49 protein-coding genes and 1 tRNA gene (1 of these 50 running past the window's edge) are annotated in these 53,668 nt (G+C 63.5%); 19 read left to right on the top strand and 31 right to left on the bottom strand.

The genetic code is table 11. The features are described from left to right. Window positions 1–266: 266 nt before the first annotated feature. From ABVV53_RS03190 to ABVV53_RS03180, 3 genes are all read left to right on the top strand, one after another. Complete coding sequence (locus ABVV53_RS03190; protein ID WP_353982875.1) at window positions 267–1,268, top strand: glycosyltransferase; 1,002 nt, start codon at window positions 267–269, stop codon at window positions 1,266–1,268. 3 nt (window positions 1,269–1,271) lie between these two features. Continuing rightward, window positions 1,272–2,771, top strand: coding sequence for an oligosaccharide flippase family protein (locus ABVV53_RS03185; protein WP_353982874.1), 1,500 nt, complete (start codon window positions 1,272–1,274; stop codon window positions 2,769–2,771). Between the two features lie 126 nt (window positions 2,772–2,897). Further along, window positions 2,898–4,718 (top strand): ABCB family ABC transporter ATP-binding protein/permease, encoded by a 1,821-nt coding sequence (locus ABVV53_RS03180; protein ID WP_353982873.1) that lies wholly within the window; start codon window positions 2,898–2,900, stop codon window positions 4,716–4,718. Between the two features lie 36 nt (window positions 4,719–4,754). Here ABVV53_RS03180 and ABVV53_RS03175 read toward each other — a convergent pair whose 3' ends face one another. The 5 genes from ABVV53_RS03175 to ABVV53_RS03155 form a co-directional block, all read right to left on the bottom strand. Further along, the gene (locus ABVV53_RS03175) at window positions 4,755–4,946 is read right to left on the bottom strand and encodes a DUF1737 domain-containing protein (RefSeq protein WP_353982872.1); all 192 of its coding nucleotides are present in this window, start codon (window positions 4,944–4,946) and stop codon (window positions 4,755–4,757) included. A gap of 3 nt (window positions 4,947–4,949) precedes the next feature. After that, window positions 4,950–5,351, bottom strand: a complete 402-nt coding sequence (locus tag ABVV53_RS03170; protein WP_353982871.1) for a GFA family protein — start codon at window positions 5,349–5,351, stop codon at window positions 4,950–4,952. 59 nt (window positions 5,352–5,410) lie between these two features. Then, window positions 5,411–6,712, bottom strand: coding sequence for an ATP-dependent protease ATPase subunit HslU (gene hslU / locus ABVV53_RS03165; RefSeq protein ID WP_353982870.1), 1,302 nt, complete (start codon window positions 6,710–6,712; stop codon window positions 5,411–5,413). A 112-nt stretch (window positions 6,713–6,824) separates the two neighbouring features. Further along, complete coding sequence (hslV, locus tag ABVV53_RS03160; protein ID WP_353982869.1) at window positions 6,825–7,397, bottom strand: ATP-dependent protease subunit HslV; 573 nt, start codon at window positions 7,395–7,397, stop codon at window positions 6,825–6,827. 62 nt (window positions 7,398–7,459) lie between these two features. Then, a complete protein-coding gene (locus ABVV53_RS03155) occupies window positions 7,460–7,939 on the bottom strand; it encodes an outer membrane protein assembly factor BamE (protein WP_353982868.1) in 480 nt (159 codons plus the stop codon). A 198-nt stretch (window positions 7,940–8,137) separates the two neighbouring features. On the opposite strand from ABVV53_RS03155, the gene ABVV53_RS03150 reads away from it, so the two are divergent. Continuing rightward, a complete protein-coding gene (locus tag ABVV53_RS03150) occupies window positions 8,138–8,659 on the top strand; it encodes a ubiquinol-cytochrome C chaperone family protein (protein ID WP_353982867.1) in 522 nt (173 codons plus the stop codon). Next, window positions 8,656–9,168: a YceD family protein gene (locus tag ABVV53_RS03145; RefSeq protein WP_353982866.1), complete on the top strand. Its 513-nt coding sequence runs from the start codon at window positions 8,656–8,658 to the stop codon at window positions 9,166–9,168. Before ABVV53_RS03150 ends, ABVV53_RS03145 begins: the two co-directional genes overlap by 4 nt. Window positions 9,169–9,223: 55 nt before the next feature. On the opposite strand, the gene ssb is transcribed toward ABVV53_RS03145, so the two are convergent. From ssb to ABVV53_RS03120, 5 genes are all read right to left on the bottom strand, one after another. After that, window positions 9,224–9,793, bottom strand: coding sequence for a single-stranded DNA-binding protein (ssb, locus tag ABVV53_RS03140; RefSeq protein WP_353982865.1), 570 nt, complete (start codon window positions 9,791–9,793; stop codon window positions 9,224–9,226). Window positions 9,794–9,872: 79 nt separating this feature from the next. Next, window positions 9,873–11,720, bottom strand: coding sequence for a ferrous iron transporter B (feoB, locus tag ABVV53_RS03135; protein WP_353982864.1), 1,848 nt, complete (start codon window positions 11,718–11,720; stop codon window positions 9,873–9,875). A 10-nt stretch (window positions 11,721–11,730) separates the two neighbouring features. Continuing rightward, a complete protein-coding gene (locus ABVV53_RS03130; RefSeq protein ID WP_353982863.1) occupies window positions 11,731–11,970 on the bottom strand; it encodes a FeoA family protein in 240 nt (79 codons plus the stop codon). A 90-nt stretch (window positions 11,971–12,060) separates the two neighbouring features. Continuing rightward, window positions 12,061–12,717, bottom strand: coding sequence for a COQ9 family protein (locus tag ABVV53_RS03125; protein WP_353982862.1), 657 nt, complete (start codon window positions 12,715–12,717; stop codon window positions 12,061–12,063). 4 nt (window positions 12,718–12,721) lie between these two features. Next, window positions 12,722–13,363: an ankyrin repeat domain-containing protein gene (locus ABVV53_RS03120; protein ID WP_353982861.1), complete on the bottom strand. Its 642-nt coding sequence runs from the start codon at window positions 13,361–13,363 to the stop codon at window positions 12,722–12,724. Between the two features lie 81 nt (window positions 13,364–13,444). Between ABVV53_RS03120 and ABVV53_RS03115 the strand changes: the two genes are divergently transcribed. From ABVV53_RS03115 to ABVV53_RS03090, 6 genes are read left to right on the top strand one after another with little or no spacing between them, the layout of a single operon-like run. Beyond that, the gene (locus tag ABVV53_RS03115; RefSeq protein ID WP_353982860.1) at window positions 13,445–14,062 is read left to right on the top strand and encodes an SCO family protein; all 618 of its coding nucleotides are present in this window, start codon (window positions 13,445–13,447) and stop codon (window positions 14,060–14,062) included. Beyond that, window positions 14,050–14,544, top strand: a complete 495-nt coding sequence (locus ABVV53_RS03110) for a YcgN family cysteine cluster protein (RefSeq protein WP_353982859.1) — start codon at window positions 14,050–14,052, stop codon at window positions 14,542–14,544. Before ABVV53_RS03115 ends, ABVV53_RS03110 begins: the two co-directional genes overlap by 13 nt. After that, window positions 14,545–15,270, top strand: coding sequence for a M48 family metallopeptidase (locus ABVV53_RS03105; protein WP_353982858.1), 726 nt, complete (start codon window positions 14,545–14,547; stop codon window positions 15,268–15,270). It abuts the gene before it with no gap. A 51-nt stretch (window positions 15,271–15,321) separates the two neighbouring features. Further along, on the top strand, window positions 15,322–15,837 hold the full coding sequence (locus tag ABVV53_RS03100; protein ID WP_353982857.1) for a hypothetical protein: 516 nt from the start codon (window positions 15,322–15,324) through the stop codon (window positions 15,835–15,837). Continuing rightward, window positions 15,830–16,798 carry a bifunctional diaminohydroxyphosphoribosylaminopyrimidine deaminase/5-amino-6-(5-phosphoribosylamino)uracil reductase RibD gene (gene ribD, locus ABVV53_RS03095; RefSeq protein WP_419956737.1) on the top strand — a complete coding sequence of 323 codons (969 nt, stop codon included), beginning with the start codon at window positions 15,830–15,832 and terminating at the stop codon, window positions 16,796–16,798. Before ABVV53_RS03100 ends, ribD begins: the two co-directional genes overlap by 8 nt. A 9-nt stretch (window positions 16,799–16,807) precedes the next feature. Then, window positions 16,808–17,425 carry a riboflavin synthase gene (locus tag ABVV53_RS03090; RefSeq protein WP_353982856.1) on the top strand — a complete coding sequence of 206 codons (618 nt, stop codon included), beginning with the start codon at window positions 16,808–16,810 and terminating at the stop codon, window positions 17,423–17,425. Window positions 17,426–17,494: 69 nt separating this feature from the next. Here the strand turns inward: ABVV53_RS03090 and ABVV53_RS03085 are convergent, their stop codons facing one another. Together ABVV53_RS03085 and ABVV53_RS03080 are read right to left on the bottom strand one after the other, a co-directional pair. Then, window positions 17,495–18,673, bottom strand: a complete 1,179-nt coding sequence (locus ABVV53_RS03085; RefSeq protein WP_353982855.1) for an amino acid aminotransferase — start codon at window positions 18,671–18,673, stop codon at window positions 17,495–17,497. Window positions 18,674–18,734: 61 nt separating this feature from the next. Continuing rightward, window positions 18,735–19,559, bottom strand: coding sequence for a DUF1134 domain-containing protein (locus ABVV53_RS03080; protein ID WP_353982854.1), 825 nt, complete (start codon window positions 19,557–19,559; stop codon window positions 18,735–18,737). A 240-nt stretch (window positions 19,560–19,799) separates the two neighbouring features. Here ABVV53_RS03080 and ABVV53_RS03075 point away from each other — a divergent pair. After that, window positions 19,800–19,891, top strand: a tRNA-Ser gene (locus ABVV53_RS03075). Between the two features lie 208 nt (window positions 19,892–20,099). On the opposite strand, the gene ABVV53_RS03070 is transcribed toward ABVV53_RS03075, so the two are convergent. Next, window positions 20,100–21,389 carry a TetR/AcrR family transcriptional regulator gene (locus ABVV53_RS03070; RefSeq protein WP_353982853.1) on the bottom strand — a complete coding sequence of 430 codons (1,290 nt, stop codon included), beginning with the start codon at window positions 21,387–21,389 and terminating at the stop codon, window positions 20,100–20,102. 59 nt (window positions 21,390–21,448) lie between these two features. On the opposite strand from ABVV53_RS03070, the gene ABVV53_RS03065 reads away from it, so the two are divergent. Together ABVV53_RS03065 and ABVV53_RS03060 are read left to right on the top strand one after the other, a co-directional pair. Next, complete coding sequence (locus ABVV53_RS03065; RefSeq protein ID WP_353982852.1) at window positions 21,449–24,028, top strand: TonB-dependent receptor; 2,580 nt, start codon at window positions 21,449–21,451, stop codon at window positions 24,026–24,028. 15 nt (window positions 24,029–24,043) lie between these two features. Further along, a complete protein-coding gene (locus ABVV53_RS03060) occupies window positions 24,044–25,096 on the top strand; it encodes a tyrosine-protein phosphatase (RefSeq protein WP_353982851.1) in 1,053 nt (350 codons plus the stop codon). A gap of 171 nt (window positions 25,097–25,267) precedes the next feature. On the opposite strand, the gene ABVV53_RS03055 is transcribed toward ABVV53_RS03060, so the two are convergent. The 6 genes from ABVV53_RS03055 to tsaD all read right to left on the bottom strand — a co-directional run bounded on the left by ABVV53_RS03055 (window position 25,268) and on the right by tsaD (window position 31,488). Continuing rightward, window positions 25,268–26,074, bottom strand: a complete 807-nt coding sequence (locus ABVV53_RS03055; protein WP_353982850.1) for a ferredoxin--NADP reductase — start codon at window positions 26,072–26,074, stop codon at window positions 25,268–25,270. Between the two features lie 80 nt (window positions 26,075–26,154). Next, complete coding sequence (locus ABVV53_RS03050) at window positions 26,155–26,820, bottom strand: HAD family hydrolase (RefSeq protein ID WP_353982849.1); 666 nt, start codon at window positions 26,818–26,820, stop codon at window positions 26,155–26,157. Between the two features lie 300 nt (window positions 26,821–27,120). Next, window positions 27,121–27,759, bottom strand: coding sequence for a hypothetical protein (locus ABVV53_RS03045; RefSeq protein ID WP_353982883.1), 639 nt, complete (start codon window positions 27,757–27,759; stop codon window positions 27,121–27,123). A 155-nt stretch (window positions 27,760–27,914) separates the two neighbouring features. Next, a complete protein-coding gene (locus ABVV53_RS03040; protein WP_353982848.1) occupies window positions 27,915–29,417 on the bottom strand; it encodes a lipopolysaccharide biosynthesis protein in 1,503 nt (500 codons plus the stop codon). After that, a complete protein-coding gene (locus ABVV53_RS03035; protein WP_353982847.1) occupies window positions 29,414–30,442 on the bottom strand; it encodes an NAD(P)H-dependent glycerol-3-phosphate dehydrogenase in 1,029 nt (342 codons plus the stop codon). The genes ABVV53_RS03040 and ABVV53_RS03035 overlap by 4 nt, the downstream gene beginning before the upstream one ends. Then, window positions 30,439–31,488, bottom strand: a complete 1,050-nt coding sequence (tsaD, locus tag ABVV53_RS03030; RefSeq protein WP_353982846.1) for a tRNA (adenosine(37)-N6)-threonylcarbamoyltransferase complex transferase subunit TsaD — start codon at window positions 31,486–31,488, stop codon at window positions 30,439–30,441. Before tsaD ends, ABVV53_RS03035 begins: the two co-directional genes overlap by 4 nt. Before the next feature lie 66 nt (window positions 31,489–31,554). Between tsaD and hemC the strand changes: the two genes are divergently transcribed. Genes hemC through ABVV53_RS03015 form a run of 3 tightly spaced genes read left to right on the top strand, consistent with a single transcriptional unit; the run spans window position 31,555 to window position 34,143 of the window. Continuing rightward, entirely contained in the window at window positions 31,555–32,487 is a 933-nt protein-coding gene (hemC, locus tag ABVV53_RS03025) for a hydroxymethylbilane synthase (protein ID WP_353982845.1), read from the top strand. An 11-nt stretch (window positions 32,488–32,498) separates the two neighbouring features. Then, window positions 32,499–33,191 (top strand): uroporphyrinogen-III synthase, encoded by a 693-nt coding sequence (locus ABVV53_RS03020; RefSeq protein ID WP_353982844.1) that lies wholly within the window; start codon window positions 32,499–32,501, stop codon window positions 33,189–33,191. 10 nt (window positions 33,192–33,201) lie between these two features. Beyond that, a complete protein-coding gene (locus ABVV53_RS03015) occupies window positions 33,202–34,143 on the top strand; it encodes a hypothetical protein (protein ID WP_353982843.1) in 942 nt (313 codons plus the stop codon). Between the two features lie 3 nt (window positions 34,144–34,146). On the opposite strand, the gene ABVV53_RS03010 is transcribed toward ABVV53_RS03015, so the two are convergent. Beyond that, complete coding sequence (locus ABVV53_RS03010; protein ID WP_353982842.1) at window positions 34,147–35,394, bottom strand: UbiH/UbiF/VisC/COQ6 family ubiquinone biosynthesis hydroxylase; 1,248 nt, start codon at window positions 35,392–35,394, stop codon at window positions 34,147–34,149. After that, on the bottom strand, window positions 35,391–37,088 hold the full coding sequence (locus ABVV53_RS03005; RefSeq protein ID WP_353982841.1) for an alkaline phosphatase family protein: 1,698 nt from the start codon (window positions 37,086–37,088) through the stop codon (window positions 35,391–35,393). The genes ABVV53_RS03010 and ABVV53_RS03005 overlap by 4 nt, the downstream gene beginning before the upstream one ends. Window positions 37,089–37,194: 106 nt before the next feature. On the opposite strand from ABVV53_RS03005, the gene ABVV53_RS03000 reads away from it, so the two are divergent. Then, window positions 37,195–39,252: a protein-disulfide reductase DsbD family protein gene (locus tag ABVV53_RS03000; RefSeq protein ID WP_353982840.1), complete on the top strand. Its 2,058-nt coding sequence runs from the start codon at window positions 37,195–37,197 to the stop codon at window positions 39,250–39,252. A gap of 9 nt (window positions 39,253–39,261) precedes the next feature. Here ABVV53_RS03000 and ABVV53_RS02995 read toward each other — a convergent pair whose 3' ends face one another. From ABVV53_RS02995 to ABVV53_RS02955, 9 genes are all read right to left on the bottom strand, one after another. Further along, complete coding sequence (locus tag ABVV53_RS02995; protein ID WP_353982839.1) at window positions 39,262–39,489, bottom strand: DUF3072 domain-containing protein; 228 nt, start codon at window positions 39,487–39,489, stop codon at window positions 39,262–39,264. A gap of 106 nt (window positions 39,490–39,595) precedes the next feature. Then, window positions 39,596–41,584 carry a TonB-dependent receptor family protein gene (locus tag ABVV53_RS02990; RefSeq protein ID WP_353982838.1) on the bottom strand — a complete coding sequence of 663 codons (1,989 nt, stop codon included), beginning with the start codon at window positions 41,582–41,584 and terminating at the stop codon, window positions 39,596–39,598. 79 nt (window positions 41,585–41,663) lie between these two features. Further along, window positions 41,664–42,071 carry a DUF2946 family protein gene (locus ABVV53_RS02985; RefSeq protein WP_353982837.1) on the bottom strand — a complete coding sequence of 136 codons (408 nt, stop codon included), beginning with the start codon at window positions 42,069–42,071 and terminating at the stop codon, window positions 41,664–41,666. Between the two features lie 56 nt (window positions 42,072–42,127). Continuing rightward, a complete protein-coding gene (gene glgX, locus ABVV53_RS02980; RefSeq protein ID WP_353982836.1) occupies window positions 42,128–43,924 on the bottom strand; it encodes a glycogen debranching protein GlgX in 1,797 nt (598 codons plus the stop codon). Continuing rightward, window positions 43,921–45,396 carry a glycogen synthase GlgA gene (glgA, locus tag ABVV53_RS02975; protein WP_353982835.1) on the bottom strand — a complete coding sequence of 492 codons (1,476 nt, stop codon included), beginning with the start codon at window positions 45,394–45,396 and terminating at the stop codon, window positions 43,921–43,923. The genes glgX and glgA overlap by 4 nt, the downstream gene beginning before the upstream one ends. Before the next feature lie 2 nt (window positions 45,397–45,398). After that, entirely contained in the window at window positions 45,399–46,661 is a 1,263-nt protein-coding gene (gene glgC, locus ABVV53_RS02970) for a glucose-1-phosphate adenylyltransferase (protein ID WP_353982834.1), read from the bottom strand. 20 nt (window positions 46,662–46,681) lie between these two features. Further along, complete coding sequence (gene glgB / locus ABVV53_RS02965; RefSeq protein ID WP_353982833.1) at window positions 46,682–48,847, bottom strand: 1,4-alpha-glucan branching protein GlgB; 2,166 nt, start codon at window positions 48,845–48,847, stop codon at window positions 46,682–46,684. Further along, entirely contained in the window at window positions 48,844–51,255 is a 2,412-nt protein-coding gene (locus ABVV53_RS02960) for a glycogen/starch/alpha-glucan phosphorylase (protein ID WP_353982832.1), read from the bottom strand. The genes glgB and ABVV53_RS02960 overlap by 4 nt, the downstream gene beginning before the upstream one ends. A 294-nt stretch (window positions 51,256–51,549) precedes the next feature. Beyond that, window positions 51,550–52,509 carry a hydroxyacid dehydrogenase gene (locus ABVV53_RS02955; RefSeq protein WP_353982831.1) on the bottom strand — a complete coding sequence of 320 codons (960 nt, stop codon included), beginning with the start codon at window positions 52,507–52,509 and terminating at the stop codon, window positions 51,550–51,552. Window positions 52,510–52,629: 120 nt separating this feature from the next. Between ABVV53_RS02955 and ABVV53_RS02950 the strand changes: the two genes are divergently transcribed. Continuing rightward, on the top strand, window positions 52,630–53,550 hold the full coding sequence (locus tag ABVV53_RS02950) for an SMP-30/gluconolactonase/LRE family protein (protein ID WP_353982830.1): 921 nt from the start codon (window positions 52,630–52,632) through the stop codon (window positions 53,548–53,550). 25 nt (window positions 53,551–53,575) lie between these two features. On the opposite strand, the gene ABVV53_RS02945 is transcribed toward ABVV53_RS02950, so the two are convergent. Beyond that, on the bottom strand, window positions 53,576–53,668 hold the end of the coding sequence (locus tag ABVV53_RS02945; protein ID WP_353982829.1) for a GlcG/HbpS family heme-binding protein. It continues 327 nt past the right edge of the window; 93 of the gene's 420 nt are visible here — the last part of the coding sequence; its start codon lies off the right edge, out of view; the stop codon is at window positions 53,576–53,578.

The following is a 53,668-nucleotide window of genomic DNA, read 5'->3' as shown; positions in this document are numbered from 1 at the left end:
CGCCCGGTGAAACGGCATATATGGACCACCAACGAGTCGGTCAAACCCTTTTTCAAAAAAAGTTCACACCACACCAAAAATACCCGCCAACAACCCAGACGCCGCAGGTGCTCAACAGCTCAGTCGCCGGCGGCACCTATGCCCATCCGCAGTGGCCGCCATTCCCCGAACGGAGCCGGCATCATTCTTTGTTTACCGCCGGCGGCTAGTTGCATCTCACGAGATTTGCAGTCGCATGGGCGGCGGGGCACTGGAAAACGAAGCGAATGGCCAATCCGGCGATCTGCGTTGCGATGAGCGTCTACAATGGCGAACGCTTTCTCGCGACGGCGATCGAGAGCGTGCTCGCTCAGACGTTCGGCGACTTCAGATTTCTTATCGTGGACGACGGCTCATACGACGCCACTCGCTCCATTCTTTGCGACTATCAGAAGGCTGACCCGCGGGTATGCCCGATCATCCGCGAGAACCGCGGACTGGTCGCCAGCCTCAACGAGATGCTTGCCGCGTCGGATGCCCCCATCATTGCACGCATGGACGCAGACGACATCTGCCAGCCGGAGCGCTTTGAGCGCCAGCTCGCCTTCCTGGCAGCTCATCCAGATCATGGCGTGGTGGGTTCTTGGAGCGAGGACATCGGTGAAAACGGCGAACCGATCTTCCGCACGGGGGCCGACCACCCCCTCACTCATGAGGATGTGCTCTGCGCAATCGAGGCCGGTCGCCACGTGATCTGCCACCCTGCCGCGATGTACCGGCGTGACGTTGTCATGTCGGTTGGCGGCTATCACGCGGCGTTCCGCCATTGCGAGGATTACGATCTCTGGCTGCGGCTCGCCAGCGTAACAAAGCTGGCGAACATCCCGGAGCGCCTGTTGCGTTATCGCCGCTATGACGGACAGGTGTCGGCCCGCCATGCGACCGAGCAGCAACTCGGCACAGCCGTTGCGCAACTCGCCTGGCGCGAGCGGCAAGCCGGCAAGCCGGACCCTACTGCCGACCTCCATCGCCTGCCTTCCATTGACCAGCTCGATGCTCTGTTCAACCAGGAGGGCATCTCCCGGCGCGTGCGTGAGCAGGTGGCGTTAGGCCTCATCTATTCAGATGCGGCAATGCGAGGCGATGGGTTCGACCTGCTCGTGCAGCATCTGCGGGAAGGCGGCCGACGCAATGGAATGTGGCGTACCGTCGTGCGGCTGTTACGCTTTGGCGAGCCTACCCGCGCCCTGCGCTTGGCTGCAACGCTCGCCAGCGCGCCGGCACACTGAGCGATGAGCGAAGGGGATAACGGCCGGGGGCAAGGGAGCGTCCGCTCCGCCGCGCTCTGGGCAGCGGGCAGCCAGTATTGCCTCTTCGCGCTGCAATTCGCGACGTCGGTCATCATTTCGCGCTTCTTCCTGCGCCCTGAAGAAATCGGCTTGTTCTCTGTCGCTTTGGCGGCGGCGATGATCGTCGCAATCATTCGGGACCTCGGGCTTACCCGCTACATCGGTCGCCACCCCACCGCCGACGAGGATACGGTGCGCCACTGCACTGTCATCGCGGTACTGTTCTCGTTCGTGATCGGCGCTGTGATCCTCGCACTCGCCCAGCCGGCGGCCCACTTCTACGGCGAGCCGCGACTATTCGGCATACTTGCGCTGATTGCCGGCTCTTACGTGCTGGCCCCCTGGAGCATCGTGCCGCTCGCGTTGCTTTCGCGGCGCCTCGACTTTCGCGCGACATTCACGATCGAGGGGGCAGCTGCACTAGCGAACAGTGCCTGCTCGCTTATCCTTGCAATGCTCGGCTTCTCCGCCGAATCGCTGGCCTGGGCCATGATCGCGCAGGCAGCGATGCGTGCGGTGGTTGCACAAGCGTGGCGGCCGACTCCGTTCTCCTTCAACGTACGTCTATCGCGGCTGCGCGAGATTGCAGCATTTGGCTCGGGTAGTGCACTGCTGTACTTGTCCGGAGGGGTCAGCCTACGCATGCCAGACCTGATCGTCGGGCGTATGCGGGGCATGGAGGCTGCCGGTCTCTTCAGCCGCGGCGTGGCGCTTGCCGGGCAGCTTCACAACCTGGTCGCCGGGGCGGTGAGTTCCATTTACTATCCGGCCTTCGCGCGTCTGCGCGATGAAGGTCGGGATCTTGGTCCGTACTACGAGCGCGTCGTCGCGGCACATGGCGCGATCGTCTGGCCCGCGATGGTTCTGCTCGCAGTGCTTTCACAGCCCGTGATCCTGCTGCTTTATGGCGAGGGCTGGAGCGAAGCCGCTCCACTGCTCGCGTGGGTGGCCCTGGCGGAGTGCTGCTTCGTCGCCCTGCCCCTGCACATGGATTTGCCGATACTGACGGGGCGCCTTCGCCAGCTCCTATGGTTCAACCTGGCCGACACCGTCTTGGCGGTCGCGACGCTGGCTGCGGGCGCGGCGCTTGGCCTCGAAGCTGCGGCGGCGTCACGGATCGCTTGGGGCTTGGGCTGGTTCGCGATCTACGCGGGGTGGATGAAGCGGATCGTCGGCTTTCACTGGCCTACGATGATCCGAATCTATCTACGCAGCGCTGGACTGGCAGGAATCACTGCGTTGCCGGCCCTGTTCGCAATATCGGTTTGGAAGACGCCCGCCACGCTGGGCTTTGGTGGACTGGTGGTAGCTTCGGCGAGTTCGGGCATCGCGTGGCTTCTGGCTGTTTTCGCTCTGCGCCATCCTGCGCGTGATGACCTGGTCTCGATGGCTAGCCATGCCCTGGAGCCTCTGCTGCACCGCTTTCGCCCCCGCACCGCCTGATGGGGGCCGGCTGCGCATAGCAACCCCTCTTGGCGCAGAGACTGCGCGACCGTTGCCCCCCCGAAGTCACGCATCTTCCTGCTGGGGCAGCTTTCAGATTGTCTTTGCCCCTCCTACATTACCGCGATGCCTCCTGACACTTCAGTGAAAAATCCCAACGCCCGCCACGATGGCTGGCACACGCTCTCCAGATTTCTTCCGTATCTGTGGCCGCGCGACAATCGAGCCCTTCGCGTGCGGATCGTCATAGCTGTCCTGCTAATTCTGGCCTCGACCGCCACGCAACTGGTCCTGCCCTATCTGCTGAAGTGGGCAGTCGATGCCATGGGCGTCACCGGGCCGCGCGTGATCGGCTTCGTCATGCTGACAGTGCTTGCCTATGCGGGAGCTCGGCTGGCAGGCGTGCTGTTCGACAACATGCGCAACATCGTTTTCGAGCGAGTCGGGCAGGACGCCACGCGTGCCCTGGCCGAGAACGTGTTCGGGCAGTTGCACCGGCTCAGTCTTCGTTTCCACCTCGCGCGGCGTACAGGCGAGGTCACCAAGGTGATCGAGCGCGGAACCAAGAGCATCGACACGATGCTCTACTTCATGCTGTTTAACATCGCGCCCACCGTGCTGCAGCTGGTGGTGGTAGCGGTGATCTTCTACTTCAATTTTGGTTGGCCGCTGGTATTGGCCACCGCGGTCGCCGTGATCGCCTACATCTGGGTGACTCGCACCATCACCGAATGGCGCACCGCCTTGCGCGAGAAGATGAACCGGCTGGATGGGCGAGCGCTCTCCCACGCGGTCGACTCTCTCCTTAATTACGAGACTGTAAAGTACTTCGGGGCGGAGAAGCGCGAGGAAGCTCGCTACGCGGAAGCGACGCGCGAATATGCGGCCGCCGCGGTGAAGAGCGAGAACTCTCTCGGCCTGCTGAACATAGCCCAAGCGGTGGTCGTCAATCTGCTGATGGCGGGCGCTCTGGCGTGGACGGTTTATGGCTGGTGGCAGGGGCGGTACAGTGCTGGTCAGCTCGTGTTCGTGCAGACATATCTTGCGCAATTGTTTCGGCCGCTGGACATGCTGGGCATGGTCTATCGTACCATCCGGCAAGGTCTGATCGACATGGCCGAGATGTTCCGCCTGCTGGACGAGCCGCAGGAGGTGTCGGACAAGCCGGGGGCCCCGGCGCTGGTGATCCGCCGCCCGTCGGTCGTCTTCGAAGACGTGGTTTTCGGTTACGAGAAAGATCGCACGATCCTGAAGGGCCTCTCGTTCGAGGTGCCAGCCGGGCAGAACTTCGCCGTTGTCGGTCCATCGGGAGCCGGCAAGTCCACTCTCGCTCGTTTACTCTTCCGCTTCTACGATCCTTGGTCCGGGCGCATTCTCATCGATGGCCAGGATATCGCGCAGATCACACAGGCGAGCCTGCGCGCGGCGATTGGCATCGTTCCCCAGGATTCGGTGCTGTTCAATGAGACGATTGGCTACAACATTGCCTATGGCCGCAGCGACGCGACTGAAGAGGATGTGCAGGCAGCCGCGCGCGGCGCGGCGCTGATGCCATTGATCGAGCGCCTCCCACAGGGCTTCGGCACGGAAGTGGGTGAGCGCGGACTGAAGCTCTCGGGAGGTGAGAAGCAAAGGGTCGCCATAGCTCGCACGCTGGTCAAGAACCCACCGATCCTGCTGCTGGACGAGGCGACGAGCGCGCTAGATACCCGTACTGAGCAGGATATCCTGGCGACACTCCACCGCGTGTCCGAGGACCGTACCAGCATCTCGATCGCCCACCGGCTGTCGACCATTGCGGACTCGGACAGCATCCTTGTGCTGCAAGACGGATGCTTGGCGGAAAGCGGCAGCCATCTTGAGTTGCTGCGGCATGACGGCCTCTATGCCGAGATGTGGGCGCGCCAGGCAGCCGAGGCGGAAGAACTCAGCGAAGCCGCTGAGTAGGAAAGAGATGCACCCGAGGCGAGTGCTATCTGTTGCCTACTCGGCATCTCTCCAGACCACTGCCTGCGCCGCCTTCATGCAGTTTTCGGCAGTATCCCACGCCAGTGTAGGCGAGCCGTAAAGACGCCAGCCCTGCCCCAGCGCCTCGGACACACGCTCGCAAAAGGCACGGTCATCCTTGCCGGTAAGCAGGCGGTAAACGGGGCGATCGTCAGGTGGGGTGGACATCGTTCAGGCCCCCGGAAAGCGGTCGAAGTGCATGAGGTTCTCAGCGCCCTTCATCCACGACAGTTGCTCGGCTGCCTGGATGTGAGCGGTCGGCGGCAGCGCTTCGGGATCGTCAAGCGTAGCGATCTGAATGTCGACGAGGCCTGGAAGAGCCTCTTCGTTCACATACCACAGCCCCGTGCCGCAGCTCGGGCAAAAGTGCCGGAAAGCGGCACGAGAAGAATTGTACGCCCGCGCCTCGCCGGCAAGGACACTGAAGTGCTCGGACGCGAAGGCAGCCCAAGCCATCACCGGTGCGCCAGCCGATGCACGGCAGTCGGAGCAGTGGCATAGAGCGGCATGCACGGGTTCACCCTCAACCGCATACCGAACCTGTCCGCATTGGCATCCACCTTCCCGACGCATCGCAATCTCCCTTCGCAGCTGTGGTATCAGACCCTCCCCTACAAGGGGAGGGTCAAGCGTCAAAGGATGTACTTGGACAAATCGCTGTCTCCAGCAAGATCGGTCAGCCGCTCACGGACGTAGGATGCATCCACCGTGACAGTCTGTCCGACACGGTCCTCGGCCTCAAAGCTCAGCTCTTCCAGCAGCTTCTCCATCACCGTCTGAAGACGACGAGCGCCGATGTTCTCGACGCTCTCGTTCACTTGCGCTGCGATCTTGGCTACTTCGGCGATCGCATCGGGAGTGATCTCCACCGTCACTTGTTCGGTCCCGAGCAGCGCCTTGTACTGCGCCACCAGATTTGCCCGCGTCTCGGAGAGGATGCGCACGAAGTCTTCCTCAGTCAGCGCCTTCAGCTCCACACGGATCGGCAGTCGCCCCTGAAGCTCAGGCAGCATGTCGCTGGGTTTGGCGACATGGAAGGCGCCACTGGCAATGAAGAGCACATGGTCTGTCTTCATCGGACCATATTTGGTGGCAACCGTCGTGCCCTCGATAAGCGGCAACAAATCGCGCTGCACGCCCTCGCGGCTCACCGAACCACCGCGCACATCGGAAACCGCAATTTTGTCGATCTCGTCGAGAAAGACGATGCCGTTCGTCTCGGCATTGGTCAGCGCGGTGCGGGCGACGTCATCCTGGTCCATGCGCTTCTCCGACTCCTCGTCGACAAGCTTGTCCCAAGCGTCGGGCACTTTCATCTTCCGGCGCTTGAGCTGCTGCTGGCCAAACGCCTTGCCCATGATGTCCGACAAGTTGATCATGCCGACCGAACCACCCATGCCCGGTATCTCCATCGGAGCGGCAGGGCTGTCCTCCACCTCGATCTCGACTTCGGTGTCGTTCATCGCGTTTTCGACGATGCGTTGCTGAAAGGCCGCTCGCGTCGCTTCGGACGCACCCTCGCCTACCAGCGCATTGAGCAGGCGATCCATCGCCGCCTTGCTCGCGGCCTCGCGCACGGATCCGCGCCGGCGCTCCTTCTCCAGCCGGATCGCCTCTTCCACCAGATCGCGCGCGATCTGCTCGACGTCGCGGCCGACGTAGCCCACTTCGGTGAACTTCGTCGCTTCCACTTTCACGAACGGGGCATCAGCCAGCTTCGCGAGGCGACGGCTGATTTCCGTCTTGCCGCACCCCGTGGGGCCGATCATCAGGATGTTCTTGGGCGTCACCTCGTCGCGCAAGTCGGCGGGAAGGTGCTGACGGCGCCACCGGTTCCGCAGAGCGACGGCGACAGCTTTCTTCGCTTCTGACTGCCCCACAATATGCGCGTCGAGAGCAGCAACGATGGCTTTTGGAGTAAGACTAGCGTTCATTTTCATCTCGCTCCCCTCGCTTGCGGGAGGGGCTTGGGGTGGGCCGATCCAAGAGCTGCGCGTGGTCACGCGCAGCCCTGCCCCTCCCATCGAAGCGGGAGGGAGGAAACTGTCAGACGGTCTCGACCGTCACCTTGTCGTTGGTGAAGACGCAGATATCGGCGGCAACGGCCATGGCCCGGCGGGCGATGGTTTCCGCGTCCTGTTCATACTGGTCGACGGCCCGTGCTGCGGCAAGCGCGTAGTTACCGCCCGAGCCGATTGCCGCGATCTTGCTGTCCGGCCCGCCCTCGGGCTCGAGCACGTCACCATTGCCCGTCAGCACCAGCAACGCTTCCTCATCAGCGACGATCATCAGCGCTTCGAGGTTGCGGAGATACTTATCGGTCCGCCAATCCTTTGCGAGTTCCACTGCGGCGCGCGTCAGCTGCCCGGAGTACTGCTCCAGCTTCTTTTCCAGCCGCTCGAACAGAGTGAAGGCATCGGCGGTGGCGCCGGCGAACCCGGCGACCACCTTCTCCCCCTTGCCGATCCGGCGCACCTTGCGCGCGTTCGGCTTCATGACGGTGTTTCCCATCGAAACCTGACCATCGCCGGCAATGACGGTCTTACCGCCCTTCCTTACGCCGATGATGGTAGTTCCGTGCCACTGGAGAAGGCCGTGGCTCGCCCCGCTGTTATCCATGGGGCAGGATATATGTGCCGCGCCCCGGTCTTCAATGCAGGTAAAGACCGGCCAGGCGATGCTCAGCTTCCGTTTGGCCCTCCGACCGGTGCAGCGCCCGTGCCGCCCACGGTCCCGACGTTGCCGAACAGATCCTCAAGCAGTCCGCGCTCGCTTCCCAAAGTCGGCGTCTTGTCCCCTTCAGGATCGATGCGGGCGATCTGCTCCTCGCCCTTGCGGTCGAGAGCGGCGACATTGCCGGCATCATCAAAGCGAACTCGCAGGATCGTTTGATCGGATGTGCGAGGACGACGGAAAGGCGGCGATTTTACGTCCTGTGAGACGTAAAACCAGTCCTTGGCGCCAAACTGGCTCACGAACGTGGGGCGGCCCAATGTCCTTTCGACCGACGTGCGGTTGTCGATGCCGGGCTGAATAGCATCGACCAGCATCGGGTCCATGATGTAGCCGCGATGGTCGGTGATCGACGTGCAGCCGCTGGCCAGCGCCACAAGGCCCAGCGATGCCACTGCCAGCCAGGCCTTGTGCCCGAACGTGCGCATTTTTCCACTCCAGTCCGCTACGGCGGCGCGCCGCCCATTGCCAGCGCGCTCACCGCCCATATATCGGCCGAAAGATCGGCGCGAGGTCGGCTCCGAGCCTTACGGTCACGGGTCCGACTGCGCAATGGCCGTTGCGCCTGTCTGATTGAATTGCCGATGAATGCATTGTCTCAGCACCCACGAAAGGCTTCTTCCGCCGTGTCCTTCATCGCTCGCCTTTTTGGCCGCAACACCGACGACCGCGCTCCTGTCCGCCCCCTGTGGCACCGCGTCGTCGAAATCGGGCGGGAGAAGCGCTGGTACGCGGAGCTCGGCCTGGCCGACACCGTAGCAGGCCGGTTCGACGCCATCACACTGGTACTGTCGCTCGTCATCCTGCGTATGGAGCGCGACGAAAACCTGAAGGTACTGGCGGCACGTCTCACCGAGCTGTTCGTGGAAGACATGGACGGGCAGCTTCGCCAGTCCGGCGTGGGAGATGTGGTCGTCGGCAAGCGCATGGGCCGCTTGATGAGCGTTCTGGGCGGCCGCATCGGCGCCCTGCGGGGGGCTTTAGCAGCCCCCGATCCCGAAACTGCGCTCATTCCCGTTCTGGAGCGCAATACAACGCTTCTGGACAACGCCGACAAGCCGGCTCTGGCGGCGGCTGTTGTAACCCTTGCCGGTAAAATCAATGCCGCCTCGGCCGAAGAACTCCTCGCCGGAAGGATCGGACAATGACGAGCGACAGCGAATTCCCACGCCTGTTCGATGTGCGTCAATGCGAAGGCAAGCAAGTCCGCCTTGAAGCGAACGAGGCCGAACGGGCTGCGCTATCCGAACGCTTTGGAATCGTTCGGATAGACAGGCTTGTGGCCGATCTGCTCCTCACGCGTCAGGATCGCGACGTCGATGCAAGCGGCAAACTCGTTGCCGACATCGTGCAAGCCTGCGCCGTATCAGCAGAAGACCTCCCGGTCGTGATACGCGAGGAGATCGGCTTCCGCTTCGTGCCTGAAGCGGAGCACCACACCAGCGAAGAAATTGAGTTGGAGCCAGAGGACTGCGACGAGATCGAGTACGCTGGAACACATTTCGATCTGGGTGAGGCCGTTGCCCAGAGCCTGGCCCTCGCGATCGATCCCTTTGCCACAGGTCCGGAGGCAGACACCGCCCGCCGCCGGCCTGAGTTGTCAGGCGAGAACAACGAGAACGCATTCGCAGCGTTGAAGGGGCTCAACCTTCAGTAATCAGATCGAGGGGGCGGCCGAACAGCATCGTCCGGGCGGCCGCTTTTCCCTCGCCTCAGAACGGGATGTCGTCGTCCAGGTCGTCGCCGAACCCGCCGGACGAGCCGCCGGTGCGGCCCCAGTCACTGCCGCCTGACGCCCCGCCACCCGCGGACGAGGAGCCGCCGCGAGAGCCGCCGCCCCAGTCATCGCCACCAGAAGATCGGCTACCGCCACCGCCGCCCCAATCACCGCCGCCGCTGCCGCTGCCGCCACGGGAGCCGCCGCCGCCGGGCGCGCCGTCCAGCATCGTGAGAACGCCGCCCATGCCGCCTACCGCGATTTCGGTGGTGTAGCGGTCATTGCCTGACTGGTCCTGCCACTTGCGGGTGCGCAACTGGCCTTCGATGTAGACTTTGCTCCCCTTGCGCAGGAAGCGTTCCACGACGCCGACCAGCCCTTCCGAGTTGATGACGACGCTGTGCCATTCGGTGCGCTCCTTGCGCTCACCTGTCTGGCGGTCCTTCCAGTTCTCCGAAGTGGCGATACGCAAATTGGCGATGCGGCCGCCGTTCTGGAACGACTTCACCTCAGGATCGGCGCCGAGGTTGCCGATCAGAATGACCTTGTTGACGCTGCCTGCCATGGGAATCGCTTTCGTATTGAGATCGGCGCATCGGTTAGACCATGCGAGCCCGAGGATGCGAGTCCGACGCGCGGGTTTTCTACAACCCTGCCGCCGTCGCAATCCAGAACGTGGCGCCTGCAGCGATGTAGGCCAGGCCGAACAGATAGGCCAACATGAAGGCCGGCCACTTCCAGCCGTTCGTTTCCCGGCGTGTGACGGCGATGGTCGACATGCACTGCGGCGCGAATACAAACCATGCCAGAAACGCCAAAGCCATCGGAAGTGTCCAACGAGCCTTCAGCTGATCGCCGAGCGCCATCGCCTGTGCCTCCTCGTCGTCATCGGATGCCGCCACCGCGTATGTCGTCGCGAGCGAACTCACGGCCACTTCCCGCGCGGCCATGGCGGGGATCAAGGCCAGTGCCATGTCGCGGTTGAAGCCGATCGGCTCCACCACGACGGCAAGTCCGCTCGCCAGCCTGCCGGCGATGGAGACGTCTACCTGGCTCTCGCCCTCGCCTGCCCGCGGGAAGCTCAAGAACAGCCACAGGACAACCGTCACCATGAAGATGATCGTGCCCGCGCGCCGCAGAAAGATCCACGCGCGCTGCCACAACCCGATCAGCAGGTCCTTGAGGTTGGGCATCTGGTACTTGGGCATTTCCATGATGAAGCCGCTGGCGGCGCCTTTGGTCAGGGAGCGGCGCAGCACCAGCGCGACGATCATCGCACCGAGGATTCCGGCCACGTAGAGCGCGAACAGCACCAGTCCTTGCAGACCGACACCCCAGCCGACCGTTCGCTGAGGGATGAAGGCGGCGATAATCACGGCATAGACCGGCAGGCGAGCCGAACAGGTCATCAAGGGCGCAATCAGGATCGTCGTCAGGCGATCGCGTGAGTCGGCTATGCTGCGCGTCGCCATGATGCCGGGAATCGCACAGGCGAAGCTGGAGAGCAGCGGAATAAAGCTGCGGCCGGAGAGGCCGACGCCGGCCATCATACGGTCCATCAGGAACGCCGCGCGCGCCATGTAGCCGGATGCTTCCATCGCCAGGATAAAGAAGAACAGAATCACGATCTGCGGGAGGAACACCACCACGGAACCCACGCCCGCCAGCACGCCCTCCGTCAACAGATCGCGGCCGAGGCTTGGCGGGACTGCTTCAATCACCCCCTCGCCAAGCACACCCACGGCGCCTTCCAGAATGTCGACGAAAGGTGTGGCCCACGCGAAAACCGCTTGAAAAACCACGAAGAGCAGAGCGAACAGGATGAGCGGCCCCATCCACGGGTGAAGCAGTAGCTTATCGAGTCGTGAATGGAGGCGATGGCGCTTGGATTCGGAGACGATTGTGGCATCGGCCATGGCGTGGGCCGCAACCCGCCGCTCCACCATAGAAAGAGTGTTGATCCGGCTGGGGGGATCGCGGAGTTCGGCTTGTGCCACTGCCTCGGCCAGTTCAGCCAGACCACGTCGGCGAACCGCTACGGTGGGAACCACCTTCACGCCTAACGCCTGCTCCAGCGCCTGGGGATCGAGCACAAGACCGTCCCGCTCCGCAAGGTCTACCATGTTGAGGGCGACGACAGTCGGTTTGCCGAGTGCGATGACTTCCTGCGCAAACACAAGGTGCTGTTCGAGGTTCGAAGCGTCGAGCACGACGATCAGCGCATCAGGCGCGCTCTCGCCCACGAACTCCCCTCGGATCACCTTGGCAGTGACCGCCTCGTCTGGGCTTGTCGGATCCAACGAGTAGGAGCCGGGCAAGTCAGTCATCTCGACCGGCTCGCCCGAGGGCAGCACCATGCGGCCGGACTTGCGCTCCACGGTCACGCCCGGATAATTGGCGATCTTCTGGCGCGCACCGGTCAGCGCGTTGAATAGCGCGCTCTTTCCGGCATTCGGATTACCGATTAGCGCGATCTTACGTTGGCGGCTCACGAAGACATTCTCATAGCGGCTCGACTTCCATGGCGGCAGCGTGGGCGCGCCGCACCGCCACTTTCATGCGCCCTACGGACAAAGCGATCGGATCGCGGCCGCCGAAGACACCGCGGTGACTGACGGTCACGCGGGCACCATCATCAAGGCCAAGCGCGCGAAGGCGCCGCGCTTCCTCATCGACGAGCGAATCCCAATCGACCGCCACGATGCGAGCGCTTTGTCCCGGGGGGAGTAGATCGAGGGTCATCCCGCAGCCGCTGGCAGATTCGCGCAAATATTGCAACTTGTTCGCAATAACTCGCTGCCTCTCCTTGCGCAGGATAGGCGGCGACTCCGCCTATCGGGCCGGGTAGCGCAACCTGCCCAGCAAACGAGCCATGCTGAACCGCTCATCCGCGGGGCGCACGAGGCGCGCCTTCGCCTTCTCGAACTTGATGATTCCCTCGATTCGGCGGTCCAGGAACTCTTTCGTCTGAGTCTTGCCCAAGCTGTCGTCATCGGCGAAAATCGCCAGCGTCGCCGCATATACGCCGGCCAGGATCGCCCGCTTGGTATAGTGGTTGTAGTCCGTCGCCCGATCGCCGGCGAGGCGCCACATGGCATCGGCGCTCTGCCAGCCCAACCGCAGCGCCCGCGAGGCGTTTTGCGGCATCGCCATAATAGCCAGCGCACGCGACAGCGCCTCTTCACGGCCTGCCAGAGCATCCAGCCTGAACTGCACCAACCTGCGAATCCGCTCCCGCACGGGATAGGCCGCCAGCTCTTCCGCAGGCAGCGCCTGGATCATGGCGCGATCAATGGCCGAAATCCAGGCGGCCACCATCTCCATGGCACCGTCGCGGAACGCATAGACGGCCACCTCGGCATCGACGTCGGCCTGCTCGGCAGCGGCTCGCACAGCCTGCGCGCTCCAGCCGTCGAACACGGCGGCATCCGCAACCAGGGGCGCCAAACGGATACGCAGATCCTCGAGCGAAGTGTCGGAAGTGGTCATAGCGTCAGAGTACCGGGCCGTAGGTAGGCTTGTTAGCTTTGCCAGCGTCCGCCTTGGCTTCGCTCTCTATAGCGCTCAGCATGGCGTTCGACTGCCCCTCCATCGTGGCATACGCGCGCGCCGAGCGTCCGGAATTGTCTGCTCGGTCGGGATCGGCGCCTGCCCGCAACAACAGTTTCGCCAGTTCCAGATCGCGACGGTGCACGGCGGCGATCAAAGGCGTCTCGCCCGCGTCGTTCGCCACCTCGGTATTGGCCTTGCCCGCCAGCAGGACGGCCACACCATCGCGCCATCCCAAATTGGTCGCCAGCTGAAGTGGGGTACGCCCCTGCCCGTCGCGCGCGTTCACGTTTGCGCCGTGCGCCGCGAGGTACTGCAGCCAAGTGAGGTCGCGACGTTGGGTGACAACATGCAGCGCAGTCTCCCCGGAAGTCACGTCGCGTGTATTGATGATCGTGGAGCCACCGGCGCTGGAAAGAGCGCTCTCTACCGCGGCGCCTTCTTTCTTCCGGACAGCTTCAAGGAATCGATAGCCCTCGGAAAACTGGGCCTGCGCGGGCACGGAGAACCCCATCGACATGACGGTCGCTGCGGCAAGTGCTGCCGGCAGAATCCGCCCCCCCCATGCTCCGTTGCGCTTCGACACTTCGCAGTTCCTTCACATCTTTTTCGTTGGCGGCCCGCGCCCTAGCGCCACACCGCCTTGCACCCGACCGTTTAGCAGAGCATGAACCGGCGCGCCATGACCCATCGTTTCAGACTGCTTTCCGTTCTCGTCGCCTGCCTTGCCCTCGCTGCCTGTGGATCGCAAGACCCGGGCCAGACGCCCTCCGATCGCCCTCCACTGGAGGGGGCTGCAATCGGGGGACCGTTCACGCTCGTCGACAAGGACGGCAACACGGTCAAATGGGAAGACTTCAAGGGCAAGTATCGCATCGTCTACTTCGGTTATACCTTCTGCCCGGATGCATGCCCGATGGACATGCAGGCGCTGATGAAGGGATTTGGTCAGTTCGAGCAGACGAACCCTGAGCTTGCTGCCAAAGTCCAGCCGATCTTCATCACCATCGACCCGGAGCGCGACACGCCCGAAGTCGTAGGCCAGTGGACCTCGGCATTCTCCCCCCGCCTGATCGGCCTCACCGGCACGCGCGAGCAGATCGCCGCTGCAGAAAAGGCGTTCGCGGCATACTCCGCCAAGGGTGAGGAGACCTCCGGCGGATACCTCATGGATCACAGCCGCATCGCCTACCTCATGGACCCCGACGGCAAGCCCCTTGCCATGCTGCCAGTGGACAAGGGCGGCAAAGAAGTCGCTGCGGAACTGCGGAAATGGGTGAAGTAGCCAACTCGGACCGCTTCTGGGAACGCCCGCTCGAATCGCTCGACCGCCGCGAGTGGGAAGCCTTGTGCGACGGCTGCGGCCAGTGCTGCCTGCATAAGGTGGAGGATGCGGACACTGGCGACGTCTACTCCACCAACGTCGCCTGCAAGCTGCTCGACCTCAAGACCGCGCGGTGTTCGGACTACCGCGACCGCCGCAGCTTCGTGCCCGACTGCCTGCTGCTGACGATGCGCAACACCGCTTCGCTCGACTGGCTTCCGCAGACCTGCGCCTACCGGCTTCGCGCCGCCGGCGAGCCGCTGCCCGACTGGCACTACCTGGTATCCGGCGACCGCGACGCCGTGCATCGCGCCGGCGTTTCTATCGTCGGCCGCGTCGTGAGCGAGACGGTGGCCGGTCCTCTGGAACAGCACATCGTCTGGCCCGAAGGCATGGAGGGCTGGGAAATCGAAGCGGATGGCGATCCGTGGGACGTCAACTGAGTGCTCGACTGGCTCCGCCGTGATCCTCGGGCGATCCCCACACTGGAGATCCGCGGGCGAGACGTACCGGTGATCGTGCGGCGACTCGACCGCGCTCGCCGCATGACAATGCGGGTCGCGCCAGACGGCAGCGAAATCCGCATCTCCATTCCTCGCTGGGGTCGCACCACAGAAGCGCTGGCATTTGCGCGGACGCGGCAAGGATGGATCGAGCGCCAACTGGCTGCGCTACCTAGCAGACAGACAGTCGGCCCCGGAGCGACGATCCACTTTCGCGGTGAAGCGTTGAAGCTGGAACACGATCCCAGTGGACCGAGAAGGCCGGAGCTAGCCGTAGGGGCGTTGCGGATCGGGGGGCCCGAAGCCGCCTTGGAGGCACGGGTACAACGTTGGCTGCAAGGCGAAGCGCGGGCGTTAATCGCCGACGATCTTGCGCACTACTGCGATCGTGCCGGGAAGCCAGCACCTCGACTGGCGCTGTCCAATGCACGCCGGCGCTGGGGTAGCTGCGCCGCCGACGGAGCGATCCGCATCAACTGGCGACTTGTCATGGCGCCAGACTTCGTCCGCCGCTCCGTAGTTGCGCACGAAGTCGCCCACTTGGTCCACTTCGATCATTCGCCAGCCTTTCACGCTTGCCTCGAACAGCTGTTTGCGGGAGACATTGCGCTCGCGAACGCCTGGCTCAGGCGCGAGGGCAGAAGCTTGTACCAAGCCTTCACCTGATCGGCGGCTGCCTTCTGGCGAAGCGCCGCCCGATGGCCTATCTTGCAGGTCATGGCACTGTTCAAACGATCCGGGATGTGGCGCGACGTCAATCCCACCGGCATGATAGCGGACTTCCGCGAAGTCTGGCGCCAAGCTGGACAGAACCGCTGGCGGATCGCCGCGCTCTCGGGTGCCTGCACCTTTGGCGTGTTTTACGTGATGAGCCAGCAGGAGGCGAGTGCGCCGCACCTGCCCCCCAAGGTTACATACATCACGGTCCTGCCTGAACATCGAACCGATGCCGAGATCATGGCATCCAACATTGAGAACCAGAAGCGCAAGGAAGCCTTCGCTCTCGAGCAGGCCAGGCGCGACGAGGAAGTACGCAACCTTTACAAGACACTGGGTCGCTGGGGCGGCATGGATGTTGAAAAGATCGCGCGCGAAGCTGACGCGGAAGCTGCCGCCGAGAAGCAGGCACAGCTCGAAGCGATTCGCAACCGGCGGGCAGAGGCCGATGCAGCTTTGGCCGCGCAGAAGAACGAACAAGGGGCGGCAGCTCCCGTGAAACCTGAGAGTGACTGATGGTGATCGCCGCTGGCTCGCAGCCGCGGCAAGCATTGCAGCCCGCGGCCGGCCTCTCAGCCGACCTAACCCAGCCGTCGGTGCCATTGTCGTGCGCGACGGAAAGGTTGTGTCCCACGGCTGGACGCAGCCCGGCGGCCGCCCCCATGCCGAGGCCATGGCGCTGCTGATAGCCGGTGGAGACGCAAAGGGCGCCACTCTCTACGTCACGCTTGAGCCGTGCGCTCATCGTTCTGAGCGCGGCCCCGCTTGCGCCGATCTCGTATGCGCCGCCGGGCTGGCCCGCGTGGTGGTCGGGTGTCAGGATCCCGATCCGCGGACATCCGGCGAAGGGATCGCGCGCATCCGGTCCTCGGGTATCGAATGCGACCTAACCGCTTCTTCTGAATGCGAGCGAAGCCTCGCCGGATATCTGATCCGCGCCCGCATCCGGCGCCCGGAAATCACACTCAAGCTCGCGACGTCCCTCGATGGCTGCATTGCGATGACTGATGGCAGGAGTCAGTGGATCACCGGCGAGGCCGCACGCGCCCATACCCATGCGATGCGTGCCCGCGCTGATGCGATTCTGGTGGGAGGGGGTACTCTGCGGGCAGATGCGCCGCGTCTGGACGTTCGCTTGCCGGGCCTGGAAACCCTCAGCCCTGAACGCTGGGTCCTGACGCGTGGCGATGTACCGGCAGGCTGGCGGGCGCTGCCCTCTCCCGACGCGGTATACTCGATGAGCCACGTCCAGTACCTCTTTGTCGAAGGCGGAGCCCAGGCAGCGTCGGCCTTCCTGAAAGCTGGGTTGGTGGATCAGCTGCTGCTCTATCGTGCACCGATTCTGATCGGTAGCGGGCGTCCGTCGCTCGGAGACATCGGCCTCAGCACCCTGGCCGAAGCGCATGGACAGTGGCGCCTAGCCGACCGCCGCCAACTAGGCAGCGACACGCTGGAAGTCTTCGATCGGCAGGTCTAGTGAGAGCTCATGTTCACAGGCATCATCACTGAACTCGGCACTATCAGCGAGGCACGCAAGTCCGGTGACTTGCGCGCCGTCATCGCCTGCCCCTTCGATCCCGCCGGCATTGCAATAGGCGCCTCCATCGCCTGCTCGGGCGTGTGCCTGACCGTGATCGACAAAGGTGGCGCCCCCGGCGATGCCTGGTTCGCGGTCGACATCTCTGCGGAATCGGTTGCGCGGACGGTTCCGGGACGTTGGGCGGAAGGGACACGGATCAATCTGGAACCCGCCCTCAAGCTCGGGGACGAACTGGGCGGCCACATCGTCACCGGGCACGTGGACGGTGTCGGCGAAGTCGTGAGCGTGGACCCCATCGGCGATTCGCGGCGAATCGGCTTCGCAGCGTCTGCCGACCTTGCGCCTTATCTCGCGCCCAAGGGCTCGATCACCGTTGATGGTGTCTCGCTCACCGTCAACGAAGTGACCGACCAAGTAGACGGCACCTGCCACTTCTACGTCAACATCATCCCGCACACGGCGGAGATGACAACGCTGGGCAAGCTTGTCGCCGGCGACAGGGTCAATCTCGAGATCGACGTACTCGCCCGCTATCTCAAGCGGATGCAAAGCCTGCGCGGCTGAGGCGGGCCCGGCTCAAAGCTGCCGCGGCCCCTTTGAGGGCCCGCGGTCAGTGTGTGCTTTCCCGAACGCTTAGGCGGTGACTTGCGCCACAGCGTCGATGAACTTGTCGATGTTGCCCATCGTCAGGCCGGCAACGTTGATACGCCCGGACCCTGCCATGTAGATCCCGTGCTTTTCGCGCATCTCGAGGACCTGCTCCTTGCTGAGCGGGATGATCGAGAACAGGCCGTTCTGTCCGCCAAGCGGCCTCAGGTCCACCGCACCGGCTCTGCCGGCGGCGGCCACCTTCGCACGCACTTCGCGCATGCGCTCACGCATATGGTCGAGCTCGGCAAGCCACTGCGCGGTGAGCGCCGGGTCTTCCAGCACCAGCCGCACCGCTGCGCCACCATGGTCCGGTGGCTGCGACCAGTTCGCACGCGCCAGAGCATGGGCGTTCGACATGACACTTGGCAAGTCGGCCTGGCTCGGCATCATAACGTAGAGAGCGCCGACGCGGTCGCGGTATAGACCGAAGTTCTTGTCGCAGGAGTAGCAAACCAGAGCTTCGGGAACAGCGACGAGCACGCGGCGAACGCCATAGGCATCCTCCTCCATGCCGTTACCCAGCCCCTGGTAGGCCAGATCCAGGATCGGCAGCACCTTCTTCTCGGCAACCAAGGCGGCGATTTCGTCCCACTCGGCATGCGAGTAGTCGATCCCGGTGGGGTTGTGGCAGCAGCCGTGGAGCAGAATCGCGTCCTTCTCGCCGGAACCCGAAAGAGCTGCGCGCAGTGCGTCCATGTCGGTCTTGCCGTCGGCACGTGCGTGATTGAATTCGACTACGCCCAGGCCGAGGTCCGCGCAGATCTGCGCATGGTTGGGCCAACTCGGCACACCGACGATGACGCGTTCGATGCCGGAGCGCTTGGCGAGCGCCAGCGCGAGGCGCAGCGAACCGGTGCCGCCGGGCGTCTGCATGCCCTCGATCCGGTTGCCCATGTCAGGGCTGTCCTTGCCGAATATGTATGGCATCAGCGCTGCAACGAACGCCATATCTCCCTCGGGGCCGAGGTACGCCTTGGAGTCCTGCTCCTCGACGAGCTTCTTCTCGGCGCCTTTTATGGAAGCAAAAACAGGTGTTTCGCCCTCCCCGGTCCGATACACGCCGACGCCGAGGTCGATCTTGTCGGCACGCGGGTCCGCGTTGTGGAGCTTGATGAGCGCCAGAAGCGCATCGGCGGGCTGTTGTTGCAGATTGATAAGCATGGCGGGCGGGGCCTTACTTCGCGCCGCCCGCTGCCGCAACCGGAGAGTGGCTCTTGCCTACTTAGAAAGGCAGCCAGTTCTGCTCGCGGCTGAATTTCATGTAGCCTGCGTTAATGCCCAGCCGCACACCGGCGCCCATACGCACCGGGATCAGCACCACGTCACCGCGACGCAGATAGCTGACGTGAAACCCACCCACGAGGTAGGCCTGCCCCTCGCCCGCCGGAAACCGCTTGTAGAGCTCCTCGGTGTCATAGAGGTTGTAGACGAGCACGAACGCATTGGCAGCGTTCAGGCCTGCGTCGAAGCCCACGGAAGGCCCTGTCCAATATACAGGCCGGGTCCCCTCGACCCTGTGGTGCAGCGTGCCCGAGCCATAGCGCAGCCCGACTACGAACGCGCCCGATCCTTCACGGCCGACAATGTAGGCGTTGGGCTCGCCTTGCTTGCTCAGCAGGTCTTCGATCACGCCAGCCAGTCCTTGCGCGCCCTTGCCGAAGACGCCTTCAGCCGCGCCGATCAGATCGTCCTTGCGATAAGTTGTACCTTGCGAACTGGCGGCCTCTGCGGAGATGGACTGCGGGTTCCAGTCATCGACCGAGGGAGGCGGCCCCGCCGGCACGCTCTCCACCGGAGTACCGTTGCTGCCAGATGAGGTGGAACTGCCGTAGTAATCGCCGCCAGCCGATCCGCTGGTGGAAGGCAATTCGCTCGACTGCCATGTTGTCGCAGGTGCGCTCTGCCCGCCCGCCAGATCGCCATCGATCGCTGCATCGGGATCGACAGACCGAACTTGTGCCACCGAAGGTGCCGACAGCGATAGGGAAGCAACGCCCACGAAAGCCAACGCCCGTGCGACGTTCGGAAAAATCTTTAAAAAACTCATGATCTACGCAGCCCCTCCTATGCGAGCGTCGGCCCCGATCTGAAAGCGACCTAACCCTCGTTGCACCTCTTGTGTCATTAAGAAAGGCTTGGCTGATCCAGCAATGAACGGACGATCGCGTGAGTCAGTTTTGCGATCGGGCGAGCGTCATCGACTGATGAGCTGAATTTCACGCTCTACCACGCGCCCTCTTGCCGCCTCCTCACCCCGCCGCTATAGCCGCCCCTCAAGGCCGCATCCGGAGACGTGGGTGAGTGGCTGAAACCAGCGGTTTGCTAAACCGTCGTGCCCTTAAGGGGGCACCCCGGGTTCGAATCCCGGCGTCTCCGCCAGCGCCTTACTTCAGGACGTGCCTGGATTTCCGACAAGTCAGTCGGATCCTGCACGCTCCTGTGCTTCAAATTCCATGACGTTCTCCGCCGAGCAGACAGAGGCGATGATGGACAACTGTCCTCTATGCCGAGGGGTAGAGAAAAGCGGGACGCCCCCGCCGCTTGTCGCCAAGCTGCAGCGCGACATCTCGATTGCGTCTTTTTTGGATTATGGGCGCAATCCTATCACCCTTCCGAACACCTCCAACTCGCTTTCGACCACGCCGTGAGCCACTGCACGGCCGCCGCCGGCATAGCGGCGGATTTGCGCTGAGAGGTAACTTGAGAACAGTGCGCCCTCCAGGACACTTACGGCGCGGCGGTCACCGAAGAGCGACTGCAAGGCTGCTCGAGCGGTCCGGCCACGAAGATAACGGAGTTGCGCGCCGAGGTTGCTCAAAGCGGGATCCCGTGCTGCGGCTATGACGAGATCGTCGGTGGCATCCGTTGGCTTATCACGCAAGACGGCCTGCGCGAAGTTGCCGGCGAAGGCGGCAGGGTCGGCGGGTGGCGCAGTTCTCCCTGGCTCTGCAGGCCGAGTGATCACGCGAGCGTAAATGGCTTCAAAGGCTGCCTCCAGAAGCGCGGACTTTGTCCGAAACTTGTGCGAGACAGTGCCGAGCGAAACACCGGCTTGCTCTGCCACTGAACGGTGAGTGACGCTGGCGGCGCCAGTGATGGCGATCAGATCCGCAGCGGCCTCGACGATCTGCCAGGTCTTTTCGTCCCAGGAGGGAGTCTCAGGCATGGAGGCGACCGCCTGCGCACGCGCGAATTCGCGCCAGGGTGCGGCTGGGACTGACCTGCCCGTGAGCCACGCGGTCAAGCCATGTGCAGTCTCCTCCAGACAGGCCCGATCCACGGCGCGCCGCCAGGGGAGCATGTGGAACAGGCTCTCGCCGTCGAAGACGCGCTCCACAACCGTAGCTCCGGAACCCAGCGCGAAGACACTCCCGGCCCTCTCCCAGAACTGTGTCCATAGAACGCGCCATTGCTCCTCCTGCTCACCGAACTCCGCGCTCCTGCTCGCCAGCATGCCGCACTCGCGCTGGGCAAATGCGAGCGGTCGGCAGGTGTGCACCCAATCGTCGACGATGTGGGCAAAGAAGCCGGAAAAACTCTCGGGCGAGCCGGCAAGACCATCGACCTGCTCGATCTGCCGGTCACACCAGCTCTGTGCTTCCGCAAGGCATGCCCGCTGGCTGGACTGCAACAACCGTTCCAGAGACCCAAAGTGGTGATAGATGGAAGAAACCGATATGCCTGCGGCCTGACTGATCTGGCGCGCCGACATGCCGGACCTCCCGTGGGACTCCCACCGAGCGAAAACTGCCTCAATGAGCCGATCTTGTGCAGAATTTGCGTCACTTTCATCACGATTGAGATCTCTATTCAAGGCATCCTCCCAGCGATGTTCTAGCAGAGAGCGCCTGCCGGGGCGAGGCTGCCTGACTGTCACTCAAGATACATACAACCGTTCTAGCGGCGGCCTCGAAATGATCCAAGCGGGGCAAATTCATGAAGCCGAATCCTTTCCTTCTCCAGTCGAGCGGTATCGCCGTCGCCATTGCGGCTTTGGCTTTCCAATCATCCGTCGCCCTTGCGCAAGAGACGGTTGCGGTCGCTTCCGCAGAGGCGGGAAATGACGCCGATGCCATTGTCGTGACCGGATCGATAGTGTCAGCCCAGCAGGACTCGATTGCTGCGAAGCGCCGCGCCGACAACCTGAGCGACATTGCGGCCGCAGACGCTGTCGGCCGTTTCCCCGACCAGAACGCCGCTGCTGCGCTCTCGCGCTTGCCCGCGGTGGCAGTGCAGCGCGACCAAGGGCAGGAGCGGTACATTCAGGTACGCGGCGCGCCCAACCGCTGGACCTCGGTAAACATCGACGGCATCCCTGTGATCGGCGTTGACGAAGGCGGCGATACGCGCGCCTTCCGTTTCGATGCCATTCCTGCCGTGCTGCTCTCACAGATGGTCGTCAATAAGTCGCTGACTTCGAACCTCCAGGCCGATGCGGTGGTCGCCACGATCGACCTCCAGACCTACTCGCCGATGGAACAGCGCGGTCTGCATGTCTCTGGCGATGTGGGCTATGGCTTCATGGACTTGGGCGGTGGCGAGCAGCGGCAGGGATCTTTGCGGCTCTCTTGGTCCAACGATGCCTTCGGCTTCGTTTTGGGAGGCTCGCACTATCGCCGCAAGCAGTTGACCGACAATCGGGAGGTCGGCGCTTACGATGCCAGCGGTCCGACTGAGTTCGACATCCGCCAGTACCAGATCGAGCGCTGGAGCAATGGCCTGTTCGCCGGAGTCGAGTACCAGCCTCAGGAAGGCCAGCGCATCTACGCAAAAGCCATCTTCTCTGAGTTCAACGATGATGAGCAGCGCAACCAGTACGAGTTTCAGCTCGCCAGCCCGAAGGCAAGGGGCACTCGCACACTGGAGGCGGGCGAACTCACCGATGTGCCCCTGCGCGGCAGTTTCAACTACGGTGAGTACCGCAACCGCAATTACATCGGCACGATCGGCGGCGATTACGAAGGTGACGACGGGTTCACTGCCTCGTTCAAGATGAACTACGCCCGCATCGATAACTCTACCTACCTGCCGCTGGTCCAAGGCACGACGAGCCCTGCGAACGCGCTCTCCCTCACATACGACAATAGCGACCCGCGGTTTCCCATCGTCACACTGGCGAACGGCAGCCTCAATCAGGCGAGCCTCGACGCGGCACGTGCTTATGTTATCGCGGGACGGCAGGAGACGGTCTCGGATACGTACACCGCCAAGCTCGATGTCGCCAAGAACCTTGGCGCTCTCACGCTTTCTGCGGGCGGCCTCTATTCAGACCGCGAGATCGACGGCACCAATTTCGCCTTTACCAATGTCGTGCCGGTAGGCGCACTCGGCGCAGGAGTCGGGCAGCCGTTCGACATCAACAGCTACGTGACCAGCGAGCCGTGGGACACTGGCTTCCCCGCTGGCGTGACCTTCAACTACGTCGACAATCGCGCAATGCGCCGGGACATCGACAGTTTGCTGGAGAAGCTCGCGGCTGCGGGTCTCTACAACAGCAACAACGATGTCGGACCAACGGACCGCTACGCGCAGTACGAAAAGACGCTTGCCGGTTATGTCATGGCAAAGGTCGAGAGCGGCCCGCTCACGGCAGTCGGCGGTGTGCGGGTAGAGCACTACAGGATGGACAATCGCGGCACGGTTCGTGTCGAAAGCGTTTTCACGCCTTTGGCATACGAGACCAGCAAGACCGACTTTTTCCCAAGCCTCAACATCAAGTATGCCGCGACCGACGACGTGGTGCTGCGCCTGGCCGGCCAGCGTGGCATCTCTCGTCCGGCGTTCGGCGCTATCCGCGTCGGCGCTGCAATCAACGACACCTCGAGTCCCGGCACGATCGGTGGCGGCAACCCCGCACTCAAGCCCGAGTACACCTGGGGCGCCGATGCGAGCGTGGAATACTACCTGCCGGGCAATGGCCTTGTGGCGATCGCGGGATTCTATCGCTGGGTCGACAACGTATTCTACCAAAGCCAGATCGCCGTCGGCTCGGACTTCTATGACTTCGGCGGAGTGGATCGTTCCCGCTATCTGCTCTCGGGCACTTATAACGGCGACAGCGGAAAGCTGTACGGCGTCGAGTTCAACCTGCTCAAGCAGTTCGACTTTCTGCCCGGCGCACTTTCCGGCTTCGGATTTCAGGGCAACCTGACGCTGCTAGAGGGCAGCTTCGACACGCCGACCCAGCAGAACATCGCCTTCCAGGGAATGTCGGACACGGTCGCCAATGCGTCGCTCTTCTACGAGAAATACGGGGTCTCGGCGCGCGTAAGCTATCAGTGGCGCTCGGACTGGCTGGATACTCTGGGGGGACTCGGGAGCGGCGAATACCGCAAGGGCTACGAAAACGTCGATGTCTCGCTTCGCTATGCCCTGACCGAGCAGTTCACCCTCTTTGCCGACCTCGCGAACCTGACCAACGAAAAGTATATCGCCTACGACGGAACAATGGCTCGCCCTACCGAGGTGGAGCAGGTCGGCTCACGATATCTGTTCGGCGTCCGCTTCAGCTACTGATCTGGGAGAGAAACAATGATGCATAAAAGCTATCGGACTATTCTTGCTGGCTTGCTCGGCCTTGCCGGCACCCCCGCTCTCGCACTTGAAGCGGCCACGGTGACGCGCCTCGACGCTAAAACCGTGGAACTCGACACCGATAGGCTGAAGCCGCAATCGATCTGGATCAGCGCGGACACGCAGATCGACGCTGGCGACCAGCGCATCGCCACCCCGAGCACGGATGGCAAAGTCACGCTCGCGATCCCCGCAAGCGAGCGGCGCTACGTCATCATACGAGGCTTCGACGGCAAAGACACGGTCGTCGCCGAGCGCGTTTTGCCGCTCGAACAGGGCAGCAACTTCCGCGATGTGGGGGGCTACGTCACGAAGGAAGGTCATACGGTGCGCTGGGGCAAGGCGTTCCGCTCCGGCGCCATGCCGCTACTCAGCGAGGCTGACTACGCGCTCGTCACGGAGTTGGCACTCGGCAGCGTTGTCGACTTGCGCTCTCTGGATGAGCGTGAGGTCGCTCCGGACCTTCTCGACGATCGTACCGGCGCGCTGTTCATCACCAATGATTACTCGCTTAGGCCGCTCATGGCGAAGATGGCCGGCGGAGACGGCGAAAACATGTACAGCGGCATGGAGAAGCTGCTGGCCCCGCAGTTTCGATCGCTGTTCAAGCGCCTGATCGCAGACGAAGGTGCGGTGGTGTACCACTGCTCGGCCGGACAGGACCGCACAGGCATCGCGACCGCGCTGCTCTACGATACGCTGGGCGTAGATCGCGAGACGATCCTTAAGGATTACCACCTCTCGACGCGGCTGCGCCAGCCGGAGTGGGAGATGCCCAAGGTGGATCCCAAGGCTTATCCGAACAACCCGATCGTACAGTATTACCTGGCCAAAGCGAAGGAAGGGCGCCTGGAGGCTGAGCCGCTCTATACGCCTGCGGGCGCGTCACACCTTGCGCAGTTCTTCACGCACATCGACCGGGAATACGGAGGTTCGGAAGGGTACCTTCGCAAGGAACTGGGACTGACCGATCAGGATCTCGACCGTCTGCGCGCAGTAATGCTCGACTGACGACCGGCGGCAAACAACTAGGCAAGCACAGCCCCTGTGCTCAGGGCCTTGTGCGAAGATCCCGATCGGAAGCGCTCACGCCCAGCTTTCTTTGTGCCGACAGCTGGGCGTGAGCGAAGACTTGCGCGCGTTCCAATGAGGCAGGGCTTGCCGTGGAATGGCTAGCTCAGATCAGCCGACGAACGCCCGCTCCACGACGAAGTGACCAGGATTGGACTGGGTGCCCTCCTCCAGTCCCCAACCGGTGAGGATCTCGACCATCTCCTTGTTGAACGCGATCGAGCCGCAGATCATGAAGCGTGAAGTCTGACGCGCCTCGATCGTCAGGCCCAGATCCTGCCGGAACAGTCCTTCCCGGATGCGGTCGGTGATGCGACCCTTCCGATGAAAATCGCCGCGCGTCACGGTGGGGTAGTAGACGAAGCGGTCGCGAAGCAACTCGCCGAAGATCTCGTCGTTACGGATCTCATCCTCCAGGAACTCGCGATAGGCGAGTTCCTCCTGCTGGCGAACGGTGTGGCTTACCACGATGTGATCGAAACGCTCGTGCGTAGCGGGATCGCGAAGCACGGAAAGGAAGGGAGCGAGCCCTGTCCCTGTCCCCACCATGATCAACCGCTCACCGGGCTGCAATGCATCCACGACGAGCGTTCCCGTCGGTTTGCGACCAAGGAGTATCCGGTCGCCTACCTCCAGATGCTGCAGCCGAGAGGTCAGTGCACCGTCGGGTACTTTGACCGAGAAGAACTCTAGATGGTCCTCCCAGCTTGGGCTCGCGATCGAGTAGGCCCGCATCAGGGGGCGTCCATCGGCGTTCGGCAGGCCAATCATGATAAACTCGCCCGATGCGAAGCGAAAACTCTGCGGCCGCGTCACCCGGAAACTGAACAGGCTGGGCGTCCAGTGATGGACCCAGATCACCTCTGGCGCGAACAGGCCCTTAGCGTCCGCGATCTCAACCAGGTTCGTGTCAGTCATGAGCTTATCCTTGATGCGCTATTAGGTGCATGATCCCACTTCGCGGGAAGTGCGAATATATGCGGCCGCCTATAGGACGCTTAGCGCCCCAACGGCGAGCCCCCAAAATCGCCCAGCAGTGCCGCGACGTCTTCATACACTGCAATCGCGCCTGACTTGCGCAACGCCTCCTCGGGAAAACCACCGGACAGCAGCCCGATAGCCGCGATTCCGCACTGGCTCGCGGCCTCGATGTCGTATGGAGTGTCGCCCACGACGATCACCTCATCAGGACCGAGCGGCGCCACCTTCTTGAGCGCAGCGGCAAAGATGTCCGGCGCTGGTTTCGTATGCTCGACGTCATCCGCACTGGTGGACGCAGCCACCAGTTCACGTGCATCGAGAAGATCCTGGTAGTGCTCAAGTTCACCCTCGTGAGCTGAGGACGCCAGTAAGACGCGCTTACCCGCTTCGCCTGTCCGTGCGAGAAGTTCTCGTGCCTGCGGAAATGGCTTTACGCGCTCCAAAAATTGACCTTTGAAAATCTCGCCATGCATCTGCTGGAGCCGCGTCCGCAGTGCCTCGTCGGCGTCCGGCAGAAGGCTGGGGATCAGCATATCGCCGCCCTTGCCGATCTGGCTGTGTATCGCCGCCCGATCGAAATGAAACCCTTCGCTGGCGAACGCTTCCTTCCAGGCAGACACATGATAGTCGTTGCTGTCGACGAGCGTGCCATCGATATCGAAGAAAACGGCCCTTATCGGCATCTTGGCTCCTGGATGTTCGTGATCGCGATGGCGTCGGGTGGGCACGTGAGAGCGTGCGACCGGAGGCGAAGTTCCCGCCACTCCTCCAAAGCAGGTTAGAGCGCGACGGAGATTATCGCTGACTCACCCTTCCAAAGCCTCGAGCAAGGTGCCGGCAACCTTGGAAGCGCTGGGCCGGCCGTGCCCCGGCTTCGCCCGCTTCCAAGTTGCCCGTATCGTTGGCGGCATAATGCTTGAAGCGGCCGAACGGCAGCAGATGCTGCAGGAGCGGCGGAGAGTCTTCTCCGCCGCGCTGCCTGCCTATAGTTTTCCGAATTTCGCCTCGTAGGCAGCGGTATCGCCGCTGGAAAGCAGGCGCGCCTGCTCCACCCAGGAATCGCGGCGCGGGCGGCCTGCGAACGCCCCCAGCTTGTTGTCGAGCGCGTCGAGATCGGCGTCAGTCCAGCTAGCGATATGCTCAAATCGGTTGACGCCAAGCGCGTGCAGCGTGGTCAACAGCTTAGGACCTATTCCCTTGATGCGGCGCAAGTCATCCGGCTCTCCCGCCGCCGCCAAAGGCGCTTCCACAGGGGCTTCCGCAGGCGAGGTCGGGGCGCTTGGCGCTTCACTTGTGGTGACCTCTGGCGGAGACGCCTCTGCAGAAGCTTCTTCCTCTTTGGCCGCTGCGACTTCATCGCGAGCAGCCGGGACGACCACCTCGCCAATGCCCGCCATCAGTCCAGCCGCAGCCGGCGGTGTCACCGCGGGGGGCGGGACGGCAGCAGCGGGTGGCGCATCGATCAGCGCCTGGTTGCGCTGTGCGGGAGAGGCGCCCTCATCGAGTACGTCGGGCCGCCGTTTGCGCACGCTGGGCTTTGCTGCGCGACCGAAGAGCCACCATGCGATGATGAGGGCGATCACCAGCACGGCGACGAAGATCAGCCAGTTGGCTTCGATCATCTGCACCAAGGTTTGTTCCTTCCGTTAGATCAGAATGCCGAGTTCAGCCACGAGCGGCATCGATCCGCCCCCGTTTCGGCCATAGCGCATTCCCTTGTCTGGACATGTTTGCCAGTCAAGTCGGCTCTGCTGAGCGCCAGCGTGCCTCCGTGCCTTCAAGGCGCCGATTTCACCTTCTGGAACAGCACCCGGTCTTCCGGCCGGAAAGCTTTCCACCAGAGGACCCCGAAGTAGACGGCGAGTATCGCGGGAATGCCGAATGCGAGTTCAGCCCACTCCGGCAGCTTGGTCGCGGCCCAGCCGACGATCACCGCCGGTACGATGGCCCACACCAGTGTCCACCGCCAATTGTTGATAGCCTCGCTCACCATGCTGGCGAGGAGCCAGGACTTGGCGAACGAGGCGAAACCGAGCGCAAGCGCGAGTGCCGCCGCAGCCGCCGCAGCCTGATACAGTTCGTCGTACCCAAGCCGCTGCATGAGCAGGATGCCGCCGATAGTGAGCAGCCCCTGCAGCACCATCGTGGCAATGGACACGATCAGATTGCGTATGCGGGCTACGTAAATCAGCGCCGCTTCGCTCACGACAGCCGTCGCCGCGACGACCTCGGCTGTCAGCAGGAAAGCGAGCGCACCGGTGCCGCCGACGAACTGTGGCCCGACCAGGCCCATCACGCCCTCGCCCGGAATCCCCAGCGCCAAGGCCACGCCAAGCTGTGCCGCCAGTATCCAGAAGCCGACCTGCCGCACCTGCCGGGCAATAGCCGCGTAATCGCGTGTCTTGAGGTTGCGCGTGATGACTGGTCCCAGGATGGGCTCGAAGCTGGTTTTCAGCTTTTGCGGCAAACTCGCGATTTGCTGGGCGACGTAATATACGCCCACCGCCACCGGAGGCGCGAAAAGGCCAAGGATGAAGATGTCGAGCCGGCGCGTGCCCCACTCGATAGCGTCCGCCGTTGCAATCGGAAGACTGCGCAAGGTGAGCTTGCCCATGCTACCCAGCGACGGGCGCCAGTCACGTGGCCGGCCATAGGCGCGCAGGAAAGGAATGAGAGCTGCAATTGCAGCGGCATAGACCGAAGCCAGGTACGCAACGGCCAGACCGCTGGTGGGCGCCAGTAGCGCCATGACTCCGGCGACGATGGAAATCGTCCAAGGCTCCACGATCGCACGCGCTCGCACAGTTGCGCCGACATCGAAACGGTAAGCCAGTGCGGCAAGCCATATCTCGGTCAGCGCCAGCGGCGGGATCGCGAAGACCATCATCCGGTCGATCTGGGTAAAGTCCCCGGCAGGAAAAAGCGGCGCCGGAAAGAACCAGAAGACCAGCGCCATCACACTGGAGGCCAGCAACGCGATCAGCGAGCCATCCGCGATCACGTTCGCAGGGTGCTCGTCGGATTCGGAAAGCCGCTGCGCCAGCCCTCGCTTCTCACCCAGGGTGCAGATCATCGCCGTGAGCTCGATCAGCACCAGCGCCGATGCGAAGACGCCGAGAGCCGCAGGACCATAGCCCGGCGCCCGCCCAGCGATGAACAGGAACGGGATGCGCGCGGCAAGACGCAGGAAGAAGCCGAACAGGTTCGTCCGCCCACCTCGGGCGATAGCGGCGATGTCTTCCTGCGAGCGCTGGTCTTCGCGCGACGGAGAGTCGTTCAAGCGCCGAGTCCCTGTGCCTGCTCATGACCCTCGAGTTCGGCCTTGAGCGGGCGCGAGAGAATTGCCGTGACTACAGTACTCGCCGGGCTCTCACCGGACAGCAGCTGGCATACGCCTTCCACGATCGGCATCGCCACGCCTGCGCGCGCGGCAAGCTTGGCGAGGACCGGCGCGGTCGCAGCGCCTTCCGCGACGCTGCTCTTGCCCGAAAGCGCCTCGGCTGCGGTAAGACCCTGCCCGAGCGACAAACCAAGCGAAAAATTCCGGCTCGAGGTGGAGGAGCACGTCAGCACCAGATCCCCCAGTCCGCACAGGCCAGACAAAGTCTCTGCACGGGCACCGCGTGCGAGGCCGAACCGGAGCATTTCGGCATAGCCCCGCGCAATCACCGCAGCGCGAGCGTTCTGACCGAGGTTCATCCCCTCCACCACGCCGCACGCTATCGCCAGCACGTTCTTGACCGCCCCTCCGATTTCGGCCCCGATCACGTCGTCGGAGTAATAGGGCCGCAGCGCCGGACGCGCTATGAGCGGCTTGAGACGCTCCCACTGTTCGGTTGCTCCCGAGCAGGCGAGCGTCACTGCGGTGGGAAGGCCCGCCGCAACCTCGTGGGCGAACGTGGGCCCTGACAGCACCGCCAGCCGCGCATGTCGATCAGCATCGCCAGCGACTTGCGCCATGAGCCGGCCAGTGCCTGCCTCGATGCCCTTGGCACAGAGTACAAGGTCGCGCTCCCCTGTGGGGAGTTGTTCGAGCACGCCCGCCAGGAATTGGGCGGGAACCACGATCAGCAGCACCGGCAGCGCCGCCAGACGCGCCAGGTCAGCCGTGGCGTGGATGGTATCGGCCAGCGCGGCGCTTGGCAGATACGGGCTGTTTCGCCGCCGCTCGTTGATCTCGCGTACGAGTTCGGCCTCGCGCGCCCACAGAAGCACCTCGGTGCCATCACTGGCGAGGGCTTGCGCCAGAGCCGTGCCCCAGGCACCCGCGCCGACGACGCCGATCTTTGCTCCAGGTCCGCTCACGCCTTCACTCCCGCACCGCGCACGGCTTCCGCTTGAGGGTCGAGTGGCCAGCGCGGGCGCGCCGGAGTGTCGAGGGGGTCAGACTGGCCGAGCCGCTCCACCCCTGCCCACGCGATCATCGCCGCATTATCAGTGCACAGCCGCAGCGGCGGTGCGACGAAGGGCAGACCGTGCGCCGCAGCGAGAGCTTCCAGCGCTGTGCGGATCGCCTCATTTGCGGCGACGCCACCGGCGACGACGAGCGCCGTCACCGGTCCAGCGCTTAGCAGCGCCCCTCGTGTGCGATCTGCCAGGCAGTCGATGGCCGCTCGCTGGAATGATGCTGCAATGTCAGCGTCGGTATAGTCGGCACCAGCAGCCATGGCCTGCTTGGCCCGCATCACCGCGCTCTTGAGGCCAGCGAACGAGAAATGCGGCTCTTTGCTGCCGACCAGCGGACGCGGCAGCGCCACCTTGCGCGCATCGCCCTCGCGCGCCAAGCGCTCCACCGCCGGACCGCCGGGATAGCCGAGGCCGAGCAGCTTGGCCGTCTTGTCGAACGCCTCTCCCAATGCGTCGTCGATTGTGGTCGCGAGCCGGCGGTAGGCGCCGACACCCTCAACCAGCAACAACTGGCAATGCCCGCCGGAAACCAGCAGCAGCAGATACGGAAAGGTGAGCGAGGCGTCGCCAAGGCGAGGTGAGAGCGCATGACCCTCAAGATGGTTGATCGCGATGAGCGGCTTCTCGCTCGCCATTGCCAGCGCCTTAGCGGTGACGAGCCCGACCATGACTCCCCCGATAAGGCCCGGTCCTGCCGTCGCGGCAATTGCGTCGACGTCGGCCAAGGTCATACCGGCGTCACTGAGAGTTGCCTCGATCAGCGGCGTCAGTCGTTCGGCATGCGCGCGTGCGGCGATTTCGGGCACAACGCCGCCATAGGGCCGGTGCGCCTCATCCTGCGAAGCGATGCGCTGCGCCAGGATGACGCGTCCGTCCGTGACGAGCGCGGCGGCCGTCTCGTCGCACGAACTCTCGATACCGAGAACCGTCCTCGTCCCGCTCATACCGCTGGGCATTCCCTTCAGGTCCACCTTTCCCTCACCGTCAATGCGGGGTAGCACATTTCGTCCATGAGCTCACCAAGCACTCCTCACTTCCGCCTCGGCACTCGCCGCTCCCCTCTCGCCATGGCACAAGCGGAGGAAGCGCGCGCGCGTTTGGCGACAGCGCACGGCATCGAAGCCGCGCATATAGAGATCGTGCCGGTCACCGCCAGCGGCGATCGCATGCAGGACCGTCCTCTTGCGGAAATCGGCGGCAAGGCACTGTGGACAAAAGAGCTCGACGCATGGCTCCTGGCCGGTGAGATCGACTTTGCCGTGCACTCGGCCAAGGACGTCGAGACCATCCGGCCAGAGGAAATCGCCATCGGCGCCATCCTCCCGCGTGAGGATGTGCGCGACGTGCTGATTGGCGCCGCCACTATCACCGCCCTGCCGCGAGGCGCCGTCATCGGCACCAGCGCACCGCGACGAGCGGCACAGCTTCTCCACGCTCGGCCCGACTGCCGCGTCATCACCTTCCGCGGTAACGTCGCGACTCGCCTCGCCAAGTTGGCTGCTGGAGAGGCGGACGCGACATTCCTCGCGCTCGCTGGCCTGAACCGCTTGGGCGAGACCGGCACCGGCCATCCCCTCGATGCACAGGACTGGCTGCCCGCGCCCGGCCAGGGCGCCATTCTCATCGAATGTCGCGCCGAGGATGAACGCACGCGCGCTTTCCTGCAGGCCGTAGACGATTCGTCCAGCCGCGATGCGGTACTGGCCGAGCGAGCGTTGTTGGCGGCGCTGGGCGGAAACTGCCACAGCCCGATCGCAGTGCTGACGCGGATGGAAGGCGGCAAGCTGGTGATGAGTGTCGCATTGTTCAGCCCCGATGGCGCAGAGCGAGTCGACGGCGAAATGACGTTCACGCCGGGCGACCTCGATGCTCCCGCGCAACTCGCAAGCGATCTCCTCACCCGAGCTGTGCCTGCGATCGCGGTGCATTTCTCCGCATCCTAGACAACTCCCCGATGATACCTCTCATCATCGTGCGTCCTGAGCCTGGCGCTTCCTCCACCTTGCAGGCGGCGCGGGCGATGGGAATGGAAGCGCAAGCTCATCCGATCTTCACGATCCGGCCGGTCGCATGGACGCCACCCCCGCGGCAGAGCGTGGATGCTGTCCTGCTCGGCAGCGCCAACGCGATCCGTCAAGGCGGGGCGGGGCTGGATGGCTTGCGCGGCCTTCCTGCCTACTGCGTAGGTCGGGCTACCGCTGAAGCGGCACAGGCAGCGGGATTCCCGGTCGCGCAAGTCGGCACCGGCGGCCTGCAACAAGTCCTGAGTGCCCTTGCGCCCGAGCATCGCCGCCTCCTGCGCCTCGCTGGTGTCTCGCACGTGCCGCTGGCGCTTCCGCCAGGCGCGATGATAGACACCCGCGTAGTCTACGATAGCGTTGCCGTGCCGATGGACAACGCTTTTGCGCAAAAGCTGCAGAGCCCTGCGGTTGTGCTGCTTCACTCCGGTGAAGCAGCAGCCCACTTGGACACCATCTGCACCGAGGCCGGGATTGATCGCGCACGCATCGCCCTCGCCGTGATAGGTCCCCGTGTCGCGCCCCTTGGCGGACAGGGATGGGCCGCGTTGCAGGTGGCCGCTCAGCCCAGCGACGCAGCGCTTCTGGCCTTGGCTCGCGAGATGTGCCAAGACGCACGCTGGGCCTAATGACTTGCCCGTGAAAGGCTCAATGCAAGACGACTTCTCGACCATGGCCATACCGCCGCGCCCTCGTACGAGAGTCGGCGGATACGTTATCGTGGGGCTGGCCGCCTTCCTGCTTGGAGCCGCCAGCCTTGGTGCCTTGGTGTGGCACGGCGATTTCGAGCGCCTCCTGCCGGCGCGAACGACGCCAGCACAAGCAGATGCCGGTGTCGCGACACCGCCCGCCGACGAGAACGAGCGTACCGAGGGCTCTGCCAGTTCCCGCGCAGCCGTCACTTCGCTGGAAACCCGGTTGGCGCTGCTGGAGGATCGTTTCTCCCGGCTCGATTTCCAGGCCGACGCCGCCTCGGGGAATGCTGCACGAGCGGAAGGTCTGCTGATCGCCAACGCCGCGCGTCGCATGATCGAGCGCGGAGAGCCACTTGGTTACGTCGCCGACCAGTTGCGCCTGCGTTTCGCAGACGCGCAGCCGCGCGCGGTGGCAACGATCACCGAGTTTGCACGGCGGCCAGTCACGCTCGACCAGTTGAGCGCCCGTCTCGAGGCACTGGCGCCGGATTTGACGAACAATTCACAGGACCTCAGCTGGTGGCAGCGCACCCGCCAGGAACTGTCCAGCCTGTTCGTCGTACGGCGTGATTCCCCCACGTTGGTGGCACCGGCGGCACGGATCGAGCGAGCGCGCCTGATGTTGACCGCACGCCGCATGGGGGCCGCGATCGACGAAGTAGAACGCTTGCCGGGTGCTGAGCTGGCCAACAACTGGATTGCGGACGCCCGCCGGTTTCAGAACGTGCAGCGGGCGCTCGATCTCATAGAGACCACCGCCATGCTCGAGCCGCGCCGCCTAAAAGACGGCACGGGCAAGGACGTGCAACAGCCAAGTCCGCTATCGACGCCCGCAGAAGCAGGGGATGCGACGCTCCCTGCGCCGTCATCCTCGCCGGGGGCCTGACCTTCAGACTTCCTGCAAGAGCGCCGGAAGCCGCCCGGACACGCCGCGCGCTTCGTCCATGAAGAAGCGTTTCAGCAGAGGAAGGCGCTGTACGGCGCCCATCCCGAGCCGCCGCGCGGCGGACGGCAGGCGCCCCGGAATGCCGAACAAGCGGTTCAGCCCATCCGTCACCGACATCACCATGAATGCATCCAGGCTGCGCCACCTCTCGTAACGGGCCAGAAGCTGCGCATCGCCGGGCTCCAGCCCCAAGCGCATACCCTCGACGAGCACTTCCACAAGGGCGCCTACGTCACGCAGGCCGAGATTGAGGCCCTGACCCGCGATCGGGTGCATGCCGTGCGCTGCATCGCCAACCACCACCAGGCGATCCTCGACCACCTTGCTGGCATGGTGGAAGCGTAGGGGATAGGACATGCGCGGCGCAGCCAGTTCGATCGCACCGAAGACACCGTGCATTCGCGCCGCCACTTCATTGAGGAAGATCGCATCGGGCAACTTGGAGATTGCCGCGGCATCCTTCTGCGCAACCGTCCAGACGAGGGCAGAGCGATGCTGACCTTCCGGCGTGTCCAGCAGCGGCAATAGCGCGAAGGGACCGTCGGGGTAGAAGATTTCCCAGGCGACACCATCGTGCGGCTTCTCATGCGTCAGGCCGGTCACCATCGCATTGTGGCGGTAATCCCACTTGGCGAACGTCACTCCCGCTTCGTCGCGAGTGGGCGACTGGCGCCCCTCGGCTGCCACCAGCAGGCTGCCCGACAATCTGCGACCATCACCCAGTTCCACGGATACGCCGTGCACATCCCGATCGCGGCTCGTCACTTCGGCGCGCGTATGCCAGGCGATCGCAGGCTCTTCCCGCGCCGCCTCAAACAAGGCCAGGCGCAAGTCACGATTGGCGAACATCCGGCCGAGCGAACCCTCTTCGGGCTCCGGCCGGAAATCGATCCGTCCCGGCTTCATGCCATCGGTCACCGCGATCGACTCGATCGGGCAGCCCAGATGTTCAAGCCTTTCGGCAAGGCCAATATTGTTGAATAGGTTCCAGCTCGCTGTCGAAACGGCCGAGGCGCGCCCATCAGCGCCCTCTGCCGTCAACTCGGCGGGGTCGGCGCGATCGACAACGTGGCTGGTGATCCCCTGCCGCGCCGCAGCCAGCGCCAGCGTCATGCCGACAAGGCCACCCCCGACGATGACGAGGTCGCGGCGCGAGGCCGCAGCTGTGTTCGACTCTGGTTGTTGATTCATCGCCTGCATGTATCGGCCTGAGAGCCGTCGATGTCGAGACACTGACCGTCCCACGTCCCCACCGGCTGCTCAAGGCCGACCGTGGCGGCGAGCGTCGGCGCGATGTCCACTGTCTGGACCGGGTTCGGCTGCTCGAAACCAGCCATGCCCTTGCGCCAGAACAGGATCGGCACGCGCCGGTCATAGTCCCAAGGGCTACCATGAGTCGCGGTATAGCCGGGCTGCGGATCTCCCGGCACGACCCCGCGCTTGGTCATCACCAGGACTTGTCCGGACCGCTCTGGATCGAACGATGCCCGCACGCGCTGTATCAGCGTCCAGTCCTGCGGATTGCCAGTCGGCGGTGAAACTTTGGCCAAGGTATCGGCTGTATAAGCGGCTTCGACCTGAGGGTGCGCGGCAAGCCGCTTGAGCAGCGCCTCAACCACCTTCTTCTGCTGCTTGGCCGAGAGCCCGGGGGCCAGCCAAATGTCCCCGGAAGAGCCACCGCCATAGAGCAACTGCCCCGAGGCCGCCGTTATGCCGGTATCCTTGGATGCGACAGCGGACAAAGCCTCTGACGAGAGCGCCGGATCGATACGCTGCGCCGATGGATAACCCTGAAGCTGCAGGCGCTCGGGGGCATCAATACCGCCATGATCGGCCGTGAGAACCGCGACATAATCGATCCCGCGTTCGTCCAGCGCCTCCAGCAACTTGCCGATGGACGCATCGAGCTGAGCCAACTGGATGCACATTTCGACACCCTGGTGGCCATAGGCGTGCCCTACGTAGTCCGTCGCCGAGAAGCTGACCGACAACACGTCGGTGTTCTCGTCCTGGCCTAAACCCATCTCGTCCACCAACCGGACCGCCAATTCGCCGGTCGCAGCATCGACGCGGGGAGTGCGGCCGAAGCTCTTGAAGTCGCCTGCTTTGAGCGGGAAGCGTTCCGTACCGATGGTGAAGTTCTTGATCGGTACGGCGCGCGCCACGTTCTCGCACCATTGCGGCGCCTGCAATGCTGGAGCCCCGCCCTCGATCAGGCTGCGCGTCGCGGCGTTCTGCGCGCTCGCAGCGGCTGAGAGCGGACGCCCCTTGTACGTCGCGAAACCGTTGCCGAGCCACCAGTAGGCAGCGTCAGCGTCGTGGCCGCTCATCATCACTGCGGCTCGATCCTTGCCGGACACGGCAACGTTCATGGCGGCAGGGTTGGCCTTCTTCATCAGATCGCCAAGCGTCGGCACGTTGAGGTGCAAGTTCGAGACGACAGGCGCCTTCGCAGAGCTTTCGGGATCGCGCTCGTCCTCCGCGCAGTAGACCACGCGGTCAACGCTCGGGTCGTACCAGTTGTTCGCAATAATACCGGTGCGCGACGGATGGGCTCCCGTGAGCAGCGTGGAGTGCCCCGGGCAAGTCTCGGTGGCCGCGTGCGATTGGAAACCCTGCGGGAAGACCGCGCCTGTGGTCAGCCGCGCGAGGCCGCCGGTGAAGTGCTGGCGGTACTGCGAAAACAAGTCTGCGGAGAACTGGTCGACCGAGATGGCCAGTATCAACTCGGGCTTATCCGCTGGGGTCGCCGGGGTGGCCGGGGCCGCTGCGGCAACCGGCGCCGTCTGCGCGCTGTGGCCTGCAGCCTGAGCAGCGGCGGGCACGGCAAGAGGCAGACAAAAGATGCTGGCAACCGATGTGAATGCTAAGTGCGCGGGACGCATGTTGGATTCCTTGAATTGTCCTTGCAGAAGGCGCAGAGGCGTCGATGACCGTATTGCCCTTGATGCGCAAGAGCCGTCCGCAAAGGCCAGAACAGACACTGATGCGATGAACTTGCGCCGCTATCGCCTCCTTATTGCGGCCTTATGGCATGCCTGCGCTTTGCTGTTGGCGTTCCCGGCAGCGGCCGCACCCAACCACATCGCGGCGGAACTGGTCGCCAGTCCCGCCATCACGGCAGACGGTGAAACCCAACTCGCTTTGAGAATGCGGCCGGAGCCCGGCTGGCATGGCTACTGGCAGAATCCGGGGGACGCGGGCCTCGGCATGCAGCTGGATTGGTCCTTGCCCGCCGGAGCCGAGGTCGGGCAGCCGCGCTATCCTGTTCCTGACACGCTCCTGATCTCAGGCCTGATGAACCACGTGTACGAAAGCGAGTACGCAGTTCTAGTGCCGTTCACGCCACCTTCGGGCGCAACAGCAGGGACTCGCCTTCCAGTTCGCGTGAAGGCGCAATGGCTGGCCTGTACCGACGAGATCTGCGTGCCTGAGAGCGCCGAACTCGCCACGACAATGACGATCGGGGCGAGCGACCCGCGCACCACTCAGGCGTTCGAGCAGTGGGCTCGACGCCTACCCGCACCTCTGGGGTCGGAAGCGACGTTCGCGTTGAATGATGACAGTGCCCGCTTTGCTATCCCCCTGCCGGCTTCCGCTTCGCTTGCCCAGCCGCACCTGTTCGTGGCGCAGGACAAGGTCGTCGACTACGCGGCGCCGCAAGTGTTCTCTCGCGAGGGCGACATGCTCCTCGTCACCATTCCACGCGCGCGCTTCGCGCCTGCCTCGCCTGATCGCGTTGAAGCGGTGCTGCGGCTGGACGCGGAAGGCAACGGCATCGCTTTCTTTGCCAAGCCGGGTGCCATTCCCGCTGGCGGCACACCGCTGGCGACCGAGATCGCATCTGCTCCGTCGGCGCTGCCGCTGCTGTTGCTCGGCGCGCTTGTGGGCGGCCTGCTGCTCAACGTCATGCCCTGCGTCTTCCCGATCCTGAGCCTGAAAGCGCTGAGCCTTGCCCGTGCCGGCGAGAGTGAAGCCCAGGCACGCACCGAAGGCCTCGCCTACACTGCAGGGGTGGTCCTGGCTTGCCTTGGCCTCGGAGCGATGCTGCTGGGCTTCCGCGCGGCGGGCGAACAAGTCGGCTGGGCCTTCCAACTGCAAGAGCCGAGCGTCGTCGCTGTCCTGCTGCTACTGGCCTGCGCGATTACGGCCAATCTACTTGGCGTGTTTGAGTTCGGCGTCCCGGGCTTCGCCAGCGACGGCTCGCCACAAGGTGCCTTCGCCACCGGGCTGCTCGCTGCCTTTGTAGCGACGCCCTGCACCGGCCCCTTCATGGCGACGGCGATGGGAGCGGCCCTGCTACTGCCGGTCGTGCCGGCGCTCGGGCTCTTCGCGACGCTTGGTTTGGGGATCGCGCTGCCGTTTCTTGCCATCGCCTTCATCCCCGCACTTCGCAGGCGCATGCCCCGCCCTGGCGCCTGGATGAACACGTTTCGCCGCTGGATGGCCCTGCCGATGGGCCTGACCGCGCTGGCGCTTGCATGGTTGGCGACACGCATCGCAGGCCCTTGGTTTGCAATCGCATCGATAGCATTGGCGGCTCTGCTGGTGGGGCTGCTGAGTGTCGCGGGGCATCGCCAGCGGCGTGGCCGTCCTGCGATTCGCCCGACCGCCGTAGGGCTCGCCATCCTCGGCGTTATCGCGCTCGTCGCTCTTCCGCTCACAGAGCGCGACCGCGCCGCCGCCTCCGAAAGCCTGCTCGATCCCCAGCCCTTCAGCGAAGCCGCTCTGGCGCAGGCACGCGCGTCGGGAAAGCCGGTATTCGCGTGGTTCACGGCGGATTGGTGCCTGACCTGCAAGGTGAACGAGGAAGTCGCGATTGAGCGTGAGGAGACCCGGCGTGCCTTCGAGCAGGCGGGAGTCACCGTACTACGGGGCGACTGGACGCGCCGCGATCCCGAGATCACCCGCTACCTGACCTGGCAAGGAGCGGCAGGCGTACCACTTTACATGTGGTATCCCGCACGCGGCCAGCCGGAGAAACTGCCCCAAATGCTCACCCCCGGCACTCTCGTCGATAAGGCCTGCCCCAAGGGATCCTGTCGCTGAGCGGCCAGGTCACTCGCGTCCGAGCTTTGCCTTCAGCTCGTCGATCATCTTCGATGCGTCCGCCTTGGTCAGATCGCCTGAGGGCGGCTCAACCTTGGCTTCCTCGCACAGGGTGGTGAGATAGGATGCCTGCGCTCCGGTCATCGGCTCATCGCCCGAGACCCAGTCGTCCGGGTCCTTCTCGGCGTTGGAGGCCGGGTGCTCATCGAGTTTGGGATTGTGCAGCTGGTTGGACATGGTCACTCCGTTAGTTCTTGTTTTGTTTCCATTCTCCAACGAACATGGAGCCGCATCGGTTCCCACGAATGAGGGCGGACGCTCCAGCATCCGCCCTTCCCCCAGATCAGAACCGCGCGCGAACGCCGCCATAGACGGCGCGTCGTTCCACCGGATAGTAGATTGCCGAGTTCGACGTGGCCTCCAGAACGGCCGAGACATCGCCGATCGCCTTCGTCGCCGTCAGGTTACGCGCGTCCAGGAAGACATCGAATCCCTCGGCGACGGTTGCCCCAGCGGTGACGCCGAGAAGAGCGTAGCCATGCGCCCGATATGTGTTCTTGTAATCTGCCCATGGGCCTTGCGGCACCCACTCAACGCTCGGCGCGATATGCAGCCTGTCGCTGCCGATGCGGGCTTCGCTTCGCAGCACGTGCCGGGGTACGACGGGCAAGCGGTTGTCACCGAAGTCGGCATCGCCGCGGAAGCGAAAATCCGAGTACTGCCACATCTGTCGCAGCCGCAGCCAATCGGCCGCTTGTACCGTCAGTCCCGCTTCGACGCCTTGGTGAAGCGTGCGATCTGCGTTGAAGGTCGTTGCCGGAATGCCGCCGTTCACATTCACGTTGTACTGCAGCAGTTCGCCCTTCAGCTTCGCGCAATAGAGCGAGACGTCCCAACTCACGCGGCCCAAATTGCCACGCGTCCCGACCTCGGCGGTCCATGCCGTCTGAGGGCGGATTTGCCCGATGAAAGTGCTGACGCCGGATACTGTCTGGAAAACCTCTCCGAAGCCCGGGAATTCTGCGGATCGGCTGTAATTGCCGTAGAACTGGATGTCGGGCGCAGGCTCGAACAGCAGCCCGAACTTGGGCGAGAACTGATCGAAGTGAATGCGCCCATCCTGCGTCGGGTTCACGGAGAAGTTCACCTGCCGTTTGCGAAAGCCATCCGCGTAGATCCCGCCGGCAATCAGCGTCAGCTGACTCGATGGACTGAGCCGGACCTCGCCATAGATGCTGGCAGTGCGCGCATCCTGATCCGCATCGAATGTCAACGCACCGCGCTTGCCGTTCACATTCAAATACTGCCGCGCGCGTGTGCTGCCCCGCCGGATTTCTCCCCCGATCGTGAGGGACAGGGGGCCGGCCTCATGTTCCAGCCGTCCGAAGCCGCCGTAATCCTCCGACTTTTGATCGATGACCTGAAAGATGGGGTGAAAAAGGTCCTTGGAGTTCACGAAAGCGCCCAGCTCCAGGGTGGTGTTCCCGAAGTCGACGCGAGTGCGATTCTGCAGCCGGATCGAGTCTACGTCGCGGTGCTGATCGCCCAAACTACTTCCGGTTCGGGGGCGGGACAGCGCCACATCCTCTGTCAGTGCGCCCGGTAGCTCCTGAGCGATGTGGTTGGCGCTGCCGTAGAAGCGAGTCGTCACGGCATCGGACAACTTGGCCTGGATGTTGAGATGAACACGCAGCGAATGACGCTTCGCGTGTTCCCGATCGCCGTCGTGCGTATCGGCGCTGATCGCGCCCCACGCGCTAGCGTTTTCGTCGCCAAAGCCGGCGGACACCAAGCCCCGCAGCAAATCGAACGAGCCGCCGTCCAGCCTCGCATAGATGCCCTTGGCGCTCGCGCCGGTGGGCGTCACGCCATTGATCGCGCCGCCGAGTGTGCCCGATCCGAAGCGAAGCGCATTGGCGCCGCGATAGACCTCCAGATGATCGAAGAAGATCGGTTCGAGTTCCTGAAAGTCGCCGTTGTCGTCGGCAAGGTTGATGGACACGCCGTCCTGCAGCAGCGTGATCCCGCGCATATGGAACCCGCGCGACAGCCCGGAGCCGCGTATGGAGATGCGAACCTCCTGGCCATAGCGCGGCTGCGTGTAGACGCCGGGCGAGAAGGCCAGCGTATCGCGAAGGGAAACCACGGTCTTGTCGGCATAGTCTTCGTAGCTGACCAGGTCTGCTCCACCGGGCGTCGCGCGCACGCGCTCCTCGGCGGCATCGGCGCTGGCGCGGCCGGTCACGATAATCGTCTGATCCCCTGCACTGTCGGCGAATGCAGGCGTGGAAACAAGGCTCGCGAAAGCGAGCGCAGTGAGTGAACTCTTCATGGGATTGTTCGTCCTGAACATGGCGTTCCGGCCTTGCCGAAGCGCGTATCTACTGAGGCAGCAGCCTCACGGCCGCAGTTCAGGCGCGGAGGGGTGGTCCACGCAGCGGTGGACGCAAGTAAGCGCGCGCTGCCAGTTCCGGAGCAACGAGCGGTGCAAAACCCACCGCCAGAATGAACGCGAGCGCCAGCGCCAGCAGGATCGGGTCCGCTCCGCCAGTGCCGGCCATTCCCAACGCGGAATATGGGCAAACGACGCTCTTCGCGTGCTGGGTTCCGCGATCTTCCGGCGTCTGCTGACGCGGAACAATGATCTCACGCGTGAGATGGGCTCCGCTGGTATCGGCGCAGATCGAGACGGTCAGCACCTGGGTATCGGAGCCGAGCATGTAGCCTGCGGGAACCACCGCCTTCACCAACAACGCCATTGCGATGAGCAAGAGAGCACGCCACCGGCAGCTTAGCAGGATCTGGCGAAGGTACCTCATGCCCGCGCGCCATACCCCTGCGGCCCCAGGCTGTCACCTCGCAAGCAGTCGGCGGTCTACTCGCCCTCGCCAAGTGACACGTTTCGTGCCGACCGGTCGATTGCAAAGCAATAGGGCGCGGACGCATTGTGCGACCGGAACGCTATTTCACCGGCTCCCGGCCTCTCCCAGTCAGTCGCCGACATGGCCCCGTGCGCCCCGTACCAGGTGCCGTGCTCGGGAAATTGGGTGAACCACCCAGTTCGCTCCGCGCGCCAGGCAGCCAACCCGGCTACGAAGACCTCAAGCTCGCAGTCACGATGCTCCCAGTCCACCCAAGTCACCGCGTTATCTTGCGCATAGGCGTTGTTATTGCCTTGCTGCGTCCTGCCGAACTCATCCCCGGCGGTCAGCATGATGGTGCCAGTCGATGCGAAGAGCGTCGTCAGCATCGCCCTGGCATCAGCATTCCGGGCAGCGCATATCACGGGATCTTCAGTCGGACCCTCAGCGCCATTGTTCCACGAGTGGTTATCTCCGTGCCCATCGCGGTTCTGTTCGCCATTCGCCCAGTTATGCCGCTCGCGATATGTGACCGTATCAGCGAGGGTGAAGCCGTCGTGGGAGGCGAGATAGTTCACCGAGCGGCATGGGCCATTCCCGAATAGGTCCGACGATCCCGCGAGCCGCGTCGCCAGAGCACCAATAGAGCAATCGCCGCGCCAGAACCGCCGCACGTCATCGCGAAACCTGTCATTCCATTCGAGCCACGAAGGCGGAAACTGCCCCACTTGATAGCCACCCGGCCCGATATCCCACGGCTCTGCAATCAGCACGCGGTCAGCCAGGAGCGGGTCTAAGGCGATCTCCTCAAAAATAGGCGCGTCGGATGCGAAGCCGGGCCCGCGGGCCAGCACAGGTGCAAGATCGAAGCGGAACCCGTCTATGCCGCACTGCGCCACGAAATGGCGAAGGGAGTCCAATGTAAGGCGCCGGACATGGGGGTTTGCGAAGTCGAGCGTGTTGCCACAGCCGGTATCGTTGATCAGCGGCCCGTCGGGAGCATGGGCATACATCGCATTGTCCAGCCCCCGCAGCGAGATCACACCACCATGAACGTCACTCTCACCGCTGTGGTTGAACACCAGGTCCAAGATCACGCCGATGCCTTGTTCGTGCAAAGCAAGGACCGTGTCGCGCAGTTCCGCGACCCCGCCCGGGCACAAACCGGGTTCGAGTGCCATCATCGCCACTGGGTTGTAGCCCCAGGCATTTGCAAGGCCCAGCGGAGGCAAGTGCCGCTCATCGATCCAGGCAACGATCGGCATAAGCTCGACGGCGGTGACATGAAGCGCCTTCAAGTGCGCGAGCACCGATGGATGCGCGAGCGCGGCCACCGTTCCCCGCAACGCTTCCGGCACGTCCGGATGCAGCTTCGTGAACCCGCGGACGTTGAGTTCGTAGATCAGCCCACCTCGCTCGAAGAGCGGCGGTAGAGCGCCGAGCGGCTCGCGTGGAGCCGGGACGATCGCCTTCGGGACGATCGAAGCCGTCTCCACACCGTACTCGGCAAGCGATGGGTGCTGCACGAAGCGGCAATCCAGCTCCTGCGCATAGGGGTCGACCAGCAGCTTGCTCTCGTCAAACCAATGGCCTTGCTCAGGAGCCCATTGGCCGGCGGCGCGATAGCCATAGCGCGCACCCGAAAGATCGCCTGCGATCTCGATCGACCACGCATCCCCTTTCCGGGTCATCGGGTGCCGCGCCTCCAACGCTCCGTCGAAGAAGCAAAGCCAGACCTGCGAGGCATGCGGCGCGCGAACCCGAAAGCAGGTCTCGTTGCCTCTTACGTTAGCTCCAAGTTCTCTGGTCATTGCACTAGCGAGCGGTAGAGTTCGGCATATGCCTTGCCGCTGGCTTGCCACGAGAAGTCGCAAGCCATGCCGTTCCTCTGCAGCCGCGCCCATTCGTTCGGCTGGTCGTACAAAGCGATCGCGCGCATCAGGGCCGTGGAGAGACCCTCCACGGAAACGGCACCGTGCTGAATTCCGGTCGCGACCCCAGCCATGAGGGCCGCGGGATTGGCGTCGATGACCGTGTCCGCGAGCCCACCGGTTCTTGATACCACAGGCACGCAGCCATACGCCAAACCGTAAAGCTGGGTCAGACCGCAAGGCTCGAAACGGCTGGGAACGAGAATGACGTCTCCGCCGCCCTGCATGCGGTGAGAAAGATCCTCGTTGTACCCGATCCGCACCGAGACCCTGCCAGAATGGCGCGCCGCAGCCGCATGGAAGCCGGCCTCGAGATCGGGATCGCCTGAGCCAAGCAGCGCCAGACGTCCGCCCAGTCGCACAAGCTCGTCCACAGTATCAAGCAAGACGTCCATGCCCTTTTGCCAGGTGAGCCGGCTGATGACGACGAAGATCGGCCCTCCGGCACGCGGACTTGGCCCGGGCTCAAGTTCGAATTCAGCCTCGAGTGAGCGCTTGTTTGCCACCCGCGCCGTTAGCGTTCGGGCCGCAAAGGTCTTGGGGAGGTGTTCGTCGACTTCCGGGTTCCAGACGCCGCTATCGATGCCGTTGAGGATACCTGTCACGGCACGGCCGCGCGCGGCAATCACGCCCTGCAAGCCCATCCCATATTCCGGAGTGCGGATCTCCTGAGCGTAGGTCGGGCTTACCGTCGTGATTGCCGAGGCAGCCACAAGGCCGGCCTTCAGCAGGCTTACCCCGCCATGATACTCAACGCCGTCTATCGACCAGGCTTCAGGAGGCAGCCACAAGCCTGGGAAGATCTCTGCCCCTTGCCAGCCTTGGAAGGCCATGTTGTGAATGGTCATCACCGACGGGATGACTTGCGAGCCCTCCGGCATGCCCCAGCGCAAATATGCAGGCGCCAGTCCCGCCTGCCAGTCGTGGGCGTGGAGCAGATCGAATTTGCGCGCCTTGCCGCGCACCACCATGGCGCCGCCGGCGACATCTGCGGCAGCCCGGCTCAGGGCAGCGAAGCGGCGCCAGTTGTCGTTCCAGTCTATGCCGTAAGCATCAACGTAAGGGCCGCCCTCGCGATCGAACAGGCCGGGTGCATCAAGAACCACCAGCGGTGCGTCTCCGAGCATCCCTGCGAGCAAACGGGCAGGCTCTCCCAACAGACTGTCCCAGGCATGGACCACGCGACGCTGGGGCAATTGGGCCAGTACGGACCGGTAGCCCGGCAGAAGCGTCGTGACCTCGATCCCGTGCGGCGCCAAGGCAGCGGGCAATGCTCCCGCCACGTCGGCAAGGCCCCCTGTCTTTACGAATGGCACGGCCTCAGACGCTACCGACAATACCCGAAGCGGCATGATTAGAAGCTCAGCCGCTCAATCATTGGCTTCGTGATGAGGCACACACCGTTGCTGCTGCGGTGGAAGCGGAGAGCGTCCTCTACCGGGTCCTCCCCCACGACCAGTCCTTCCGGGATGCGCACGCCGGAGTCGACGATAACTCTGTCCAACTTCGCTCCACGCCCGATATTGCAGTGAGGCAAGATCACCGCCTCATTGCAGCTGGAGAAGCTGCCCATCTTGACGCCGGTCATCAGCAGGGATCGGCGGGCCGTTGCCCCGGAGACGATGCAGTCATTCGAGACCAGCGAGCAGATCGCGCTTCCGCGCCGGCCCTCCTCATCATGCACGAACTTGGCAGGAGCGGCCACGACAGCGTCCGACCAGATCGGCCAGTCCCGATCATACAGGTCGAGCTTGGGCACTGTGTCCGTGAGGTCGAGATTGGCATCGAAGTATGCGTCGATCGTGCCGACGTCGCGCCAGTACTCCTCCATCTCGTCGGCTGCGCGGATGCAGCTATCCGTAAAGCGGTGTGCCTGCGCCTTGCCGTGCTTGACCAGGTAGGGAATGATGTCGCCGCCGAAATCGCGCTGGGAGTTCGGATCTGCGGCGTCCCTGCGCAGCTGCTCGAACAGGAACTTCGTCTCGAACACGTAAATGCCCATCGAGGCGAGCGCCATGTCTGGCTGACCGGGAATGCCGGGCGGATCGGCGGGCTTTTCGATGAATGCGGTAATACGATCGGTCTCATCGACATGCATGACGCCGAATGCCACTGCATCCATCCGCGGCACCACGAGGCAGCCCACCGTCACGTCAGCACCCGAGTTGACGTGCTGCTGCAGCATCAACTCGTAGTCCATCTTGTAGATGTGGTCGCCCGCCAGGATCACCATGTACTTCGGCGCATGCGCCGCGATGATGTCAATGTTCTGGTAAACCGCGTCCGCGGTGCCTTCATACCACTGCGTCTCCGACACGCGCTGGCTTGCCGGCAAGATGTCGAAGCTTTCGTTGCGCTCCGGACGCATGAAGTTCCACGCACGCTGCATGTGACGGATCAGCGAGTGCGCCTTGTACTGGGTGGCGACACCAATACGCCGGATGCCCGAGTTGATGGCGTTCGAAAGCGCAAAGTCGATGATCCGGGCCTTGCCGCCGAAGTACACGGCCGGCTTGGCTCGATTGTCCGTCAGTTCTTTGAGGCGGCTGCCGCGCCCGCCTGCAAGGACATAAGCCATCGCGTCACGTGCGAGTGGCTGCCCTGTTGGTTTTCTCATTTTATGGTCCTCTCCTAGGATCAGCCTGCATATTCGAACATGAGGGTCGTCAGCGGCGGCAGCGTGATCTCGGCGACCCCGCCCTTAGCCTCGACGCGCCCCAGGTTCCCCCCACCCGCGCCGCCGTAGTGCCGGGAGTCGGTGTTCAGCACCTCGCGCCAGTAGCCGTCTTGCGGCAACGGCAGGCGATAATGGGTGAGCGAAGCCGGTGTCATGTTGCTCACCACCGCTACCGGGGCGCCGGAAGCAGCCTTGCGCAACCAGGCGAAGACAGAATTCTCCGCATCGTCAGCCACCAGCCATTCGAAACCTTCAGGTTCGCAATCCCTGCCATGGAGAGCAGGCTTCCCGCAGTAGAGACGGTTCAGATCTCGCACCAGATTGCTGACACCCCGGTGTGCGGGAGCCTCGCACAGATTCCAGTCGAGAGCCCGCTCCTCGCTCCACTCACGGCGTTGAGCGAACTCCTGCCCCATGAAGAGCAACTTCTTACCGGGATATCCCCACATCATCCCATAGTAGGCGCGAAGGTTAGCGAACTTCTGCCAGTCGTCGCCGGCCATCTTGGTGAGCAACGACCCCTTGCCGTGGACCACCTCATCGTGGCTAAGCGCCAGCACGTAGTTTTCGCTGAAGGCATAGACCATCCCGAACGTGATGTCGTCGTGGTGATAGCGCCGATGCACCGGATCGCGCGCCATGTAGCGCAGCGTGTCGTGCATGAAACCCATGTTCCACTTGAACCCAAAGCCGAGATTTTCGCGCGGCCCCTCCTCATGGGCGGGGCTGCTAACGCCGGGCCAGGCTGTCGATTCCTCCGCGATTGTAAGGAAACCGGGATGCGCGGCGTAGACGGCACGATTGACTTCGCGCAGGAACTCTACTGCCTCCCAGTTCTCACGACCGCCTTCCGAATTGGCGATCCATTCGCCAGCGTTGCGCGAGTAATCGCGATAAAGCATTGAGGCGACGGCATCCACCCGCAGCCCATCGACGTGGTAGCGCTCTGCCCAGAACAGCGCGTTGTTGAGAAGGAAGCTGCTCACTTCGCGCCGACCGAAATTGTAGATCAGCGTGTTCCAGTCCGGGTGGAAGCCCAGCTTGGGGTCTTCATGCTCGTAAAGCGCAGTCCCGTCGAAGCGAACAAGGCCGTGCTCGTCGATCGGGAAATGCGCCGGCACCCAGTCGATCAGGACGCCGATCCCTGCCCGGTGCGCACCGTCAACAAAACGCGCGAACCCGGCCGGCTCACCAAAGCGTGCCGACGGCGCGTAAAGCCCGGTGGTCTGGTACCCCCAAGAGGGATCGTAGGGATGCTCGGAAATCGGGAGAAACTGGATATGGGTAAAACCCATTTCGACGACATAGGGGATCAGACGGTCCGCCAGATCGTCCCAATTCAGAAACCAGTTCCAGCGGTCGCGCTGCCAAGATCCGGCATGAACCTCGTAGATTGACATCGGCACGCGGCGCGGGTCCACAGAGGCCCAGTGATCGCGGTGTGCCGCATCGCCCCAATCGGCCTTCGCCGGTAACGCCGTGACAGAAGCGGTGTGGGGGCGCACCTCGCTGGCGAAGGCGAAGGGGTCTGCCTTCAGCGGCTGCACAGTCCCGTCCACACCGACTATGTGGTACTTGTAGGCGCGGTATTCGCCGATGTCCGGTATGAAGATTTCCCACACGCCAACATCCTGGCGGTGCCGCATGGGGTGCCGAGCGGGATCCCAATCGTTGAAGTCACCCACCAGGCTCACCAACCGCGCGTTCGGTGCCCAGACGGCGAAGTGAACGCCATCTGCGCCCTCATGCTCGATGAGGTGCGCACCCAGCTTGTCGAACAGGCGAAAGTGCGTGCCTTCCGCTATCAGCAGATCATCAAGAGGACCAAGCACCGGGCCGAAGCTGTACGGATCGGTTACGAGCCAATCGTGCCCCTGCGCTGAACAGCGATAGCGGATCGGCTCGCGCTTCCCCGAAAAGCGCCCTTCGAACAGCCCGCGGGGGTCCACGAGCCCGAGGGGGCCAAGCGGCTTGCCCTCAAGAGTGAACGCCTCCGCTTGCTCCGCGCCGGGCAAGATCGCCCGGAGCATCGTTCCTTCCGGCCCCTCGTGCACGCCCAGAAGCGAGAACGGGTCGGTGTGCGTGCCTTCAAGCAACGCATCAATGGCGCCTTGCGGCGGCTTCACATCACTTTCCAGATATCTTTCGCATATTCACCGATCGTCCGGTCGGAGGAGAACCACCCAACGTTAGCAATGTTCCTGAGAGCCGTGGCACGCCAGCCCAGCTGATCCTGCCAGCGCAAATCAACAGCACGCTGGGCCTGGGTATAACCGTCGAAATCGGCCGCCACCATGAACCAGTCATGCTCGTAGATGCCTGCCATCAGGTCCACATAACGGTGCGGATCATCGGGCGAAAACACTCCGCTCGCTATGGCCGAAACAGCCTGGCTCAACTCAAGCGAGTTCTCGATAAGCTCGCGTGGATCGTAGCCATTGGCGCGGCGTGCCGCCACTTCCTCGGCCGTAAGCCCGAAGATGACGATGTTCTCATCGCCCACCCGGTCCTTGATCTCGATGTTCGCGCCGTCGAGCGTGCCGATAGTCAGCGCGCCGTTGAGAGCAAACTTCATGTTCCCGGTACCAGAAGCCTCCATTCCGGCGGTGGAGATCTGCTCGGAAAGGTCCGCTGCGGGAATGATGCGCTCAGCCATGCTCACGTTGTAATTCGGAACGAACAGGACTTTCAGCAGCCCGCCGACCGAAGGATCGGCGTTGATCCTTCTGGCGATGTCATTGGTCAGTTTGATGATGAGCTTGGCGTTGTGATAGCTCGACGCGGCCTTGCCCGCGAAGATCTTCACTCTCGGCACCCAGTCACGCTCCGGATGGCTCCGGATCTGGTCATAAAGCGCAACCGTTTCGATCAGATTGAGCAGCTGGCGCTTGTACTCATGGATGCGCTTGATCTGAACGTCGAACATGGCATCGGGATCGAGACGAAGGCCCATTGTCTGCTTGATGTGATCAGACAGCGCGACCTTGTTGGCGCGCTTCACTTGCGCGATCCTTTCGCCGAGCGCGGAATCATCGGCAAGCGCGTTCAGGGCAGAGAGCTTTTCCGCGTCGTCCAGGAAATCGGGGCCGATCGCATCCTTGATCGCTGCCGTCAGGCCCGGATTGCACTGCTGCAGCCAGCGGCGCGGTGTCACGCCGTTGGTCTTGTTGTTGATCCGGTCTGGATAGAGCTTGTGGAGGTCGGCAAACACCGTCTTCTTCATCAGCTCGGTGTGCAGCGCTGCTACCCCGTTCACCGAGTGACCGCCGGTGAACGCAAGGTTCGCCATCCGCACTCGCCGCTCACCGTTCTCGTCGATCAGCGAGATGGCCGCGATGGCTGCTTCGTCCAGCCCCGCCCTGTGCGCCTCCCTCAAGACGCGGCTGTTGATCGCGTAGATGATTTGCATGTGCCGCGGCAGCAGCCGTTCGAACAGAGGAAGCGGCCAGGATTCGAGCGCCTCAGGCAGAAGCGTGTGGTTGGTGTAGGATACGGTAGCCTGCGTGATTGCCCATGCATCGTTGAACTCAAGGCCGTGCAGATCAACCAGGACGCGCATCAACTCGGCCACGGCGACAGCCGGGTGCGTGTCGTTGAGCTGGATAGCGGCCTTGTCCGGAAGCGTTCGGATATCGCCGTGATGCAGGACGTGCCGGCGCACGATGTCCTGGATGGAAGCTGCTGAGAAGAAGTACTCCTGCCTCAGGCGCAACTCCTGTCCGGCCTGATGCGAATCCGCTGGATAGAGCACACGAACCAGCGCATCTGCACGCACCTGATCGGCCAAGGCGCCCGCGTGGTCGCCCGCGTTGAAAGCGTCCAGCTTGAGCGGGTCCACCGCCGTTGCGGTCCACAGCCGCAGCGTGTTCACGCGCTTGCCGCGCCAGCCAACCACGGGCGTGTCGATTGCGGTCGCCTCAACTTCCTCGGCCGCGTGCCAGACGACGCTGTCGCCATCTGCAACAACTTCACCGCCGAAGCCGATGCGATAAGTGCTCTCCAGCCGCTCGAACTCCCACGGGTTGCCATGAGCCAGCCAGGTCTCGGGCAGTTCCACCTGCCAGCCTTCGTCGATACGCTGACGGAACATGCCGTTCACATAACGGATGCCATAACCGTGCGCGGGAATGTCGAGAGTGGCCAGGCTCTCCATGAAGCAGGCCGCCAGCCGCCCAAGGCCGCCGTTTCCAAGCGCTGCGTCGGGCTCCAGTTCCTCCAGGTCGGCCAGATTTAGACCATGGCTCTCAAGCGCCTGCGTCATCTCCTCCGTCATCCCCAGGTTGGAGAGAGTATCGCGCAGGAGCCGCCCGATCAGGAACTCCATCGAGAGGTAGTAGACCCGCTTGCCGCCCTCCTCGTAAGTACGACGCGTGGAGTCGATCCAGCGATCGACCACAGTATCACGCAAGGCAAGGATCGAAGCCTTGTACCAGTCATGCAGCTTAGCCGCAGGCTCGTCCTTGCCGATACGGTGGCGCAAGACGTCCACAATATGCGCGTCTGTTTCCGAAGTGATGGCATTTGAGGTTGCCAAGGTGAACTCCTGCTTCGATTAGACTGCCGGCCCAAGCGCCAGCTGGCGACACCGGGCGTCTCTCACGGAGCCTGTAGCTCCCCTTGCGCCCGCTTGACTTGGCTACGATGGCCTTAACCATGCGGCAAAGCCCCGGATCGTGCAATGCAGGAGAAATCTGAAAGAGCCGTTACAGGCGCCCTACGAGCCTTTCCACCCAAGGCGACTCCTCGCCAGCTTTTCGGGGTCGTAGCGCATATCCTCGGCAACAGACTTCATGGCCGCCGCAACGGATTGCATGATGCGGACAGGCGATCAAACGAGCGCCAAGCCGTTGAGCAGCGTGGAAGGCCTCTCGCCTCGGTGAACGGCCTCGATGACTTTGGCGACGTGCAAGGCCATGTCCTTCATACCGGCTTCGGTCACACCCGCAACATGCGGGGAAAGCAGGGCATTGGGCAATTTGAACAGAGGGTGGTCGGCGGCAGGCGGCTCATCGTCGAACACGTCTATCCCTGCGCCACCTATGCTGCGCGCGTTCAAAGCAGCTACCAAAGCAGCCTCGTTGATGATCCCGCCGCGCGAGCAGTTCACGATGATCGCCTTGGCGTGCATTTGCGCCAGCTCATCCTCGCCTATCAAATTGCGCGTGCCTTCCGTGAGCGGAGTGTGGATCGAGATCACGTCCCGCTTCAGGATTTCGGGGAACGGCAGGGGCTCGACTCCGGCGGTCCGCATGTCTTTCTCCGAGACCATCGGGTCGTAGGCAGTGACTTCGGCTCCGAAGCCTGCGCCGCAGATCTTCGCAACATACCGTGCAATCCGGCCGAAACCGATCAAGCCCACTTTCGCGCCGGTCAGATCGCCCAAGCGGATGCCCCAGCGCTCCCCCCAGCGGTCCTCACGCACCAGCGCATCCATTTCGCGCACCTGGCGCAGCAGCCCGAGCATCAGAGCAACTGCGCCCTCGGCGACGGCGGTCGAGTTATTGCCGCCGGGCGTGTTGGCGACCATCACGCCTTGCGACGATGCTGCGGGAATATCGATATTGTCGACCCCGGCACCGTGCTTGACGATGGCCTTCAGCTTCCGCATCGAAGCGAAGGTATCCGACCCCAGCGGGCTGGTGCGGACAACGATCACGCTCGTCTCGGACAGCGTTGGGTGATCCCGCCAACCCTCCCCCTGGATGATGGTATGTCCATTGCCAGCGACCGCCTCGACACCGGCAGGGTGGATCGGATCGATGATGCAGACGACTTCGCCTGAGCTCACTGGCACCTCCTTTTAGGGTCGGATGTATACCATCCGCCCGCCCCGTCTCCTGAAAGCACTTTGCGCGACGGTCAACTGCGATTAGGCCTCACGCACAGCTGTGCAGTCGAGGAGAGTGTGATGTTCGCCGCCCCGCCCACCATCCAGGCCGAAGTCTTCTGCCGCATCCCCGACAAGTTCCGGCGCCACGAGATGAGCGAATGGGCGCGCGTGCAACTGCACGGTGCAGCCGCGCCTGCCTTCCTCGAAGGGCCGGCGTTCGACAAAGACGGTAACCTGTGGGTCACGGATATCCCTTGGGGCCGCCTCTTCAAGATCAGCCCCGATGGGGACTGCGAAGTCGGCTTCGAATACGATGGCCAGCCCAACGGCATGAAGTTCCTGTCCGACGGCCGCATCCTTGTGACCGACCACCATAAAGGCATGGTGATCTGCGACCCCGCCAATGGAAAATGGGAGTATTGGTTCGAGGGCTATCTGCTTGAGCCGTTCCTGGGCTGCAACGACCTGACGATCGCCAACAACGGCGACATCTATTTCACCGACCAAGGACAGTCCGGCTGGCATAATCCCAACGGACGGCTGTTCCGCGTCAAGAACGGAACCGGGAAACTCGAACTCCTCCTGGATGGCATCCCGAGCCCCAACGGGCTCGTGCTGAACAAGGCGGAAACTGCCCTGTTCCTGGCCGTGACGCGTGCCAACGCGATCTGGCGCCTGCCGCTACTGATGGACGGCGCAGTGGTGAGCAAAGTCGGCACCTTCATCCAGATGTCTGGCGGGAACGGACCAGATGGGTTAGCCATCGACGAGAACGACAATCTCGTCGTCTGCCACGTCGGGTTCGGCGCAGTTTGGCTCTTTAGCAATCGTGGTGAGCCCATGCTGCGCATCGACGTGCCGGAGGGGCGCTACACCACCAACGCGGCTTACGGCGGGGTGGGGAACAGGACCTTGTTCTTTACGGAATCCAGCACCGGCACCGTCTACAAAGCGGCGATGCCGGTGGCGGGGCGTCCAATTTATCCCGCCTCGGTCTAAGCGATCGAGCGTCGGCGGCTCGCCGTCAGCCGGCGGCGAGTTGCGCGGCGGCAACTCCGGCCAGTGCCGCTTCCTCGTCCTTGTCGGAGAGATCGCCGCTGACGCCCACGGCACCGAG

The organism is Novosphingobium kalidii, assembly GCF_040534015.1.
GTDB lineage: Bacteria > Pseudomonadota > Alphaproteobacteria > Sphingomonadales > Sphingomonadaceae > Novosphingobium > Novosphingobium kalidii.
Note: the sequence above shows the minus strand (reverse complement) of the source record. Positions and strands in the feature narration are given on the sequence as shown.

Excerpts from the sequence above, each read along its gene's own strand:
- ABVV53_RS03085 (WP_353982855.1), bottom strand. The coding sequence starts at position 18,673 with ATGCTTATCAATCTGCAACAACAGCCCGCCGATGCGCTTCTGGCGCTC.
- glgC (WP_353982834.1), bottom strand. The coding sequence starts at position 46,661 with ATGAGAAAACCAACAGGGCAGCCACTCGCACGTGACGCGATGGCTTAT.
- ABVV53_RS03155 (WP_353982868.1), bottom strand. The coding sequence starts at position 7,939 with ATGCGCACGTTCGGGCACAAGGCCTGGCTGGCAGTGGCATCGCTGGGC.
- ABVV53_RS03100 (WP_353982857.1), top strand. The coding sequence starts at position 15,322 with ATGGCACTGTTCAAACGATCCGGGATGTGGCGCGACGTCAATCCCACC.
- ABVV53_RS02990 (WP_353982838.1), bottom strand. The coding sequence starts at position 41,584 with ATGAAGAGTTCACTCACTGCGCTCGCTTTCGCGAGCCTTGTTTCCACG.
- ABVV53_RS02995 (WP_353982839.1), bottom strand. The coding sequence starts at position 39,489 with ATGTCCAACCAGCTGCACAATCCCAAACTCGATGAGCACCCGGCCTCC.
- ABVV53_RS03145 (WP_353982866.1), top strand. The coding sequence starts at position 8,656 with ATGACGAGCGACAGCGAATTCCCACGCCTGTTCGATGTGCGTCAATGC.
- ABVV53_RS03115 (WP_353982860.1), top strand. The coding sequence starts at position 13,445 with ATGAACCGGCGCGCCATGACCCATCGTTTCAGACTGCTTTCCGTTCTC.
- ABVV53_RS03175 (WP_353982872.1), bottom strand. The coding sequence starts at position 4,946 with ATGTCCACCCCACCTGACGATCGCCCCGTTTACCGCCTGCTTACCGGC.
- glgX (WP_353982836.1), bottom strand. The coding sequence starts at position 43,924 with ATGACCAGAGAACTTGGAGCTAACGTAAGAGGCAACGAGACCTGCTTT.
- ABVV53_RS03050 (WP_353982849.1), bottom strand. The coding sequence starts at position 26,820 with ATGCCGATAAGGGCCGTTTTCTTCGATATCGATGGCACGCTCGTCGAC.
- ABVV53_RS03065 (WP_353982852.1), top strand. The coding sequence starts at position 21,449 with ATGAAGCCGAATCCTTTCCTTCTCCAGTCGAGCGGTATCGCCGTCGCC.
- ABVV53_RS03055 (WP_353982850.1), bottom strand. The coding sequence starts at position 26,074 with ATGACTGACACGAACCTGGTTGAGATCGCGGACGCTAAGGGCCTGTTC.
- ABVV53_RS03060 (WP_353982851.1), top strand. The coding sequence starts at position 24,044 with ATGATGCATAAAAGCTATCGGACTATTCTTGCTGGCTTGCTCGGCCTT.
- ABVV53_RS03090 (WP_353982856.1), top strand. The coding sequence starts at position 16,808 with ATGTTCACAGGCATCATCACTGAACTCGGCACTATCAGCGAGGCACGC.
- tsaD (WP_353982846.1), bottom strand. The coding sequence starts at position 31,488 with ATGAGCGGGACGAGGACGGTTCTCGGTATCGAGAGTTCGTGCGACGAG.
- ABVV53_RS03045 (WP_353982883.1), bottom strand. The coding sequence starts at position 27,759 with ATGATCGAAGCCAACTGGCTGATCTTCGTCGCCGTGCTGGTGATCGCC.
- glgA (WP_353982835.1), bottom strand. The coding sequence starts at position 45,396 with ATGCCGCTTCGGGTATTGTCGGTAGCGTCTGAGGCCGTGCCATTCGTA.
- ABVV53_RS03170 (WP_353982871.1), bottom strand. The coding sequence starts at position 5,351 with ATGCGTCGGGAAGGTGGATGCCAATGCGGACAGGTTCGGTATGCGGTT.
- ABVV53_RS03190 (WP_353982875.1), top strand. The coding sequence starts at position 267 with ATGGCCAATCCGGCGATCTGCGTTGCGATGAGCGTCTACAATGGCGAA.
- ABVV53_RS03125 (WP_353982862.1), bottom strand. The coding sequence starts at position 12,717 with ATGACCACTTCCGACACTTCGCTCGAGGATCTGCGTATCCGTTTGGCG.
- ABVV53_RS03130 (WP_353982863.1), bottom strand. The coding sequence starts at position 11,970 with ATGACCCTCGATCTACTCCCCCCGGGACAAAGCGCTCGCATCGTGGCG.
- hemC (WP_353982845.1), top strand. The coding sequence starts at position 31,555 with ATGAGCTCACCAAGCACTCCTCACTTCCGCCTCGGCACTCGCCGCTCC.
- ABVV53_RS02985 (WP_353982837.1), bottom strand. The coding sequence starts at position 42,071 with ATGAGGTACCTTCGCCAGATCCTGCTAAGCTGCCGGTGGCGTGCTCTC.
- hslV (WP_353982869.1), bottom strand. The coding sequence starts at position 7,397 with ATGGATAACAGCGGGGCGAGCCACGGCCTTCTCCAGTGGCACGGAACT.
- ABVV53_RS03180 (WP_353982873.1), top strand. The coding sequence starts at position 2,898 with ATGCCTCCTGACACTTCAGTGAAAAATCCCAACGCCCGCCACGATGGC.
- ABVV53_RS03000 (WP_353982840.1), top strand. The coding sequence starts at position 37,195 with ATGAACTTGCGCCGCTATCGCCTCCTTATTGCGGCCTTATGGCATGCC.
- ABVV53_RS03110 (WP_353982859.1), top strand. The coding sequence starts at position 14,050 with ATGGGTGAAGTAGCCAACTCGGACCGCTTCTGGGAACGCCCGCTCGAA.
- ABVV53_RS02950 (WP_353982830.1), top strand. The coding sequence starts at position 52,630 with ATGTTCGCCGCCCCGCCCACCATCCAGGCCGAAGTCTTCTGCCGCATC.
- ABVV53_RS03010 (WP_353982842.1), bottom strand. The coding sequence starts at position 35,394 with ATGAATCAACAACCAGAGTCGAACACAGCTGCGGCCTCGCGCCGCGAC.
- ABVV53_RS03005 (WP_353982841.1), bottom strand. The coding sequence starts at position 37,088 with ATGCGTCCCGCGCACTTAGCATTCACATCGGTTGCCAGCATCTTTTGT.
- ABVV53_RS03185 (WP_353982874.1), top strand. The coding sequence starts at position 1,272 with ATGAGCGAAGGGGATAACGGCCGGGGGCAAGGGAGCGTCCGCTCCGCC.
- ABVV53_RS03020 (WP_353982844.1), top strand. The coding sequence starts at position 32,499 with ATGATACCTCTCATCATCGTGCGTCCTGAGCCTGGCGCTTCCTCCACC.
- hslU (WP_353982870.1), bottom strand. The coding sequence starts at position 6,712 with ATGAACGCTAGTCTTACTCCAAAAGCCATCGTTGCTGCTCTCGACGCG.
- ABVV53_RS03080 (WP_353982854.1), bottom strand. The coding sequence starts at position 19,559 with ATGAGTTTTTTAAAGATTTTTCCGAACGTCGCACGGGCGTTGGCTTTC.
- ssb (WP_353982865.1), bottom strand. The coding sequence starts at position 9,793 with ATGGCAGGCAGCGTCAACAAGGTCATTCTGATCGGCAACCTCGGCGCC.